This window comes from Curtobacterium sp. MMLR14_010, from assembly GCF_001865015.1.
Taxonomy (GTDB): domain Bacteria; phylum Actinomycetota; class Actinomycetes; order Actinomycetales; family Microbacteriaceae; genus Curtobacterium.
This window is the reverse complement of the sequence record NZ_MJGV01000035.1, coordinates 1-55402: the sequence shown is the minus strand read 5'-3', so window position 1 is coordinate 55402 and position 55402 is coordinate 1. Positions and strand designations below refer to the sequence as shown.

Here is a 55402-nt window from a genome sequence, read left to right as displayed (position 1 = left end):
ACACCCGCCGCCCGTCCGTCACCCCCGAGCAGCGGAAGGAGCAGGCGGCCGCGTTGCACGAGTCGATCGCGACGCAGGTCGAGCAGCTGCGCGACTCGGACCGGTGGACGGCCTTCCTGCAGTTCGCGGGCGCGTTCCACACGTACAGCCTCAACAACGTGTTGTTGATCCTCGCTCAGCGCCCCGACGCCGAGCGGGTGGCGGGGTTCCGGAAGTGGCAGGCCCTCGGCCGCCAGGTCCGCAAGGGAGAGAAGTCGCTCCGCATCTTCGGCTACAGCACCAGGAAGGTGACCGAGCAGGACGAGAACGGCGACGACGTCGAGAAGCGTTACCCCCGGTTCCCGATCCTGCCCGTGTTCGACATCGCCCAGACCGACCCGATCGACCCGGACGCCGCCGACCCGTCGACCCTCACCGCGCCCCTGACCGGACCCGATGACCACGGCGTCATCGGCACCCTGACCGCCCACCTGGTCGCGGACGGATGGAGCGTCGAGCACACCGAGCCGGGAGAAGGCCGCAACGGCTTCACCGACCCCGCCGCCCGCCGCGTCGTGGTCGGGTCGCACCTGGCCCCGGAGCACTCCGCGAAGACGCTCATTCACGAGCTCGCGCACATCCTCCTCGGCCACACCGACGACCTGACCGAGTACGCCGAGCACCGCGGCCTCATGGAAACCGAGGCCGAGAGCGTCGCCTACGTCGTCTCTGGACTGGTCGGGTTCGACACCGCCGCCTACTCGATCGGCTACGTCGCCGGATGGTCGGACGCGAACGCCGACCTGATCCGCTCAACCGCCGCGCGCGTCCTCATGGCGGCGCACCAGGTGGCCGCGATCCTCACCCCTGCCGGCGTCGACGCCGAAGACGGCGACGACGCGGAGCCCACCGACCAGTAGTCACCGCGGGGGCCGCCGAGCGGCCCCCGCCCCCGGAAGGAGCACCACCGATGGACGCCGTCACCTACCGCCGCCCCGACGACCTCGACCCCCGCACGACCGACCCGGCCGCCCCGGCCGCGGACCTCGACTCGACCGGCGCCACGTGCGGCGCAGAAACCGCCGAGATGGGCGAAGAGTGGTTCTGCACCCGACGCCCCCACGACCTCGACAACGAGCACCGCGCCGCGTTCGACCGCGGCGGCGACGGCCCCGCCGGTGCCGTCGGCTACGCCTGGCGCGATGAGTTCTACGACCCCAGCCCGGCCCCCGTCGCACCGCGGAGCGGGCTCCGCGACACCGGCACGCAGCCGCCGTTCACCCTCGCCCAGACGATCACGTGGACCGAACTCCGCGCCGACGTCGCACGCGCCAGCGCAGCGCATTGGGTTGAGGGCAGCCGGAAGCACCGCCAGCACGCGCGGGAAGCCGACCGATTCGACGCGATCGCCACGGGGCTGCACCGACTCCGGGACTTCGACACCGCGGCCGAGTGATGGGCCCACGGGAGCCCGGGGGCGTGGCCGACCTTCGGTCGCCCGTGGAGGCGGCCCGCCCCCACACCCCCGGCGCACCTGCGGTGCTGGTAGAACCGGCGACGTAGCGCCGGTCTGCGGGGCCTGCGGCCCGTTCTTTTGCCGTGAAGCCTTCGGCAGCATACGGACGATCACCCGGAATGCAACCGGCTTTCGCGGCATAAACGGCCCCTCCCCGCAAGCGGGTCCCCTCCATATATTCCACGACCGGTTGCATTCCGGACGCTCGTCCTAGCGGCGACAAGTCGCCTTCACGGCAAAAAAAACGAGAGGGAGAGGAAGCACCATGAATGACACAGTGCAGGTCACGTTGCAGCGCGAGGATTGGGAACACATCGCACGACTCGTGCAACGCGTCGTACCGGCAACGTCGCAGAGCCTCGACGACGCCTACGAGTGGGACGAGGACGAAGGCCCCGACGTCGAGTGGATCGAAGCACGACAGCGCGGCCTCGCCGACGCGCGCGCACTCAGCGATCGCCTGACCGCGGCGGTTGCGGTCGCGACCGGAGAGGCCGCTCCGCGGCAGGCACGGGCAGCGGCGACGGGAGAGGCGTAGCCAGGCATTCCTATTCGGTTCCGTGAATGACAGAACGGGGCAAATGCACCAGGGGATTTCCAGCCCTTCCGCAACCGTTCACTCCCCGAAGTCGCCTTCCTAAACGCCCCGCGTTGGTGCCAGGGAATGCAGTGGATCGGCCTGCCTAGAGGTGTGCCGCGCGGCTAAAAAAGGGTCAAAGAATGCAGGAAAAATGCTGGTCAACCCGGCTATTCTGACGTAGAATGGAAGCATGCAACGGGGGAGGGGCCTCCACTGCATCACAATCTTTCGGAAGGTGATTTCGATGAGCATCACGGTTTACAGCAAGTCTGGTTTCTGCGGCATGTGCATGGCCACCGAGCGCGCTCTCGTCTCCGCCGGCGTCGAGTTCAACGAGGTTCACCTCGAAGACGTCGACCAGGCGCAGATCGAGGAGTGGAAGACCACCCTCGGCATGAACGCACCCATCGTCATCACCGACACCGAGACCGGTTCCTGGAGCGGCTTCCGCCCCGACAAGATCGACCAGCTCAAGACCGCCACCTCGACGGTCAAGGTCGCGTGATGACGATGACGCTCGAACGACCGACCACCGCCTACCGCGACGCGATCCAGCCCGAGACTCGCGCTGCCGTCGACGAGCTCTTCCTGATCGACCCGGGCCACGCCCTCATCGCGATCGACCGGGCCACCCACGACCCATCCGAGGACGTCCGCGAGTGGGAACTCGACGCCGAGGGCCGGCACGTGTGGGAGGCCGGCTACATGGTCGGGTTCTCCGCCGCTCAGCCCCAACTCATCGCCCAGGTGCACCGCCTCGAGCAGCTCCTCGCTCAGGCGGAACGCGACGCGGACCGGTACTACGCCGAGATGTGCCGCCGTCCCGCAGCACCCAGCCCGGACGGGCAGTCCTTCGCGGAGCTCTCGCGGATCCGCGGCGACGACGAACGCGCTGACCGTCACGAAGCGACGATCGACCGCATGTTCCCCCAGTACGCCGGCACCCGCGCCTGAGCGGTCCTCGCCGTCACCACGAGATCCGCCCCTTCCGCGAGCGACGCGGTTGGTAGAATCGAGTCCGAGCAGGGGAGTCCCCATGAGCATCAAGACCGAGCACGACACCGCCCGAACGATCGACGTCGAGCAGGAGATGGCGCTGGTCGAGAAGGGCCAGCAGCTCGCCGGCCACTTCCCCGACGCGGAAGCGCTCGGCCGGGCCCGTCGCATCCTCGAGGGGACGCTGTCGCCGGAGGATGCGCGCGCGGAGGTCGCTGCGAAGCACGGGTTTCCTCTCCGCCAGCGCTGAGCGCCGGCGTCCTGCGGGGGAGCGGATGAGCGTCGACGACAAGTACACCTACCCGGGTAGTGGTGGGGTCCTGGTGAACGCTGCGGGGATTCACGATCAGCGACAGCTTGACGAGGCGATGAACGACGTCGCGTCGATCACGATGGCCGAGGTCCGCGCCGAGCCGGTGCCCGACCGCCCCGGCTACGGGTACCTCCAGAGCATCCACGAACGCATGTTCGGTGACCTGGTGCCCGGCATCGCTGGACGCATCCGCGACGTCGACGTGCAGGCAACTGGCACGGGCATCCCGTACTGCCGCCCCGAGTACATTGACGCGAACCTGGCGACATTGTTCGGCAAGCTCGAGCGGGAGGACTACCTCACCGGCCTCGACGCTGACACGTTCGCCGATCGGCTCGCGGACCGGTGGGGAGAGTTGTCGGCCATCCACCCCTACCGCGACGGCAACACCAGATCCCAAAGCACCTACGTGTCCGCGATCGCCGAGCGCGCCGGGCACCCGATCGACTGGGAACGCGTCGACGTCGACGAGCTGCGCACCGCACGGCTCTACGCCGTCGCCGGCAACGACCGTCCTCTTGCGGACTACCTCCGTGCCCACCTGGTCGAGAGTGTGCCCGTGCGGGATGAGCGTGAGTTCGACGCGTTCGAGCGCCGTGATCGCGACATGATGCGAACCGCCGGCATCGACCCCGACGCCCGCCAGACCGAGCACCGTGGCACGAACGAACCGACGATGGAGCAGTGGCCCTCTCTGCCCGAGCAGTCCCGCGGACACGACGGCATGGAGCGATGACCGGGCCCGCTCCCGTCAGTGCCGCGGAACGGTTCTGGTCACACGTGGTGCAGGGTCCGGCCTCGTCCGATTGTTGGATCTGGACGGGCGCCGTCGGCGACGACGGGTACGGCCGGTTCTGGGTGCCGCAGCCGGACGGCGGACAACGCGCTATGCGCCCGCAGCGGTGGCTCTACGAGCACCTCACCGGCGCCGTCCTGCCTCCGTCGAGGCTTCTCCTGCACGCGTGCGACGTGCCACTCTGCGTGCACGTCGACGTCGAGCCGCAACGATCGCACCTGGCGCCGGGAACGCACCGCGGGAACATGCTCGAGCGGACGCAGCGCGGCCGACACAGCAACGGTGCGACCGCGCTCCGCACGATCAGCTTCCCCCGCTCGGAGCGCGTGCGTCTCTCCCGTGAGCTCCGCGAAGCGTTCCGCGAGCACGGGTGGGACGCCGATGCCGTTCGCACGTGTCGGACAGGGATCGCGGCGAACACTCCGACGCTCTGGTGACGCGAGTGTGTCAGCCGCCGGCGGTACCGTCGCGCACAACCGACGAGGGGACAGGAACATGACGAACTACGCACCGCCCCAGTGGTCGCCCGTATCGCCGGCACCGACGCTGCCCGGTCCTCGCCGGGGCACGAAGCTGTCACGGTGGAGCGTGTTCCTCGGTATCCAGTCCGTGCTTCTCGGCGCGCTGCTGCCGATCCCGATACTCGCGATCGTCTTCGGGATCGTCGGCCTCTGCCGCGGCACGGACCTCCCGGGTCGCGCCGTCGTCGGCATCGTCCTCGGATGGTCTGGTCTGACGTTCTGGGGCGCTTTCATCGCCGTGTGCATCTGGTTGATGCACGTCAACCTCGCCTAACGGTCACAGCACACACCGCGGCCCCCGACCACACACAAGTGGTCGGGGGCCGCGTCACGTGTAAGAGACGGTACCGCGTTCGCCGCGGAGGCGGTTCTCCTACGCCGCGTACGACTCCTGCGCGTCGCCCTGCTCGCCGCTCTCGTCGTCGTTCTCGGCCGCCGTCACGGCCTCGTCGCCGCCGTTCGTTGCGTCGGTCTCAGCCTTCGCCTTGGACCGCTTCACGTCGCGCACGGGGATGCCGAGTCGTTCCGCCACCTCGTCGCGGGTGACCTTGGTGTCGAGCATGCGTCCGATGATCGCCTGCGCTTCGGCTTCCGCCTCAGCGATCGCGGCGGCTTGGTCGTCGCGAATCTTCTGGATGCGCGCTTCCGCGTCCTCGTTGATCCCGTCGACGGCGTCGGCTGCGACGAAGTATTCGACGGCGAGCTCTTCGAGCTGCTCCTGCCGACGGCGGAAGTCCGCCGCCCGCTCTACCGCTCGCTCACGTGCAACCTTACGCGCGGCGGCTTGCTTCCCCGACGTTCGAACGTTCGCCATGTCGTTCCCCAATCCCTACCGGCCACCACCCGCCTGATTGGGGCGGCACCTGCCTAACGGCGGTACCCAGCGGCGCTCTTCGAGTCGCCCAGTGTAGCTCGCGCCTACGGCGCGGCCGGTGACAGTTCTCGACCCGGATGCAGTCGGCCCGACGCTCCTCGTTCCTCGTCGCTGGCCGCTGCTCCCGGTCTCCACCTGTCTACCGCGCTCGTCTCTCCGCCGATTCCGCTTCGCTCCACCGACTCCGATCCTCCCGGCCCCGCATCCCTCCCTCCTGTCTGCGCTCGTTCCTCGCTACGACCTCCGGTCATCACCGGGACACACCTCAGGCATTACAAATGAATAAGGCTAGACTCGGCCTATGCGCACCGTCACCAGCCCGCACCACGGCTGGGTCCGACGCGTCTCGATCACTTCCGGGGCCGGCGGTGACGGCGCATGATGACCATGCACGTGCTCTCTGCCGGCGACGGGTACACGTACTACACGTCGGAGGTCGCCACGGGCGATGCCCGCCGCGACCACGACCGTGAGCTCGGCGATTACTACACCGCCGACGGCAACCCTTCCGGCCGGTGGATGGGCGGCGGCGCGGCCCTCCTCGGCGTCTCCGGGACGGTCAACGAGGACCAGATGAAGGCCCTCTTCGGTGAAGGGCTACACCCCGACGCGGACCGCATCATCGCCGATGCTCTCGCGTCCGGGATGACCGGCAAGCAGGCGCAGGAGGCCGCGAAACTGGGCAGGTCCTACTACGTGTACAAGGCAGACGAGAACGCGCTGCAGGGGCGCATCCATGCCGGCTACCAGGCGTTCCAGCGGGTGCAGGGCCACGAGCCCAACACCGAGGAGCGACGCCTCATCCGCTCCCGCGAGGGTGCGCAGGCGTTCCGTGACGCAAAGGGCCGCGAGCCCGCTGACAAGGAAGAGCTCGGCCGGTACATCACCGCAGCGACCCGTCCCGACCAGCAGGCCGTCGCCGGGTTCGACCTCGTGTGCTCTCCCGCCAAGAGCGTCTCCGTGCTCTGGGCACTCGGAGACAACGACACCCGCAAGGCGATCGAGCAGGCGCAGGACCGCGCCATCGCGTCGACGATCGCGTACCTCGAGCGGGAGGCGCTAGCGACCCGCGCTGGCACGAACGGCGTCGAGCAGATCGAGGTCGAGGGCGGCGTCGCAGTAACCGCGTTCCGGCACTTCGAGTCCCGAAACGGTGACCCTCAGCTGCACGACCACCTCGTGGTCGCGAACAAGGTCCAGGGCTCCGACGGCAAGTGGCGCACCATCGACTCGAAGCTCCTCCACCGCATGAACGTGCCCATCTCGGAGTTCTACAACGCCGCCATCATGTCCGAGGTCACGAAGGCACTCGACGTCACCACCGAGGCCCGCACGGTGTCTGCCGGCAAGCGCCCCGTGATGGAGATCGTCGGTGTCGACACCGACCTGATCGACACGTTCTCATCGCGGTCGGCGTTGATCCGCGAGCAAGTCGAACGCCTCACCGCGGAGTACCAGCGGGACCACGGCCGCGCCCCTGACACCAAGGCGCAGATCAAGATCGCTCAGCAGGCGACGTTGGAGACCCGCCCGCAGAAGGAGCACGGACGCTCCCCACAAGCCACCCACGACGAAGCCGTCGCTCGCGTCGGACAGGACCGCGCCGACCAGGTCCTCCCGAACGCCCGCCGCATCGCCGAGGTCCGGGCCCGGGACGGGTTTGGCACGCCGACGGTCGACGTGGACGAGCGCGCCGCCCTCGTCCTCACCGCCGTCGAGGAGCGGTACTCAGTGTGGGGCGCCGGCGTCATCGAGGCTGAAGCCCGCCGCCAGCTCGCCGCCATCATCCCGGACCAGGACGTTGCCGAGCCCCTCGTGCAGCAAGTCGCGAAGTCCGCCCTGCACTCCTCGATCTCGCTCACCCCGCCGTCCCCGCACGGTGCGTTCAAGCCGCTGACGCGTTCGAACGGTGATTCGGTCTTCGAGCACAAGGGCAAGACCATCTACACCTCCGGTGCGATCCTCGCGGCCGAGGACCGCCTCCTCGGTGCGGCCCGAGCACGAACGATGGCGCCCGTCGCGGTCGACGTGTTCGAGCGCGTCGCGGCCGCCTACGACGGCCCGCTCGATCAGGGGCAGCGGGACCTCGCGAAGGCGTTCGCCACGTCCGACCGGGAACTGCTCATGGGCATCGGGCCCGCCGGCGCCGGCAAGACCACCGCCCTCAGACTCGCCAACGACGCCCTGAACGCCGGTGGCGTCCGCATGATCGGACTTGCCCCGTCCGCCCCGGCCGCGTCCGTCCTATCCGACGCGGTCGGGATCGACGCGACCACGATCCACGGCTTCATCGCCGCCTACCAACACGACGAGGTGGGCGGGTCTGATGTGCCGGAGAAGTACGCCCTCAAGCCGGGCGACGTGATCGTGGTTGACGAAGCCGGTATGGCGGGAACGTTCCGCCTCGACGACGTCCGCGCGATCGCCTCCGAGTACGGCGCCGTGGTCCGCGGCATCGGCGACGACCGCCAGCTCTCCGCCGTCGAGGCCGGCGGCGTGCTGCGCCTGATTGACCGCGAGGTCGGGTCCGTGCAGCTCGAGCATGTGCACCGGTTCCGGGACGCCGAGCAAGCCGAAGCGTCTCTCCGGCTCCGCGACCCGATGCGCCCCGGCGACCCGTTTTCCTGGTACCAGGAGCAGGGCCGCGTCGTCGGTGGCGACAGCGAGCGGATGACTGCCGCCGTGTTCGAGGGCTGGCAGCACGACACCAACGCCGGCGTGCGATCGCTGATGCTCGCTCCGACCGCGACGGCGGTCGCGGATCTCAACGCTCGCGCACAGGCGTATCGGATCTCCACCGGCGCCCTGGACACGTCCCGGTCGGTGCCCTTGCGCGACGGTCTCGCCGCGCACGTCGGCGACACCATCGTCACCCGCCGCAACGACTCGGACCTCCGGATCCAGGGCGGCCGCGACCGGGTCAAGAACGGCGACTTGTGGACCGTCACTGGGATCCGCGACGACGGTGCCCTCGACGTGGCCCACGCCGAGCACGGCGCTGTGATCCAGCTGCCTGCCGGGTACGTCGCGCAGCACGTCGAGGTCGGCTTCGCCCGCACCATCAGCCGCTCCCAGGGCCTCACCACCGACAACACCCACGTCCTCGGCGACGCCACCATGAGCCGCGAGGACGCCTACACGGCCCTGTCCCGCGGCAAGGAGAGCAACCGCCTCTACCTCGCGCTCGACGACGCCGCGACCGTCCCCGACGCCCTCGAGCAGATCGCGGCCCGCTCGGAGCGGATGCTGTCCGCCCACGAGACGATCCGCCTCGAGCAGGACCGCGTCGAGGACCTCGTCACGCTCATCGACCAGCACGCCGACGTCGCCACCCGCGCCGACGAGCTCCGCGCCGGCACGATCATGGAACGCGCCCTCGGTGCAGACGTTGCAACGTCGCTCGAGGGGCAGGAGTCGTGGGGTGCCCTCGCGGCGTCGCTCCGGCACGCGGAGGACTACGGCCACGACCCGATCGCCACGCTGCAGGACGCGTACCAGCAGCGTGAGCTCGGCACCGCTGACGACGTCCCCGCGGTGCTGCACTGGCGCATCGAGCATGCCCTCGAAGGGATCGGCCAGCCGAGCGTCCTCCTCGTCGACCGGGAGCCCGTCGACGGCGTCCCGGCGTGGATCGCAGACGGCCGCCGACACCAGGACGAGTTCCTGCCCGCTGAGTGGCGTGACCACCTTGCGGAACGGCACCACTACATCGGCGTCCGTCTCCGCGAGAGCGGCGCAGATCTCGCCCTCGAGCAGCCGGCGTGGACGCAGGATCTCGGCCGGCTCCCGTCCGAGCCGTGGCGCATGTTCGACTGGCACCGCACCGCGGCCGAGGTCGACGTGCTCCGCAGGAAGTACCGCATCGACCCGTCCGAGCCGCAGGCGATCCCCGACAAGCTCCGCGGCAACCCCGTCGCGGACCGGCTGCAGGAACGCGTGACCGCGCTCCACAAGGCTGCCGCGCTGTCGACTGCGCCCGAGGTGGCCGAGTCCACCCGAGAGCACTACGCCGCCCACGCAGCCGAGCAGTCGGCAGCGGCACGGACCGCCCTCGTCTCGGCCGCCCAGGCCGTGCAGCAGGCGACGTCGACGGCGGTCGCCATCGGCTCCGACGTCGTCGCCGAGACCACCACCGGGACCACCACCGAGGTCGCACCCGCGACCACGGTCGGCACCGAGACCACTCCGGTGGCTGCGGCGGCGTCCACCACCGCACAGGAAGGAACCATCATGAGCGATCCCCTCGACGAGACACTCGAGCACGTTGGCCGCCAGGCAGGCCGGGCAGGGCAGACCATCGCCTCGGAGATTGCCCGCCAGGCGCAGCGCGCGGCGGACGAGCGTCGCCGGCAGCTGCAGGAGACCCAGCGGAAGGCCGAACGCGAGCGCGACTTCGCCGTCCGTGAGGCCCAGCGCAAGGCCGACCGGCAGCGCGAGCAGGCCGAACGCGATGCGCAGCGGGAAGCGGCGCGCGAGCAGGAGCGGAACGAGCGTCTGGCGTCGCGGTACCCGAACCCCGAGCAACGCGACGGCGACGCAGCCGCACTTGCCGAGGGCGCCGCGCTCGGCGCCGCAGCGGCCGCGGCCATCGAAAGCCAGACCGACACCGACGCCGCCGCGATCACGTCCGACGGCCGTGACGAGACAGCGGCCGAGACGGCGTCGATCGCCGGCGAGGCGCAGACCGACGCCGACGCGATCGCCGCGACCGGAAACGCCGGCGAGGCGCAGTACGACGAGTTCGAGCTCCGCGACCGCAAAATGCTCCGCCAGGCCGGTATCAACCCCGACGAGGTGTCGACGTCCACCGGCACCGACAGCTCTCTCACGCTGGACCCGTCACCGGCTTCGGACCTGTCCCGTGGGAACGACGGCCTCGAGCGGTAGCCCTCCTGGGACGAGGAGCTGGGTGGGCATCCGCGACCAGCTCTGATGAGCGACCAGACTGCTGGCCGTTCCTACGCCTCATCAACCTATAGGTTTCCGAGGCACCAGCAGGGGAGTCGTGCTGCGGTCCGCAACTCCCGGACCCCCGGGGGCGGCCAGTGTCTTGGAAAGTCATCTCGACGTGCATCGTGTCGCACGGTGGGGGAGATGGGATTGGTGAGACGGTCGCGTCGGTGAGCTAGGGAACGGCGACGATTTCGAGGAAGGTCTGTTCGGTGACGATCTCGATAGGTTGTCCGCCGGCGGCGAGATCCTTCGCTCGCTGCACCTTCCCGCTGAGGGTAGTGCCGGGGCGGAGGGTGGCGGGGTCGAAGCCTCCCATCACGACGAGGGTGGTCTTCTTGGTCACGTTGCCGGAGACGACTGCTCCGAAGGAGGCAACGAGAATCTGGGCCTCGGTGCGGGTGTAGCTGTCGAGGTCGCCGGAGAAGCAGACGACCTCTCCGAACAGGGGATGTGTTGGGTCTGCCTCGGCGGCGGGCTGCGGGAGATCTGCCTTCCGCTGGTACTGCCGGCCGGCCCGGACACCGTTCTTCGGGCGGACGGGCACAGTTGCCCAGAGCTCGTCGACGGTGTCGATGCCTCGCTCGTCTGCGATGCGGAGGGTGATGAGTGCACAGGCGAGCGAGTCGGCACCAGCTTCGTGGTGGTGGAAGTCGGGGAGCTTGAAGTGTTCGACGACGAGGGGGAGACGGTGGCTGGGGAGGTTGCAGTGGTGGCGGACGACCGCGAGTGCGTCGAGGAACGTCAGGCGCGGGTCGGGCCCTTCAACGAGAGCGTTCGCTGCGTTGTAGACGCCTTTGTCGAAGGGGCTGTAGGCGACGAGGGGGAGACCCTCACTGACGGCGTGCAAGCGATCGAGCGTGTCCGGCCATGTCGGAGCGCCGTCGACGTCGCCCGGTCCAATTCCGTGTAGGTAGGTGTTGGTGAAGTCCAAGCCAGTCGGAGGTTCGACGTACCAAGCGGTCGTGGACGCTACGACGCCATCGATGACCTTCGTGATGCCGACAGCGCACACGGAAGCGCGATCGAAGTTAGCTGTCTCGAAGTCGATGGCGACGAAGCTGAGCGACATGCCATGAGTGTAGGTGAGTAGGACTCGTTGTTGAACTCAAAGCCCGGGTTCGCTGTCGTGGTCGGTGGCCAAGACCCGGTACAACGTCGTGCGTTCAACGCCGAACTGCCGGGCGACTGCGGCTTTGGGGACTCCGGTATCAACGAGGCGGCGGGCTTCGAGGACCTGCTCGTCGGTGAGCTTGCGTGCTCGGCCCTTATATTTGCCCGCTGCTCTGGCGATCCGAATCCCCTCCCGCTGTCGCTCGCGGATCAGGGTCCGTTCGAACTCGGCGAACGCGCCGAGGAGGTTCAGCATCAGCCGGCCGATGGCGTCGTCGGTGTCGCGGCTGTAGGTCTGCTGTTCCTTCACGAACACCACTGACGCACCCTTGTTGGTGATCTCATCGACGACGTCACGGAGGTCCCCGAGTGATCGAGCGAGCCGGTCCATCGACGCGACCCGGACGACGTCGCCATCGCGGACGTAGCGGATGCACTCCGTCAGCGCGCTGCGATCGGTGCGGGATCCGCCCGAGACCTTCTCCTGGAACACCCGATCCACGTCGCCGATGGCCTCGAGCTGCCGGTCGAGGTTCTGATCGGTTGAGCTCACTCGCACGTACGCGACAGCCTGTGTCTTGTGTTGCACCACCCCTAGACCCTCGCACACATCTGCAGTAGAAGTAGCGCAGCGGACCCTATTGCTACGTGGTTCCAACCCTTCGAGACGTGTGGCGCTGGGGTATACCCCAACGCCACATGCGAGCCGCCATTCGAGATCAGCGCCTGCGGCGCCGGTGGGTCCCTACGACCGAAACGCCAGCACTCGCCTCATCTACACCGCCGGTCATCGCCAGAACTCATTCTGTCCCGTATCGATGAGCATTTGTCGTTAGGATCTCCCCTATGACAGAGCGCAACCGTGGAGCCGACTGGAGTATCTGGGACTTGCATGTTCACAGTCCCAGTTCGATCGTTCAGAACTACGGAGCCGACGACGAGGACACTTGGGCGCGCTATATTGACGCACTGGAGGCGCTCCCCAAAGATATTCGCGTCATTGGCCTGAACGACTACTGGTTCCTTGACGGTTACAACCGCGTGCGCGACGCGAAGCTGTCTGGTCGACTTCAGAATCTCGACGCAATATTCCCCGTCTTGGAAATGCGCATCGATCAATTCGGCGGTACTGAAAGCAAACTGACACGAGCGAACCTGCACGTAATTTTTGACCCTGAGCTAGAGCCTGAGGTAATTCAGCAGCAGTTTCTCAACAGGCTTCACGGGCAATTCTCTCTAACAGATGCAACGGAAGGAGCGGACTGGAAGGGAGCTGTGACGCGAGAATCTTTAATGGAGCTTGGCCGCCAGATGAAGGAAAACGTTCCTTCGGACGAACTGCACAAGTTCCACAGCGATCTCGAGGAAGGGTTCAACCAGCTGAACCTATCCCTCGATTCCGTTCTAGAGGTTCTAGACTCCTCGTTCTTGAAGGGAAAGGCACTCGTTGGACTGGGAAGAACCGAGTGGAACGCAATCAAGTGGAAGCAGGCAGTAGCGTCAAAGCGCAACATCATCTCGACTGCCAAATTTCTATTTACCGCGTTCGAGGATCCAAGTGACTGGGCGACGCAGGTTGAGAAGCTCAAAGCTCAAAGCGTCAACCATCGGTTGTTGGACTGCAGTGACGCGCACACCTGGGCCGACTCGACCGATAAAGACCGTCTTGGGGCTTGCTCAACCTGGATGAACACCACTCCCACCTTCGCCGGTCTCATCCATGCAATTGACGAATTCGAGAACCGTGTGTTCGTGGGACTGCAGCCACCCGCATTGGACCGTGTGCAAAAGGCGCCAGAGGAATACGTCGATTCGATTGCAATTCGATCTAGTGATCCCACGAAGTTCCGATCGTTTAGCTACGAACTGCCGTTGAATAGTGGCTTCGTCGCCATTGTGGGCAACAAGGGTCAAGGCAAGTCGGCACTTCTCGACTGCATTGCGCTAGCTGGCAATTCATCTCGTAACACCGAGTTCGCTTTTCTAACTCCGAATCGCTTCCTAACCGCGAGCAATAAAGCGGCAAAGGAATATACCTCTACCATCACATGGCGGACTGCCAACGAACGCACGGTCAGTCTCACCGCAAAACACGACCCGGCAGCTCCGGTGCTCGTCGAATACTTACCCCAACAATACGTAGAGAAGGTGTGCACGACCGACCCGCTATCGCTGGAGAGCCACATCTTTGAGAATGAGTTGCGAGATGTGTTGTTCACTCACATCCCCGAGCAGGAAAAAACGGGAGAAACTTCGTTCGAGGGGCTGATTGCCAGAAAGACTACCGCCGCTCGTGAACGAGTCGCCAAGCTTCGCGCAGAGCTTCGCCATGAGGCCGAGAAGTTTTCCGATTGGTCAGATTTCATCGCCGCGAACGTCCCTACCGAGATCGAAGGACGTATCGGGCTCAAACGCCTGGACTTGGAGACCGCTGAGGAGGCTCTCGCTGCTGATCGTCAGGTTCTCGCAGAGTTCGATGCAGCGAGTGGCAACGATCAGACAGTTGGAGCACTTCGCCAAGAATCTGAGGAACTTGCAGCTGGGCGCCAAGGGCTACTGAATGATATAGCTCAAAATCAATTGTCTATTGGCTCAATCACGCGGCAACTTGGTGACGCCGATAGGCTTGTTCGGCAAGCGAACGATCTGAGACTAGCCGCGTTGACTTTGAATGAAGAGGCGCGCTCGCTGCTTTCAATTGATGAGCAGGTGCGAGATGAAGACTTGATCTCGGTTCGAATCAACCAAGACTGGGTTGAACGCTGGCGGGCCTCGCAGCAGACGCGCAGTGCGTCAGCAAGCTCCAACAATGCAGGTTTGCAGCAGCAGCTTGATGCCGCCAATCTGAAGTTGAGCGAACTGGCCAATGCGTTAGCTTCGGTCGACAGTACGCGAGAACTGGCTCGTCAGCGCGTACTGCAAGGAGAGGAGCGCGTCCGAGTAATCAGCGGAAGCGTCGACCAGCACGGCTCCCTCGTGTTTCTACAAGCCCTCCTGGAGAAAGCGAGGTCAGCGCCCGAACAGTTGCAACAATGCCAAGGTCGTCTTCTCTCGTTGAGCGAGGAGATTCACAATGCTCTACTCTCCGAGCTCGGAGCAGTGCTCGACTTGTACGCGCCTGCCTCTAGGTTTATTGCAGACTCCCAGGTTGTGCAAAAGGCCGGCCTAGAGTTCCGTGCGGCACTGGAGTTCACGTCCGCAATCCAACGGTTGGGCGCTTCTCTCGATGGGCGACGTAACACCGACCTCGGCTCGTGGATCGGAGAGCTGCCGCAACGAGTCTCTGCCATGAGCTGGGACGACATCTCCGACGAACTTGCGGTCATAGTGCGACGCCTGGGTACTGACCGTGGCGCTGAGGATGGTGCAGCCCGGCATGCAGGAGCGGGGCTTCGAGCCGGAACCTCGCTACCCGACTTTTTGGTCGCACTCCTTGACCTGTCTTGGCTAGAAGTGCGTTTCGGTTTGATTGGCGATGGTCTCCCATTGGCGCAGCTATCCCCGGGTCAACGGGGGCTTGTGCTGGCCCTGTTCTATCTAATCGTGGACCGTCGCACGACGCCTCTTTTGCTTGACCAGCCCGAGGAAAATCTCGACAACGCGACTATAGCCTCGCTTCTCGTACCTGCAATCCGCGAGGCATCTGCGCGTCGGCAGACCATCATCGTTACGCATAATGCAAATCTGGCGGTTGTGGGGGACGCGGATCAGATCGTTCACGCCACGGTTGCCGATGGCGTGTTCAATGTGACTAGCGGATGTATTTCCGAGTTGGACGTTGCTAAGTCGGCAGTCGACATCCTCGAGGGCACAAAGCCAGCGTTTGACAACCGGCGCCACAAGTATGAGGCGTTTCCGCTTCTAAATAAAACAAAGTAGTGTGCTCTGTGCTGCGCATATCGAATGGCGGCAGTGGTCAAGCGCGCAGCCGACTGACATAGGAGACCGCTATCCGCGCGAAGCACAACGGCCGGCCCCCTCGATGGGCGGCCGGCCGTTGTCACGTGTGGGGAGTGGCGTCAGTGTGCGGCGTCGTACGCGTCGCGGACTGCCTGGCTGATCCGGCCGCGGGAGGAGACCTCGTGGCCGTTCGCTGCTGCCCACTCGCGGATCTTGCCGAGCTCCTCGGAGTTCCCACGCTTGGGGGCGCTGCCGGAGGATGCGCGGCCGCTGCGGGTGCCGGTCTTGCGGGCGGCGGCGATGTAGTCGGAGAGCGCTTCGCGGAGCACGTCAGCGTTGTCGTCCGTGAGGTCGATCTCGTAGTTGGTGCCGTCGAAGCCGAAGGAGACCGTGCGGCCCTTGCCATCGTCGATGGTGTCGCCGGTCAAGTCGTCGACGAGGTGCGTGGTGACCTTCTGCGCCATAGGAGGCCGCCTTTCGATAGGGGATGTGCTTCTACTGTGACATACGTCGCCGGAGAAGGTCAGACGTCATGATCCGACACTCTGACCCCTGCGGTGAGGCAGAATGGTCGCGATGACGAGAAGCACAGCCATTCCCTCCGGCTACGCCGCCGCTTTGGCCGAGCTGAAGCAGCAAGTGAGAAATGCGCGGTTCACTGCGCAGCGCCGTGTGAACTCGGAACTGGTGCGGTTGTACTGGGGGATTGGTTCCACGATCTTGCAGCGGCAAGAGCAGGAGGGGTGGGGGACCAACGTCATCGGCCGGCTCGCCGACGACCTGCGTGCGGAGTTCCCGGATATGACGGGCTTCTCGTCCCGGAACCTCGCGTACATGCGAGCCTTCGCGGCCGCGTGGTCGGACGGTGAGGTTGTGCAACAGGTTGTTGCAGAACTTCCGTGGGGGCATATCACCGTGCTCCTCAACCGTCTCGACGACCAAGAGACCAGGGAGTGGTACGCCGCGCAGGCGGTTCATCATGGATGGTCCCGCAACGTCCTCGAGCACCACATCCGTACCGACGCCCACACCCGGCTGCAGGCGGCACCGTCGAACTTCGCCGCGACGTTGCCAGCGGGGGAGTCGGACCTCGCTCAGCAGATCACGAAGGATCCGTACGTCCTGGACTTCCTCGCGCTGGACGGGGATGCGAAGGAGCGGCACCTCGAGCAGGCCTTGGTCGATCGGATCATCGACACGTTGCGGGAGCTGGGGGAGGGGTTCGCGTTCGTGGGCCGGCAGGTGCACTTCGACGTCGACGGGGACGACTTCTTCGTCGACCTGCTCTTCTTCCACGTCGAGCAGCTCCGCTACGTCGTCATCGAGTTGAAGACCGGCAAGTTCAAGCCGGAGTACCTCGGCCAACTCGGCTTCTACGTCGCCCTCGTCGACGACAAGCTCCGCCGCTCACAGCACGCCGACACGGTCGGCCTGCTGCTTGTGGCAGACAAGAACGACGCGGTCGTCCGGTACTCGCTCGGCGCGCACCACACGCCGATCGGGGTCGCGAGCTACGATCTGCTCCCGCCGGCGATACAGGCGGCGCTGCCCTCAGAAGCTGACCTTGCACAAGCGCTCGAAGCCGATACCGACGACGAAGCGCCGGCGGTTTGAGGCGCAGCCGGGGTCGTTCATATCGAACCGGAGTGCTTCGGATGGCGCGAAATTGTCAGCCGCCATTGCAGGGATGAGGAGGATCGGGCAGCCGACGGTGCTGCCGGCCGCTCCGACTGACTGAGTGGTGTGCCCGTCAACCCATCAGTTTCACCAGACGTGCACCGATGCGGCTGCCATCGCGGTGCTCTGGCGGGCAGAGCTTCAACCAGCGCTGGAGTACGGCGATCTCATCGTCACGACGACCGAGCTTTCGGAGGATGATCGCGGCTTGCTCTGTGTAGAACGGGGCGGGCTCCCGGCCGTCCCGGGAGGCCTCAGCGCCCTGAATCGCTGCATGGCAGAGATCCAGCGCTTCTTCGAGACGGTTCTCGCGCTTGAGCTCCTTGATCGGTTCGGCGAGTTCGAGGTAGTGGACGCCGTTGACCATGCCGCGATTGAACTCCGCGGCCCGCTGCCCTCCGCGGGCGAGACCCTCCCGGACCATCTCGCGCGAGCCCTCGTGGTGGGCCGCCGCCTTCGCCTTGGACGACATCGGCGGCCTGTTGGTTGAGGTCCACTCCCACCGCAGAGATCCGTTGCCGAGCCACGCCCACGCCTCGGCACGTGGCCCCTTTGGCAGCATCTCCGTGAAAATCTGCACGCGAACGGCACGGGAGCCGATGGTAGACACGTTGGCCGCCGCGGTCGCGTACCCGGGGAGGTAGCCGATTCGTTCCCCCTCCACCATCACCGCGACGGCGTTCGGGTCGGCGGGGTTCGTCGGCTCGCGCTGGAGCGAGCCGTTGAGTTCGACGTAGCCAGCGTCGCTGGCATCGTGGCGCGCGGCTAATGCGAGGATAGCGTCGCGGCAGGTGGTCGTCGTGCCAGAGAGGACCGTGAGGCCCTCGGCTCCGTCATCGACAGGCTGATCTTTATCGCGGCCAAAGAGTCGATTGAGGATCCCCATGAGCCGATCATGGCATGGGCGGCTGGCGCTCGAACGTTGGGCTCCGCCCGCCACTTCTGTTGTCTCCTTGGTGAGCCGATAATGTACCTTATGTCAGTATGAGGGCTTCAGAAGGCTAGCTCGGTCCTCCTCCCTGCCCGATCAGAGCGGCTAGCGAAGGCCGCTCGAGTGTGTAGCGCTTAGCGCCCCTTCACCGGGCAGTTTTGTGGGACAGGCTTGCGGGAATTCCCAGGTCAGGCGGTAAATGGCGAAGTTGTCGCGGTTGACACGCCGCTCTCTGTGCCGTTGACCGACCGGCTTACGAGACGCGGGGGGCGACAGTTTCGCACCTCTCCCCGCGGCGCCGCTTGCTGGCGCACCAAGTCAGTGAGCGAGCATCCCTGATTTTTGTCGCGTCGTGCCCTTCGTTTCGCTGCCCGCCGGAAGGCCATGAGCATGGCGCTGGACACAAGCGTCGCAACGATGCCATCGGCCGTGCTGTCGGCCGACCCGGCGACGAAGCCATCCCGTCACTTTGCTGACGGGTTCCTTGCCGACCGGCCGGTGTTCACAGGTCGGCGATGTGGTGGTGTCCAGTATCTGCTGATGGGCCTGCACGCTCAGGCGCTCAGGCGAAGGATCGGGGCACTCGGACGCGTTGTCGACGCGTCGCGGATACGGAACGAACCCGGATGGAGGGAGCATGGACATGGCGATGCCGATGCCGGAGGTGATTACGCTCGAAAAGGACGGTGACGTTCATCCGCTGGTCCTCGTCCCCGCTGAGGGGGAGCCGGTTCGAGTCGCGGTGCGGGGTGATCCGCCAGTACGGTTTTTCCACGCGGCACGGTCATGGTGTGCGACCGGGAACATGGCATCCCCGCCGGGATGTCCGCTGTCCCACGAATATCGGGAGTGCGACGACATCACCTGACAGCTCACGCCCGGGCGCCGGCAGCGAACCAGCCCTCAGTATCCGGTCGGCCCATGACAGCGGCATTGGATGCCTCCGTCGGGCTGCGACGCTCTCGAAGGCTCCGCCCCGCGTATTCGGGGAAGCGGTGGGTGACCCTCAACGGCCCGGCGGTTCCAATGGGCACACGTCCCGCCCGCAACCACGTGACCACGATGCGGTCGGGACGGGGCAAACGCTCCCGTGAAGCCAGCTGAGGCTCCCACGCTGATCAAACTGACGCCGCCATCACGACGCGTCCGAAACCGGGAACTTAAGCCGTGCTGCGTTGCGTGCGAAGAGCACGTCGCGCCCATTCCTGCCCGCGGCAGGACTCGAGTCGCAAACGCTCTCAGTGTTACGAGGACGGTTTGCGAACCTCCAGTGTTAGACATCGAAACACCGTCGGCGGATCCTTCGGGCACGTGCCCTGGGAGCATTGCTTCAGCCGGCCAGAGTGGTGCGGCAAGCGCCGCTCGGCCGAGGCGCATCTCGTTTGGGCAGGGCGCGGCTCCGCAGACGACGGGTCGGCAGCCCCCGCAGCGTCTCCCCCGGGTACTCCCCGAACCGCTGCAGGTACGTGCCGGCGAAGCGTCCCATGTGCCGGAAGCCCCACTCGCGGGCGACGGTCGCGACCGTGACGGACCCCGGGTCGGCGAGCTGCAGTGCGATCCGGACGCGGTCCAGGCGCATGTGCTGCAGGTACGTCATCGGCGTGCTGTCCGTGTAGCGCAGGAACGCGCTCTGCAGCGTCCTGGCGCTGACCCCGGTCGCGCGGCACAGGTCCGCGAGCGTGACCTGGTCGCCGCAGTGCTCCGCCAGGTACGCCTGCGCGAGCTCGACGGTGGTCCGTCCGGCGCCGAGCTCCCGCCGGTCCGAGCGTGCGCCGTACGCGCGGACGACCCACTCGGCGAGCTGGACCTGCAGGGACAACCGCGCCTGGTGCGGGTCGACGTCACCGAAGGCCGCCGTGGCGACCGCTCCGAGGGCGGTGCGGAGCCCGGGCAGCGCCTCGGGCGACGGCTGCATCCGGAAGGTCGCCGTGCCGCTCCTGGTGCCGCCGTTCAGGACTGCCCCGACGGTCTCCATGAACCCGAGGTCGATGCGCACCAGTGCACGCCCGCCGGGACGACGACCGAGTACGGCCGGTCGACGGGGAACACGACGGGGATGCCGGGTTCCGTGACGACGCGGTCGGCGCCGGTGTCGATGCCGACGCCACCGCATGCGGTCCACCCGAGGGTCAGCCATCCACTGCCGTCGAGGTCACCGCGGCGGTCGGTGGTCACGGCGGAGTTGACGAGTTCGACGTTGAGGTCGCGGAGGGTCCGGAGCCGCCAGCGGAACGGTTCGCCACGGCCGAAGACGACGTCCTCGGCGCCGTACACGTCCTCGAGCAGGCGGACCGCGTCACGGCGGTCGGTGCCAGCGTGGTCCGACAGCCGTCTGGCGTCCAGGCGCTGCCCGAGCTGTGGCAGCTCGGACCGGAGGGACTCCGCCGGCGCGGTCGTGTCGTTCGACACGGTCCCGGTCGACGCCGTCGTGGTCGTCGTCGTGGTCGACGCCGTCGTGGCGGTCGCGGTCAGCACGTCGGCTCCGTTCCCTGCTCGCCGCACGCGTGCTCGAAGTACTTGTGGGCCGCTTCGAGCGACCCGACGGACCGGTGCTCGTCGAGCGTCGCCATCAGCGTGCACTGGTACCCGCCGTCACGGTGCTCGACGAAGCCCAGCAGCATCGCCGGGTCGTCCTGTCCTGCGGCGCCGTCGACCACCCGCCAGCACGTGGCGTCGACCGGCTGCACGCGGACGTCCAGCGGGTCGGTCTGCACGAGTGCCCTGATCCGGTCCGCGTGCACCCGGTGGCGCCACGTGACCGTGTTCCCCGTGACCGTGTTCCCTGTCGGGGCCCCTGCCCCGGTGTTCCCTGTCATGTCTGCTCCAGGTCCCCGGTGCAGTCACCCGCTCCACCTGAGACACTTCGAGTATCGGCTGGCCGGTATGCGTACCGACAGGGGTTGACAAGAAAGCGCGGAACCGTCAGCATCGCGGTTCGTGTTCCGGACAAGGCGTCCGCATGGTGTCTTCGCGACAGAACGCCTGAACCACCTGCCGACCAGTCGCCCTACGCTGGCGACATGTCTGACGACGTCGCTCCAGGAGAGACCGCGGGCACGGCGCCCCGGCTCTCCCGGACCGTCCGCGACGCGCTGCACTGGCTCCACGACCACGCGCAGGAGCGGATCGCCGTGCCGGACGTCGCCGCTGCGGTCAACATCTCCCCGCGCGGCCTCCAGAAGGCCTTCCACCGCGAGGTCGGCGTGAGCCCCGGGCAGTACCTCCGCGCGCTGCGGCTGGAGGGCGTCCGGCGCGACCTGCAGTCCGCCGACCCCGTCGACCGCCCGACGGTCGCCGAGGTCGCCCGGCGCTGGCACTTCAGCAACGCGGGTCGCATGGCCGCCGACTACCGCTCAGCGTTCGGCAGTGCTCCCTCCGCCGCCCTCCGGTACTTCGAGCCGGACGACGAGCCAGGCACACGGATCCCCTCGCTGGCCGACCCCGGCAGCGAGCAGCGCCGCTTCCGACTGGTGCTCGACGTCGAGATCGACGTGCAGGACCCCGACGCGACCCTGGCCAGCGCCCTGCACCGGGCCGAGCGCGAGATCGTCGCCTGGCAGGGCTACCGGCCCGACGGCGGGACCGAGGACCTGGTGGCGTTCGTCCTCAACGACGCCGTCCGCCGGGCACTGCACGACACCGACGGGCTGCGCCTCACCTCGGTGAACCCGCTCCTGCGCCTGCCCGAGGCCGACGGGTCCTACGTGCCGGTCGAGCTGCCCGCCTGGGGTCCGACCGCGCCGCCACCACCGCCGACACGCCGGACGACCGCAGGCGGCTCGCGGGTACCATCGGAAACCGATCAGGAGGACGCCGATGGATGACGCAGTGAAGCGCGCGTTCCGCGCCATCCGGTCACTCGACGTCCCCGACCGGGAGCTCAGCGAACCCGTCCGACAGGCCATGCCCATCGGTGGCGTCTCAGTGTCCTCGTTCGGCGTCATCGGCACGAACGAGACGATCTCCGCGTCCGACGACACCGCCTTCCGGGTCGATGAGATCCAGTTCGACCTGACCGAGGGCCCGTGCTGGACCGCGCTGCACCAACGCGCGCCCGTGCTCGAGGGCGACATCGTCCAACGCCCGAACGCGGACTGGCCCGCGTTCAACGAGGCCGTCCGCGACGAGGCCGTGCGCGCCGTCTTCGCGTTCCCGATCGTCTTCGGCCCGTTCCCCCTCGGCGCGGTGGACGTCTACGCGCCCGACCCGACCGACCTCGACCACGAACAGGTCGAGATCGCGGCCGCGCTCGCGACCGCGATGGGCCGCCGGGTGCTGCGCCGCGCGGTCCAGGCCATCGAGGATGAGGAGGCTTTGATCGACTCGTTCTCGCGCCGGGTCGTGCACCAGGCGACCGGTGTCGTCCTCGCGCAGCTCGACATCACCCCCGACGACGCCACGCTGCTCATCCAGGGCCACGCGTTCGCCCGGAAGACCTCGATGCACCAGGTCGCCGAGGAGATCATCAGCGGCGCCGTGCGGTTCGAGCGACACGGCGGTCTGATCGAGGACGTCCGATGACCGGCACGCCACGTGAGGCCCGGATCGTCGACACGTTCGCGACGCTCGCCGACACCCTCGTCGACTCCTACGACGTCGTCGAGCTCCTCCAGACCCTGGTCGAGACCTGCGTGGACGTGCTCGACATCGACGCCGCCGGCATCATGCTCGCGAACGCCTGGGGCGAGCTCGAGGTCATCGCGTCCACCTCGGAGACCAGCAGGCTGATGGAGGTCCTGCAGCTCGACGCCGAGGCCGGGCCCTGCATGACGACCTTCACCACCGGCCAGCCCGTCGCGTGCCCGGACATCGCGGACGCGCCAGCCGCGTGGGCGGCCTTCAGCGCCGGGGCCCTGGCGCTCGGCGTCCGGTCGGCGCACGCCGTGCCGCTGCGCCTCCGCGCCACCGTCATCGGCACGCTCAACCTGTTCGGGACCGCACCCGGCACCCTGTCCGACCCCGACCTCCGGATCGCCAGGGCCATGGCGGACGTGGCGACCATCGGCATCCTGCACGAGCGGACCCTCCGCGAGCACGAGGTCGTGCAGGCCCAGCTGCAGCGCGCCATCGGGTCCCGCGAGGTCATCGAGCAGGCCAAGGGCGTCGTCTCCCACGTCAGGAGCGTCTCCATCGAGGACGCCTTCGGCATCATCCGCGCCCACGCGGTCGCCACCGGCGAGCCCCTGTCCGACGTCGCGCAGGCGATCGTGAACCGCAGCCTGCGGCTCTGAATCGGCCACCTCTCGCTTGTTTCGTGTTGCATCGCATCGAGGTTTACATCTTCCACGTTCCTCGTGGCATGCGTCGGCGTGACTACGCCGGGTCTGTAAAGGACAGCGACGCCATCGATGCGGGCCTCCGCACGCAGCTCGAGGAAGCCGCGCGGGACAGTCGATGGCGTCCCCATTGCCGACGCCGTCAAGGCACCAAGACTGTGGGGTTCGACACTGCCGTTGGGGCACAGCACCTCGTCGACATGTGCTCGCGATGGGGCTTCGAGCACCGAGACACTGATGCCTTCGGGTGCTTTAGCCTTCCAATCGGCGCGGACTGTGACGGCGGGCCGTCTTCACCGTGTTCTGGCGTGACGGTATGTCCAAGGCGCACTTCTTGGCGGCCGACGCCGATGCCGTCCGCGGTGACCTCGACCGGTTCGCGGTGCTGCAGGAAGCGCGCCTCCCGCTCATCTGATCGGAGTCGTGGTCCCGTGACGGGCGTCCTCGACTCGACAGCCGGCCGGCAAGGAGGCGCAGCCGGGCGTCCCTTGTCTCTGGCAACCGCGGACAATCTAGTATACGATGTAGACATGCCAGTACCGAAACCGTCAGCAACCGCTACTCCTCGAACCCTTCTCCGCGACGTCGTCTACAGCCGGATGCTCAACGCGATCCAGGACGGGACACTCGAGCCCGGTGAGCGCCTCAACGACGAGCAGCTCACCGCCTGGCTTGGTGTCTCACGTACGCCGGTACGGGAAGCAATCGCGCGCCTCGAATCGGAGGGGCTCGTCGAGATGGCAGCCAACCGATACACCCGTATCGCCAGCCTCTCGGGTCCAGCGCACGACGAGGCTGCAGCACTCCTTGACGCGCTGCACGCGCGAGCGATTCAGTCCGCAGGCGCGGTACCGGCAAGCGCGAGACTTGCCGCCGCCACCACAGCCCGTGAGCTGCAGGGCGGCCTCGCAGCACACGATGTGGCAGCTTATCGTGCACTCCTCGAGGCCACCGGGACACTCGTGGCTACGATCGGCAACGCCCTCTACGCTGCGACCGAGCGAGCAGTCCGGGGACGCGTCATCTTCCACGCCGCCGCCGACGACGCTGTCATCGACTGGGACGGCGCAGCGAAGACCGCCACAGCGCTCGCCTCAGTCTGAGAACCCGCGGGCGGCCCTATGTCGCGGACTTTGACGCGACGCGGACTATCGCTTCATGCGACTGCTTGCGCCGTCAACGGCTGGTCAATCGAGGGCGGCCGCGGCGTTCCGGAGTTCCTGCAGGACCTCGAGCGCGTGGCGGGCGAGCCTGTCGTCGTCGTTCCGCTCGCCCTCTGACCAGCGGGCATACCCCTGCTTGAATGCGAGGACCCCCATCTCGCTGGCCAGGTGCGCCGTCGCCTCGGAGGCCCCGCGTTCGAGCAGCGCCGTCGTCATCGCGGCCGCCATGCCCACGTTCTTCAACGCGTCCCGTTCCTGCAGCTCACTGCTCGCGGCGACGGCGGCCTTGAGGCGCGGTCCGAGTTCACGGTTCTGAGGACCCATCTCACCGGAGGCCCGCTCCAACCCCGCCGCAACGGCCTCCAGCGGGCTGGCGCCAGCAGGCGCCCCGGTGATCCCCTCGGCGAGCAGGCGACTGAGGGTTTCCTGCCCGGCAACGAGGAGCTCGCGCTTGTCAGGGAAGTGCCGGAAGAAGGTGCTCTTCGTGACACCGGCGCGCTCGGCGATCTCGGTGACGGTCGTCGCGTCGTAGCCCTGCTCCGTGAACAGGTCGACGGCGGCGACGATGAGCCGATCCCGTGCTCCTGGTTCCCATCGCGCCATGGCTCCCATCCTACGCGATGGGACAAATGTCCCATCGCGGGTATAAAGTGACGGCACACCTGTCCCATCACTTGATTCGAGGAGTCCCCATGCACGTCTTCGTCACCGGCGGCACCGGCACGATCGGCACCGCCGTCGTCGCCGAGCTGCTCACCCACGGCCACACCGTCCTCGGGCTCGCCCGCTCGGACGCTTCCGCCGCTGCCCTCGCTGCCGCCGGCGCAGAACCACTGCGCGGTTCCCTCACCGATCTCGACGTCCTGCGCGATGCCGCCACCCGCGTCGACGGGGTCATCAGCCTCGCCTTCAGCCGCGACTACGGCAGCGCCGAGGCACTCGAGCAGGGGCTGACTGAGGAAAGCGACGCGATGGTGACCCTCGGAGCCGCGCTGATCGGCTCGGACAAGCCGCTCGTCACAGTGTCGGGCACGCCGTGGGTGGCCGGGCGTGCCTCGACCGAGTCCGACCCGCTACCGACCGACGGCCCGGTCGCGAGCCGCGCGATCGCCGTGACGGACCTGCTCGCACTGTCGTCGCAGGGCGTCCGGACCTCCGCCGTCCGGATGCCCCGCACAGTCCACGAGGACGGGCAGGGCGGCTTCGCTGGACTCCTCACCGACGCTGCCCGACGGTCCGGGATCGCCGGCTACCCGGGCGACGGCGAGCAGCGCTGGCCCGCCGTGCACGCTCGGGACGCCGCTGCGCTGTTCCGGCTCGCGCTCGAGTCCGCACCCGGCGGCACCGTCTGGCACGCAGTCGCCGACGAGGGTGACCGAGTCATCGACATCGCCACGGTCGTGGGTCGGCGCCTCGGACTGCCGGTCCAGTCCGTGCCGGATGACACCTTCGGCCCGTTCGGACCGGTCTTCGCCATGGACCAGCCGTCCTCCAGCACGCAAACCCGGAAGGAACTTGGGTGGGAGCCGTCGCACCCGTCCCTGCTCGAGGACCTCGAAGCGCTCCAGCCCTGACCGGGTGCCGCCGACACGACGGATGGATCACATCACCGTGCAGTGACGTGATCCATCCGTCGAACAGGGGCACCGAAGGGTGCTGCCCTCCGCCGCTCGTCGTGGTCGGCGTCTCAACTCAAATTTCACGCAACGCTGTGGTCATGACGATGCTGTCGTACGTCTTGCCTGGGAAGCGCACTGTGTCTCGACGCTCGAAGCCCCATCGCGAGTACATGTCGACGAGGTGCTGTGCCGGAGCGGCAGTGTCGAGCCCCACAGTCTTGGTGCCCTCGCTCAGTGCCCAGTCGCACGCGGCTGCGAAGAGCGTCCGCGCGACCGCTCGCCCGCGGAGTTCTGGCCCCACAGCAATCTGACAGAGCCATCCCGTGGAGGGGCTTCGAGCATGAACGGAGAGGGACTGGATGTCGTCGGGCGGGGGAACTGACATCGTCATCGTCGCAGCGATCCGGCCTTCGAACTCGATGACCCAGCAAGCCCCTTCCGCGACCCGGCGACGGGTCGTTTCGATATCCTGCGTCGCTGCCGTGAAGTTCAGCCCTTGGTCTTGCAACTCTCGGTACGCCTGATGCAACAGCGCCGTGAGCTCTTCAGCATCGGTGCTTCGGTACCGGCGTGGCTCGAGTTCGGTGGACACCTCCGCATCGTAGGTGGCGAACTGCCACGACGACGACGCCTCGCTCAGCCCAGCGGCAGAGCGCGCAGCGGAGCTGGCTTCACTGCACCTGCAGGAACGGCCCGCCGTACTCACGGAGTGTGCTGATCCGACCCTCGTCGAAGGTGATGACAGCGATGTACCAGCGTCGCTGACGGCCCGGCATGTCCGTTCGGCGGAGGATCGGCTACCGAGACGTGAGCTGAGACGGTGGCTCAGGTGAGCGTTGGTCCGAACCAGAGCAGGACCGGACCCAGGGCGAGCAGGATCGCGCTGAAGGCCAGGACCAACTCGTTGCGGCTGCTGCCGCCCGCCTTCAGGGAACTACCCGCCAGTGCCAGAGCAGTCCACGCGCCGGCCCACGGTCCCGCGGCGAGCAGGAACACGATCGGATACAGGAACAGACTGCCTTCGCTTCCGGTCAGCAGCACAGGCACCCATAGGGTCACCCAGAGGATCGCAAAGCCCGCGGCTGAACACACCAGCAGCACCCGTGCTGCGGTGTACCGCCCCGCGCCGGGCGGCTCGGACTGAACAGTCGATGCCACCACGCGATGCTACCCAGACCGGCCCGGTACGCCATCCCCTACCGGGCGCCTCAGCCGCTCGGCTTGCTCCGCGATTTCAGCGCGCCGTCCGAGCACGCCGTACCCAGTCAGTTTGAGTGCGCGGGTGTCGGCAGCTGTGCGAGGCGTCGCTGCATCTCTTCCCGCATCCACTGCTGGCGGCGCTCGCGCCACGTCCCCCTGAGAAGTACTCCGGTCACGAGCACGGCAAGGCCGATGCCGTAGACGGTCCAGGAGAGCCAACCGCGCTGGTTTACCGCGACCATCAGAAACCAAACAGTCTCGATGACGAGCCCGACGTAGATAGCTACCCAGGCCCACCTGCGGAGCTTCTTCCTCGGTGGTGCGAGCGCTTCCAGCGCCAGCGGGAGTGCGAGCTGGTCGAATACCGACTGCAGCGTGGTCTGCTCCAGGCTGCCCGGTCGCGCTGACTGAACTGCGTTCCCGTACCGCTCGAGGCGGCGCCAGCGCCCGGTGTCTTGGTAGGCGACCCAGGCCGCGCCAAAGATCGAGACCAAGAGCGCGAGAGCAGCAATGAGATTGCCCACTGCTTCATCCATCTTCGGGTGCAACGCCGGAAGCCAGGGCCGCGTCCTCAGCGGGCTCACGGAGCGCTTGAGTGAGCTCAGCCTCCGTGGGAAGAGCGGCCTGCACGGATGGTGGCAGCAGGTCGTAGCTGGCGACACCGATCGGGGTTTGGTGTGCGCCGAGCGAGTAACGAACAACGGCGTCATTTTTGTCCGCGACCAGGAGAAGGCCGACGGTGTCGGCGTGCTGGGTGCGGCGGAGCTTGTCGTCGACGAGCGCGACGTAGAAGCCGAGCTGGCCGAGGTACTCGGGTTTGAACTTCCCGGTCTTGAGCTCGATGACCACGTACCGAAGCTGTTCCACGTGGAAGAACAGCAGGTCGACGTAGAAGTCATCTCCGTCGACGTCGAAGTGCACCTGCCGACCGACGAACGCGAACCCCTCCCCGAGCTCGCGGAGGGTGTCGATGATCCGGTCGACGAGTGCCTGCTCGAGGTGGCGTTCCTTCGCGTCGCCATCGAGCGCGAGGAAGTCCAGCACGTACGGGTCTTTCGTCAACTGCTGCGCCAGATCCGAATCTCCTGGCGGAAGCACCTCGGCAAAGTTCGTCGGCGCTGCCTGCAGCCGCGTATGTGCAGCGGACCGGATCTGGTGCTCGAGCACGTTCCTCGACCAACCACGCGCGGCCGCCTGGCGGGCGTACCAGTCACGAAGGTCGTGGTCATCGAGCCGGTCCAGGAGGACGGTGATGTGCCCCCAGGGCAGTTGTCCAACAGGCTGTTGGACAATCGCGTCCACCGGCCACTCCCCCGCGAATCGGCGCATGTAGAACAGGTTCGCGCGCGAGAACCCCTTCATCTCCGGGAACTCAGCCCGGAGATCCGTTGCGAGGCGGCCGATGACGTTGCTGCCCCATCCCTCGTCACCTTGGCGCTGCAGGATCGTTGCGCCGATCCCCCAGTAGAGGCGAACAAGTTCCGTGTTCACGCGGCGCTGCGCTATGAACCGGGCCGCGCGTACTTGCTGCTTCAACTCAGCAAGGGCAGTGGCGTACCCGGACACGGCTGGCGAGGAATCAGACATCATGGTCAAGTCTGCCCGATCGCATCATCATCGAGAACTACCTGAAGAGCTTCCCTTGGGGCGAATATGCCACAGTAGAGGCGACCAACGAGCGAAAGGCGACCTCCACCATGGCGCAGAAAGTCACCACGCACCTTGTCGACGACCTCACCGGCGACACCATCGACGACGGCAAGGGCCAGACCGTCACGTTCGGTTTCGATGGCTCCGCCTACGAAATCGACCTGACTGACGACAACGCGGAAGCACTCCGCGAAGCGTTCTCCGACTACATCGCCGCCGCCCGGAAGGTCAGCGGGCGTTCCGGCCGCACCAGCGGCGGCAGTGCACCCAAGCGCGGCAACGCCGAGGAGCTCGGAAAGATCCGCGAATGGGCCGCCGCGAACGGCCACGAGGTGTCCTCCCGTGGCCGCATCAGCCAGACCGTCCGCGACGCGTACGACGCCGCACACTGACACCACTCCCCCACGCGCAACAACGGCCGATCACCCCACAGAGTGACCGGCCGTTACCGTCTGCGCCGATAGCGGTCTCTTATGTCAGGAAGTCAACGCTGGCTCTCAGCCTCACGATTTGGCGTCCCCTTGGGCTCGCGCATTGCAAGCCAGGAACGGTACATCGGATGCACCTGAAATCGGGTAATACTTGGCATGTTTAAGCTGCCGACCTGGTAGGGGCCCAGGTATGTACTGCCGCTTCGCGCCTGCCCCTTGATGCCGCCCACGGCTTGCGCCTTGAGGAACCCGACGCGCCACAGCACGTCGATTAGTTCATCAGGGCCGAAACCTTCGAGCCAATTGAGCTGACTTGAGGACGGCCTATTTCGAAGAATAATCTCCAGACAGAGGAGTTCGAGCTCCTCTCTGTCAAACGTGTAAGTCTGGCCGCGAAATTCTTCAAAAATCACGAGAAGTTCAGGGTACTGGAACCTATATTCCGCAGCAATGTCCTGCGCTCGGTCCTCGGAATAGGTGTGCTCCGCTTTGACAATTGTCGCGTAGTCGAGGGGAGCATCTCGCTCCTCGTCGGTAGCTTGCCCGATGACCTGACTGCAAAATTGAATAATCTCACGCGGTCGATACAGGGTGCGGTCCACGAGGTAGTTGAATGAATTGTTACGCCTGTATGTCAGGGTCTCGGCAAACAGGGCGTTCCACAGGTCATCATCCGACATGCCCGCAACCTCGGTCGCATCATCGAAGGATTTGCCCTGTAGTAGGGCAACTCGGATGCGTCGGGCGACCAGGCGCTTGAGCCCGGCTTCGTCCCACCTGATCGTCTCAGTGAGGTCCCTCACCTTCTGGGCATCCTCATAAAGAGCGGGGATGTTCTCGTAGAGCTCCTGCCGAAGACTCATGTAGAGACGCATATTCGTCGACACGGAATTGAGCGCCTGGCAGGCCTGGAAGAGCCCTGCTACGAAAGCCTTTGCATCCTCACTTTCGTCCCACCCCTTGTCAAGCTCATCGACAAGAATGATGACCCGCTGCCGTTGCAGAACTTCCTGCAGGTCAGGAAGAAGCAATACTAACTCTTCGAGCTTGTAAAGTTTTTGCAGCTCTCGCGTCTTCAGCCCGCCTTCATACTTGCCAATCTTGACGCCCTCCAATCGCTTTAGATACGAAATGAGCGCGGAGAGCTTGTCGTGCTGGCCGCCTTGATGGTGGTCACGAACGTACTTCGAAATGCGTCCGAGCGCGGACCCACGAGCAGGCTTACCCCCATCTTTTGTCACTTCTTTCATGACGAGGACGTAAAGAAGGTATTTCCAAGCCGCCGCGTACGCGCTTTGTTTTTGCCAAGAACCTTCCTGCTCTGTTGCCATTGTCTCGCGCAACAGTTCATAGGAGTAGTCTTCGGGTGAAAGTTCAATAACCGAGGTGAGAGGCTTTTTCCGCTCGGTCCTAGCAATGAACTGAAAAATGGCACTTTTACCCACGCCGCGGTTACCGATCACAATGCGCTTGTTACCTTCGGCAACTCGGCGGAACGCATCGCTTTCAATAAAATAGTCCTGCAGGCCGGCGTCTCGCTCAGCAGCAGGCGAGCCCAGTTCCATCTGGCGTAGATCCACATCGACCACGTCGGGTCCCCCTTGTATCTGTTTCGCTCAGGTTAGTACAAGGCGAGCGGAACTCAGCGACCCTCGTGAAGGGGTTGTCTACCAGGATCGCCCTCTGATGCTGTTCTGGGATATAGCTCAGCGCCGCACGGCGATCCTCGGTTGAGCGTGTGGCGTTGGGGTCGTTCTGGGCGTTGCCGCAGCAGGTCTGCCCGCGGTCTACGACTGGTGCAACGATCGCCATGCTGTCCAGAACGGGCCTGGGTGGGCGCAGGCATCGTCGATGCCGGCTGGGAGCGCTGGCGGAGCAGTGGGTTGTTTGGGTACATGAGTCCCCGATCCTGTTGGCCCCTTGCACCTATCGTCGTAGCGCTGGGTGTCCTGCTCGCTGGCTGCAGCAGTACCAGCACCCCCGCACCAACGTCCACCCGCACAGTCACAGCGACGGCCACGGCGACGAGAAGTGCAGCAGCAACCCCAACCTCTTCGGCCGTTGCGCCGAGCTCCGGGTCCACCGGGACCGGGGCCGAAGGTGCCGCTCCGAACCAGAACGCCGCCGCGTGCACCACAGCGCACCTCAGCGGTGCGTTCGCTGGAGCCACTGCCGGCGCAAGCAACGTTGAAGAAGAACTCCAACTCACCAACACCGGCAGCACCGACTGCACCCTCCAGGGCTGGCCCGGCGTCTCCCTCGTCGGCAAGGGCAACGGAACCCAGATCGGCGCCGCCGCTGATCTTGACCGCACCACCCCCCACGCGACCGTGGCACTGAAGCCGGGAACAACTGCGGTCGCACGGTTCCACATCGTCCAAGCGGACGCCTTCGACGCCAGCGCCTGCAAGCCCGCGACCGGCGACGGCTTCCGGGTGTACCCACCCGGATCAAAGACGAGCATCTTCATCGCCGCCTCAGGCGTCCGCAACTGCACCGTCGGACACGAGAACGTCTTCACCGTCGGCGCGTTCCACTAACCGAAACACTCGACCGAAACCACGTGACCGCACCACGCGTCACCCGAGCGTGGTGCGGTCAGATCCTCTCGCTACTCGACGGCACCACCACGATCTGAGGCGTCAGCCAACGCGGTGTCAGCGACCAACGGCACAGCCGCGGGCATGTCACGCTGGTCCCCTTGCGCCTGATGGCGGTACAGCGTCGCCCGCGACCAACCCACCAGGTTCGCGGCGTCTGCTGCGGTGTGGCCGGCGGCGCGCGCCTCGGCGACGATCGCAAGCTTCCGGGCGACCACGTCCGGGTTCACCGGCGGCCGACCGAACCGGGTACCCGCAGCTCGGGCGACGGCGATGCCGGCGTTGACGCGTTCGACGATGAGCTCACGCTCGTACTCCGCCAACGTCGCCATCAGGTTCAACATCAGCCGCCCCGTCGACGTTGCCGGGTCGATCCCATCCGACACACTCCGGACGCCGATGCCGCGCTCCCCCAGCATCGTCACCGTCGTCAACACATCCACTAGGGAACGGCCAAGGCGGTCTACCCGCCACACCACCACCGTGTCCCCGGCGCCGGCATACTCGAGCAACCGCGCCATCCCAGGACGGGATGCAGCCTCCTTCCGCCCCGAAGTGACGTCGGCGTGGATGTCTCGCTTGTCAACACCGGCCTCTACGAGAGCCTCGATCTGCAGCTGCGCATCCTGCGTTCCGGTACTGATCCGGGTGTATCCGAGAAGCCTCACCCGATCAGAGTCTCAGCAACCCAGTCCGACGATGGTCGAGACAGGACCCACGTCGAGACGACTTTCTGAGACACTGGCTGAGCCCGGAACTCCGAAAGTTGCAGACCATAACGGCAGCCTGTTGTCAGTGCCTCGGAAACCTATAGTTTCTTGAGACGACGCGGTGTTGCGTTTGTCGCACCCCCACCGGGTTTTGCGGGCCACCTATACGGGAATCTTCAGGTCAAGCAAGACACAGTCAAGTTGTCGTGGTTGTCGCAACCGGCCGTGTATCGGTGGACGACCGGCTAACGGGACGTGTTCGGCCTCGGTCACCGCTGATCGATCGGCAGCCGAGCCAGGGCAGACAGCCGGCGAAGCCGTAACCTTCCTGTCGTGCTCATCGTGATCCGCGGCGCCTCTGGCTCTGGCAAGTCGACCCTGGCGGCGCAGCTGCAACAGGAGTTGGGCTGGCCCACCGCGGTGCTTGGACAAGATCACTTTCGGCGGACGATATACAAGGAGCGCCAGGACGCCGGTCACGCTGACGGCATGGAGCACGCGGCGCTTCTCGAGGTCGCAGCGAAACATTGCCTCTCGGCTGGCCAGGACGTCGTCCTGGAGGGGATCTTCCAGTCCGACCGCTACGCAACGATGCTGGAACGCATTTCGAGCACATCGACCGCCGCTTGCTTCTACGCCTTCAACCTCTCGTTCGAGGAGACCCTACGACGGCATGCGGGGCGTTCGCTGGCGTCCGAGGTCAGCCCGGATCAAATGCGTGAGTGGTACCTCGGATGGGACCCGCTCCCGTTCGTGACGGAGCAGCCGATTCTGCCGGGTGAAGAGCTAGCCGCAGTCACCAAACGAATTCTCCACGGCCGCTAGAGGATCGACTACCGGACGAGTTCAGGACTTTGTCGCGTCGGCTGGTTAGTCAGGACCATCCGCAACGAACTCGAGGCTCACGAAGTCCAGCAGCGATCGTGACACGACCGCAGTGAACACCCGTCCGTCCGGAAGCGGCGCTCCGAGACCGATCACGAAGGGGCCGGTGTCGATCATCACACCGGTGTCCAGGACTGCGCCGTCCACGATCACGCCTGCGGGCTGCACCGCGGCACGCCGCACCAGGGGCTTCCACGGTTCCTCGGTGGGATCCCCGAGCCCGTACTCGACCCGGAACGAGTTGTGGAGGATGTAGTCGACATGAGCGGTAAGGAGCGCCGAGACGTCAAGTACAGCTTCGCTGTTCTCGATTCCTGGTGCCCAATGCGTCTGCACCGCTTCCCACAGCATCGGGTACTGCGCGCGGTCGCGCATCTGCACGATCCACGCTGGAAGGTCATCCGGGGTCGCTGACGCCTGCATGCGCCGCAGATCGTCGTCGACTGGGCGGAAGTTGACGGGGTCGTGACGGTCGTCTGGGTTCTGCCAGACCGTGTAGGAGCGCGACAGAGTCACGGACTGTGTCACGGCTTCACCAGGCATGCCCTGCTCGGACGTCTGCAAACCGGAGATTCCCCAGTCCTCCAGACGCCGCTGCGGCGTCAGACCCGCAGCGCGGATACCGAAGGCGCGCGCCTGAGCTCGCAGCTCCTCCAGCGGATCCGGCCGATCAGCAGGCGACTCACCTCGGAAGTACATCGGAGCCCGCCCCATGCTCTTGTCCTCACTCTGATCACCCACGTGAGCAACGCAACCGCTGCCATCTCGTGACGATAGCTCGGCCGCTACGAGGCCACCAGTGGCTCCTCCCACGGCGCGACCACCAGACGTTGACCGGCGACCGATCGGCTACCGGGCGGCCTGAGGAGGGCTGCCGGGGAAGAGCTACCGCTGGAGGTCTCTACGGCCAATCGCTCCACCGAAGTGACCTCACTGGTGAGGCAAGAGAGACCGCAGCGCTGAGGACGAACAGTGCGCCGCCGAGTCCGATACCAGTGGCACGCCAGTCAGTCTCTGGTGAGAACACCGGCCGACCCGACCCATCGTCGAACTCGCACGCAACGCCGAGAGGGACGCCCGTACGGTGAGCGGTCCGCGGCCCGTCAGGCGGGTACCCGTCCGGAGCTCGCCGCTCCTGGCACGCCGCCGCACCTACACCATGATGAATCCCAGGAGACCATCGTCTACCGGGCAGCGCTGAGCGGTACCCCTCCTCGCCTCGGGACGAGTCACATTGGTGCGCCGGCTGGTCAGCAGCAGGCGCAGGTGTCGACCTCCCGCTCACCGGTGAGCGCTGACACGGGCTGCTTGCACGCGTCGCCACGCCATGCTTCGAGTCCTTCACGGACGGCGAAGACGACCACGACGAGCCCTGCGACCGGGTCCGCCCAGGTCCATCCGAAGAAGGTGCTGAGGAGGAGACCGATGAGGACGGCGGCAGAGAGGTAGCTGCACACCAGGGTCTGCTTCGAGTCCGCGATCGCCGATGCTGAAACGAGCTCCTTGCCGGTGTGGCGTTCCAGGAGGCTGAGGAACGGCATGACCGCCAGGCTGACGGCCGCGAGGATGATGCCGACCGCACTGTGCTCCGGCTCGCGGATACCGGTGAGGGCCAGGACGGCGTCGACGGTGACGTAGAGGGCGAGGCCGAAGAACGACACCGCGATGACCTTCAGCGCCGTGCGTTCGCGCGCTTCTGGGTCGCGGCCGGCGAACTGCCAGGCCACCGCGGCGGCGGAGAGCACCTCCACGATGGAGTCCAGACCGAACCCGACCAGCGCGGTCGAGGAGGCAATGGTCCCGGCGCTGATCGCCACGATCGCTTCGATGACGTTGTAGCTAATCGTCGCTGCGACGATCCACCTGACACGGCGCTGCAACGACAGCCGTCGAGCGGTGCTGAGCGGCGTGCCGAGCTCGATCGCGGCGCTCATGCGCCGACTCCACAGCAGAGCGGGACATCGCAGTCGACGTCGGTGCACTCGGCTCCGTCATCGACGGCGACGACGACGTCGACGAGTGCTTCGAGTGCGCGGGTGAGGTGGGGATCAGCGATCTCGTACCGGGTGCTGCGACCTTCCGGGGACGCGACGACGATGCCACACCCGCGCAGGCACGCAAGGTGGTTCGACACGTTCGTCCGCGTCAGCCCGAGTTCGTCCGCCAGCCGTGCCGGGTAGCCCGGACCCTCGAGAAGTCGCAGCAGGATCCGCGCCCGAGTCGGATCAGCAAGGGCTCGACCCAGACGGTTCATGACGTCCAACCGCGGTGCGATAGTCAGCATGCAGTGACTATACAGTCAGCGGTGACGTCACGTCACGGTAGGGGATCCCCTACCGGAACGACCCAAAAGCGACCGAGGTGGCGTTCGGGAGCCCACCGGCTATCGGACGTGTCGAAGCCGCCCCCGTGGATCAGATCGAGCGGCGGTGGCGGCGTGTGAGGAGTCGGCGGATGGCCGCCTGCTTCCAGATGAACATACCGGTGATGACAGCGGCGGGGATGACGACGACCTGCAGGAAGAGCCGCAGAGGTTCGGCGAACGTGGGTGGGGCGTAGATGAAGAGCCCCAGGAGCCCTCCGGCGATGAGGTGGATCGTGCGGGCTGCGGTGCGCTTGGTCTGCGGAGCGGCGGAGCGTCCGTTCACGGTCGACTTGGTGTTGTTTTTCGACATGGGGTGTCCGTTCCGGGGTGGGGCGGTGGTCAGCGGGGCAGTGCGGCGAGGACCGCGATTGCGACCGCCGCAGTGAGGAGTGCGGCGTTGAGTCCGAGGACGCGGGCTTCTCCGCGCTGGAGGTGGAGGGCTGTGCCGCCGAGCTGGATAAGAGCGAGTCCGATCGCCGCAGCGACGGCGAGGTTGGGGGCGATTCCGGTGAGCGGTGGGAGGACGATGCCGAGAGCGCCGGCGACCTCGAGCCCGCCGATGGTTCGGAGGGCGGGCGTCGGGATCGTGTCGACCCAGGCCATCATCGGGCGGAGCTGTTCCTTCGTGCTGAAGAGCTTGATGCCGCCTGAGTAGAGGTAGAACAGGGCCAGTAGTGCTGCGACGATCCAGTAGGCGATGGTCATGGTCGGCTCCGGTTCGAGGTGGAGGGGGAAGCTACGCGGCAAGGCCCGCGGCGCGGAGCAGGGTCGGGAGTACCGGGACACCGAACACGGCACCGAACTCCCCGACGGAACCGATCGAGAGCACGGACCCGACGGATCCGATTGAGAACAGCGAGCCGAACGAGAACGCGGACCCGAACGAGAACGCGGACCCAAACGACGCGGCGCTGAACGCAGACCCGAACGACGCTGCCGATGCGGCTGAGCCGGCGCTGGCAGCCGACGCGATGGACCCACGCGATGCCGCGGAGGCGATCGATCGGACGCTGCCCCGGGAGGCGATGGAACGAGTGGTGGTGATGATGGTCATGACTGAGCCTTTCGGTTGGTTGACGGTGTCAAGCAACACCAGTCTGCCCGAGGTGATTGACAGTGTCAACTCGTGGGCGAAAATCTCTGGTGGCTTACGCGGCTGCTACTTGGGGTGCGGCACCAGTGGTCTCGGCCACGGTCGACGCAGGGAGCGCACGCTCCGCTGTGGGGACGGTGCGGCCGGGTAGGAGCAGAGCGAGCAGGGCGGCGGCGGCCACCACTGCGGCGCCGACGATGATCGCGGGTTGCGCTGCGGTGGTGAACCCGGTCGGCGTGAGGGTGCCGCCGGCGCCGGTGAACACTGCGGTGAGGACGGCGACACCCAGGGCGACGCCGATCTCTCGGATTGTGGAGTTCGCGCCGGATGCCTTGCCGTGGTCGGCGTCGGTGGTGTTCTGGAGGACGGCGGTGGAGAGTGGCGCGAAGACCAGCCCCATCCCGACGCCGGCTGCGATGTACCCGGGCAGCTGGGTGAGGTAGGTGACGTCGGCTGTGAGAGTGGCGCCGAGCCAGCCGATTCCGAGGGCCAGGAAGGCGAGGCCGGCGACGATGAGGGTGCGGGTACCGACGCGAGGAGCCATGAGCCCGGCGATCGGGGCGAGGAACATCGGGGCGAGGGTCCAGGGCATCGTCATCAGGCCGGCGACGAGTGCGGTATGGCCCTGCACGATCTGCAGGAACTGGGTGAGCAGGAACACGGATCCGAATGTGCCGAAGCTGAACACGAGGCCGATGACGTTCGCAGCACTGAACGACCGGATCCCGAACAGCCGCAGGGGCAGCAACGGGGACGCCGTACGGGACTCCCACATGACGAACACGACCAGCAGGGCGACACCGGCAATCAGGGCAGCCAGCACCTCGGCACTGGTCCACCCCGCGTCATTGCCGCGGACTACGCCGTAGACGGTGCTGACGATGCCCACGGAGGCGAGAACGACCCCCAGCACATCCGAGCGGACTCGCGCGCCGACGCTGTTGGGCAGCGCGAGCAGCGCCAGCGGAACGGCCAGGACGGCGATGGGGACGTTGACCCAGAAAATCGCGTTCCAACTCAGGGTGGTGACGAGTGCGCCACCGACGACGGGGCCGAGTGCGATACCCAACCCGCTGATGCCGCCCCAGATCCCGATCGCGAGAGGGCGGGTCCGAGCTGGCACCGCGCCGGCGAGCAACGTCAGTGACAGCGGCAGGACCGCCGCGGCGCCGATGCCCTGCACCGCACGGGCCAGGATCAGCGCCCCGATCGTGGTGCTGAGTCCTCCAGCCGCCGACGCCGCGGCGAAGACGATGATGCCGGACACGAACAGGGTCCGACGCCCGTACCGGTCTCCGAGGCCGACCGCGAAGAGCATCAGTGCCGCGAACGAGAGCGTGTACGCGTTCGTCACCCACTGCAGCTGCTCGAGACTCGCCCCGAGCGCGTCGTGGATCGCGGGCAGCGCGGTCGTGACGACCAGGTTGTCCAGCGTGGCCATGAACATCGGCACACTGGCCGCAGCGATGGCAAGTGGGACCGGGATACGTCGTGCGGTCATCAGGACCTCCGGGGGTTGACGGTGTCAAGCAGTGGGTTGACTATCCCCCAGACGCTTGTCACTGTCAAGCGTTCGACGTCACGCGAATTGACACTGTCAACCTTGTCGGTTCAGACTGGGGATATGACTGACACCGCCACCACATCTGGGTCCGTCCGTGAATCGCTTCTGGAGGCTGCGCGCATCGAGTTGATCGAGCACGGGCGCGCGTCGATCAGCTTGCGCGCCGTCGCTCGACGAGCTGAGGTGTCCCACGCTTCGCCGAAGTACTTTTTCCGCGATAAAGCCGGCATGCTGACGGTACTGGCGACGGAGGGGTTCCGTGCACTCACCAGCTCTCTGCGCGCGGTGCGGCAGGGTGCGACTCCCCAGCCGCTCGCCGCGGTCGGACACGCGTACATCGACTTCGGCCTGCAGAACGCAGCACTGTTCGACCTCATGTTCAGCCCTAGCGACCTCCATGCGGACGATCCGGAGCTCCTGCAGGCACAGCACAATGCAATCGGTGAGCTGACGAGTGCGGTGACCGAGATCACGGGTGAGGGCCCCGTGACCTCTTACGGCAGACCGCAGATGTCATTGATCAGCTGGGCGCTCGCGCACGGGCTCGTGGTCCTCGCGCGCGACGGCGCCCTGCAGGCAGCGACCGGCGCGGACTCATTCGACGCCACGGCTCAGATCGCGAAGGAACTGACCGAGGTGTTCGACGCCCGCATCACGACCAGCGACTGACTTCTGGCCAATCTCAAAATTTGCACTTGACACCGTAAAGCAGGCGGAGCCATACTTGCTTCAGTGCTTGACACCGTCAAGCCCCGAGGGAAGGGCACCACATGTACTCCGCCGTCATCAAGCGAATCGCCATCCGGAACTTCCAGCGCGTCAACGCCGGCGACTACGAAGCCGTCCTCGCTGGCTGCACCCCGGACATCCACCACCGCTTCGGCGGACACCACACCATCGGTGGCGAACGGCACGACGTCGACGCCCTCCGCGCCTGGTTCCAGCGACTCGGCCGCGTCGCCCCCGACCTCACTCTCACCATCCGCGACATCTGGGTCAAGGGCGGCCCCTGGAACACCCACATCATCATCCGCTGGGACAACGCCGAGACGCTTCCCGACGGCTCCAGCTTCGCCAACCACGGCGTCCACATCGTCCAAATGAAGTGGGGAAAAGTCGTCGACATCGACGCGAACGAAGACTCCCAGGCCGTGGCGGAATCCATGCCCATCCGAGCCGCCCACGGCATCGACGAGGCCCTCGCCGCGCCGATCGAAAGCTGAACATCCCCGTAACAGTGGCCCATTACATCCAGCGACAGGCCACCCGCTGTCAAGGGGCAGCCCGGTGCGAGCCCGGTGTAGCGTCCCGGCATGGCTGCGAACCGAGAGAGAAGCCGCAGGGCAGAGTCGACGGAACTCGTCGTCTCGCTCTCAGCTTCCGCAGAATTCGTCGTCCTCGCGATTGTGGCGCTGTCTGTGAAGGCGAGTGGGTTGCTCGACGGCTGCATGCTCATGTTGGCAGCGGTAGCTACGTGGCGAAGCGTCGCCCGGTGGCGATCCAAGTCCGAGTCCCGATAAACCGATCCTTCAGTGAGGCGTAGCAGTGTTGCGCCGAGCCTGACGGCGATGTGTACGGCGGTCGTATCTGCGGTGAGCTCGCTGGTGTCGAGCCACCAGCCGCGGTCTCCGAAGTCGCGACGCATCGACTGGTCGGCCAGCCCGATTGCCACCACTTGAGCGCAGATACCGTGGAGCGGTGTCGAACATAGGACGCCATGGCGCGGACAGCGGACAGCATGGTCACCGGCTCAATGACGATCTACCTCGACGCCGGTACGACGCTGCAGCCGATGCGTACGCACCTCGACGCGGTCGAGGACCTGACGGTCGTCACCAACGACTGCCAGCCGTGTAAGCGAACACCGCACGGCGGATCACCTCCATGACTGTCTGCCGTGTGCACTGCGGTCAGTAGTTGGCGCGACCGGGATGAACGCGCGCTGCTTCTCCCGTTGGATCCGTTCGCGTTGCCGCTACGGGTTGCGACTGTCGGAGCGTTCTTCGTGCTCGTCGTCACTGCTGATCCGGTAGACGTCACGCCGCATGCGCGTGAAGCGGCCTGGGTTGCTGAAGCCCCACTTCTCTGCGACGGCCTTGATGGTCCTGGTCGGGTCTTCCAGGAGTTCCCGATGCGCTTCGGTGAGCCTGGCGCGGCGGAGGTAGGCGATCGGGGTGGTGTCGAGGTGCCGTCGGAAGCCGGCGTGGAGGCCTCGGGGTGACACGCGGGCCGCTGCCGCGACGTCCTCCATGGTGATCGCGTCGGCCAGGTGTGAGTCCATGTACGCGACTGCGCGGCGGACGGTCGCTGCGCCGGACCCGGTGCCGGGTGGGAGGCGCGTGATCACTTCGAACGGCAGCGCAGACGTCGCCACGGCGAGCAGGTAGTCGAAGGCGGCGGTGCGGATGAGGTCGTTCTCGAAGGCTGAGTCGACCCGGACCACGCTCTGGTGGACGTGCGACACGGCTTGGACCCACAAGGCCGCGTGTTCCGGTCGGGGATGGTGTCCCTGCAACCGGAGGACGCCAGTGTCGGCGCCGCTTGCGCGCACCGCTCGGCGGAGGATCGATGCCTCCGGCAGGTTGACGACGAGGAGCTCGGACTCGTCGTACACGGCGACCGTCTCCTCTTGTCCGAACACGACCCCACCGATGTTCTCGCCGTCTCCGTGGACGGTCCGGAGTCCACCGCTGAGGAGCATCGCCGAGGTGAACACGCCTTGCGGTTCGACGGTCACCTGTGCATGGAAACCCATTGTCAGGCGTGCGACGGTGAGCTGCTCGTCGCCTCGGATGTCGGCCTGGAAACGGACGTGGGCGCGCGGCGGGTCGAACCGCACCCTCGGGTACATCTGCCCGAGCGCAGCTGCCACGGCGTCGATGTCGTCCGTGTCGTGCTGCAACACCATGGTGGTCATCGGGCTCACCTGCTCGCTCTCGGGTCCTCTGTCGACCAACTCACGCTAGACCTGTCACACCTCACCGCTCAAGTTGCGAGCACGAACGAGGCGTGCTCGCCGGGCTGCACGCTCGGTTGCGTGGTCGGTGCTTGAACGGAACGCTGAGTGGGGCACTCCTGAACGCCGGTCGGCCTCCCCGATGATCTGCCGTTGGCGCCGGGACCCGTGAACGCACGAGTCGGGCACGCGACCGGCGCCGAAGGAGCGGGACGCGGTGCTCCGACTCGCGCCGTTGGCCGTTTCGTGCGCGCGCGGCACGTCCCGTGCGAGTTCGAACGAGTTGGTGTGGTGGATGGCACCCCAGTTCGAGGGCCAGACGGTAGCGGTCGGCTCGGAGCAAGTCAACCCCTGTCGGTACAGTTCCTGTCCAGTTGATACTCGAACTGTCCCGGATCGAGGGGATGACGGCGCCGGGAGCTGGGAATCGACATGTACGGAAGCGACGGAGCAGGGGCTCTGACGGGGGCCGTGTCCACGTGGCGGCACCGGGCGCGCGGTGACCGAGTCCGTGCCCTGGTGCAGACCGACCGGCTGGACGTGCGTGTCTGGTCGGTCCACGCCAGCTGCTGGCGGGCAGCCGACAGTGAGCACGTGCGCGGTGCGCAAGGGACGGCGTTCACGTGCTGACAGCGACTGGCGCGACGGCGTCGACGGCCTCCGTGTCGGCCTCGGACGACGCGACGGTGTCCGATGTGCCCCAGCTCGGGCAACGCTCTGACGGTCGACGGTTCTCGGAGCGGGGCGGCACCGACCGACGGGACGCCGTCTGCCTGTTCGAGGAGGTGTACGCCGCGGAAGGGGTCGTGTTCGGACGCGGCGAGGGCTTCCGGTACCGTCACCGGACCCTGCACGACCTGAACATCGAGCTGACGAGTTCCGCCGTGACGACCGACCGCAGCGGCGACCTCTCCAGCGGCGACTGGCTGGCGCTGGGGTGGACGGCACGCGGCGGCGTTCGCATCGACGATGGTTCTCACCGGGCCGTGACCGAACCGGCGATCCCCGTCGTGTTTCCGACCGACCGGCCGTACTCGATCGTTGCTCCCGCCGGCGTGCACCACGTCGTCCGCCTGAACTGGGAGTTCGTGGACACGGTGGGCGCGGTGCTCTCCGAGGCACGGACCACCACTGCCGCGTTCCGGACGCAGCCGCTGCCGGACGCGCTCCCGGGGTTGCAGGCCAGCATCCACGCGGTCGCTGCCGCGGCCTTCGGTGACGGTGATCCGCAACAGGCCCGGCTGTCGCTCCAGGTCCAGCTCGCCGAGTGGGTCGTGCGTGCGTACGGCGGACGCTCGGAACGTCGGGAGCTCGGGGCCGGACGCACCACCGTCGAACTCGCGCAGGCGTACATGGCCGAGCACTGCAGAGACCAGGTCATGCTGACGGACCTCTGCGAGGCGATCGGGGTCAGCGCCAGGACGCTGCAGAGCGCCTTCCTCCGGCACGCCGACAGCACGCCGATGAACTACCTGCAGCAGATGCGACTCAACCGCGTGCGCGTGGCGCTGCAACTCGCCGACCCCGGATCCGTCACCGTCGCGACCATCGCCCGCGAGTGGGGCTTCCGGCACATGGGACGCTTCGCCGGCACCTACCTGCACCGGTTCGGGGAGTACCCCGGCGAGACGCTGCGAGGGCTCCCGACACGGCGACTCCGCAGCCGCGCGGTAGTCGGGAGCGCCTGACGGTTCAAGCTACCGCGATTACGATCATCGACCAGTTGGGCCATCGTCGAACCGGCGTACGCTGCGCTGAACCGCTTCGAGGATCGCTGGTTCTTCGGGCGTACAGACGCCCCGCTCAAGAATCCGCTCGCCAGAATGACGCGACGCGTGGTCGCGTTCCTGCGGGGCACCCAGCCGCGCTGAGACCGCGCGGGTTTGAGAAAACGACCACGCATCGGCGTGCTGATCCCGCACGTCGGCCGGTTGGCAGACGAGGCTGATTGATCAGGCGGGGCCGCTGAGGACGTGTTCTGCGTGGTCAGCGATTCGATCGCTGACCACCGACGCGGCATCGCTGCTCGACGCAGCCAGCCGCTGCTGCATTGCGCGCATCAACCACAGGATCGTGGCATCGGAGTCCCCTGCTGCATGCGCCTCATCCGCGCAGTGCATCGCGTTCACCCGCTCAGCGACTGCCTCGGATCGGTGACGACGAGCGTCAGCACGTCCGACCTCGAGAACTTCCTGCCAGTCCACCAGCTATCTCCGATCGGTTCGAATCGCCACGAGGGGCGTGCACCAAGGATGCGCGTCGGATGGAACGTCGTCCACCGCTCTTGTGGTCTCGCTCATCAGCCGCAGGTACTACAGGCGGCTGCGGAGCCACAATTGCGAACGGCACGCATGCAAAAAGCTGCTGTTCTGGGTGTGGAAGGGGAAGCGTCTCTCGTGGGTATTCGCCGTGCCACGCCAGGTACGCGCGGCAGCGAACCGTCCCAGGTGTGAACACCCCCACCGGCGCGGGATCGTCGCGACGGCCTCACCACGACGTTCAGCCGCCTGCAACTCACTCCGCACCTGCGCAAGCCGCACCTCACGCAGGTACGCCAGTGGAGACGTCTTCACATCCCGCTGGAACGCGTCCTGAAGACCACGAACGCTCAAGCCCGCCGCATTCGCGAGATCGACGACAGTGATCGACTCCTGCGCATGAGCGTGCAGGAAGCTCAGCAGGAAGCAGCTCCGCCTCGCGATCGCGCTTCGGGTCGAGGGCGCCTATCACCGGAAGCGGCTACAGCGCGGGTCGGGAAGTTGACGCCCGTCGAGTACGAAGCAATCATCAACCCACAGGTCGCACTCGCGGCCTAAACCAACGAGTCAACGAAACCAGCAGCAGTCCCAACTGTGTCGCGGATGGCGTTGCTCGTTGCAGGAGCTGGCCTCAGATGAGCCGTGCATCGTCGGGCGGTACCTCCACCACGATCGGCAGCGGCGTGTCGTCGTTGTCGGCGAGGTGGCCTGCCTGGTTGCACGCCCGGAACGGTCCCTGCTGCTTGTCGAAGAGGACCCGGGCGTGGTGGTCCCAGTGCTGCACCCACCACGCCGACTTCGCACCCTTGTCCTCGGACATGCGGTCGACCGCTTGCTGGTACGCCTTCCACGAGACGTAAAGCCGCTGCACGACCTCTGGGTGCTTCCACCATTCCGGGCACCAGGCCGGCTTCTGCGCGATGGGCTGCTGATACGCCTCGACCTGCCCGATCTGCTCGCTCACCCACTGCAGGAACGCTTCGCGGGGATCCTGCTTCGGCTTCCGTGGCGGTGGAGCAGCGGGGTCCTCCGGTCCAGACGGAAGGACCTCACCGGTGCTGGGATCGGCCGACGGCGCGTCATCGTCGTCGACGGGCGGCGGTGCGTCCTCGTCGTCGAACGGCGGGAGCTCGTCCCCTCCTCCGCCGGCGCCACTGGACCCGGGGCCGTAGCCGGCGGGCCAGCGGTCAGGATCAAACGGGCTCGACACGGCCGGTTCCCTCCGTCGTCGACGCCCGTTCTGCGGCCGTCTTTTTCTCCTTGACGATCTTCCCGTTCTTCACTTCTCGGCCCTCGATCATGGCGTTGAGCACGGTGTCCAGGAACCACGGCCGGGTGCGGATCAGTACCGGCCCGGCGTCGCTTCCGTCGAACACTGCCCGCCATTTCGGCAGGTGCGCCAGCACGTCGGGCGGAAGGATCGGCTTCGACTTCGACACCCGCGACCGGGTGGACCCGTTGCGGCCTGAGGACGTGTTGGTGGTCCACTCGTCGTAGTTGCCGATGCTCTCGGAGAACCGCTTGAGGAACGGCGACTGCGTCGATTCCCCGCCGCCGTAGACACGGATCGATGATGCGCTCCACAGGGTGTCGGCACCCTCGTTGCCGAACACCCGGACGATCTGCCCCCACGACTGGAAGTACATGCCGAGGATCAGCCCCATTGAGCCGTAGAACGAGACCACGTCGGGCAGCTCGGGCCACCGGACGATGTTCGCGACCTCGTCGAGCTCGAACACCACGGGCGTGGTGATGCGGCCGCCGTCTGCGGCGGCCGCCCGCTCTCCGGCGCGGGAGATCGACCGGACCAGCGCTGCGACGAACGCGCCGCCCGATCCGGGGCCGTTGCGGGAGATCAGCACGGCGGTGTCAGTGCCGCGGACGAACGCTTCCGCGTTGAACTTCCGCACCCCGGGCGCGCTCGTCCAGGCGAGCAGCGTGTCGTTGGCGATCGCGGACGCCATGCGCTGGGCGGTGGCGTAGACGCTGCCCCGTGTCTTGTCCGGTTGCCCCTGCAGGCCGACTAGCGCCGATGCCGGTCCCGTCTGCCCGTGCTTCTGCATGATCGCGCGGATCTCCGCGTGCTCCTGCTTCGTGATCCAGCTGTAGACCTGTGCGAGCCCCATCCCGTCGAGCTTCGCGGCGAGGAGGGCGTAGGCGAACAGGTCGCGGCCCTGCGAGTCGAACTGCGCGTCGCTCTTGCTGTCGGCGTCCTTGGTGCTGGCCTCGAAGATCGCCGCGAGCTCCTGCGCCGTGGTGAGATCCTCGATGTCCCATAGCGGGTCGTAGATGAAGTCCGGCCACGGCTCACGTCGGTACACCTGCGTCGGGTCGTACACCCACGCATCGCCCATGCGCTTCCGGCCGGCGAGGACCTCCTTGACGCCGTCGACCTTGTTCGAGGTCATTACGGCCGGGCCGGGCGCTTCGAGCACGTGCCGGACGACGGAGCCGGTGGTCTTCCCTCGTCCGGGTCCGAAGATGTAGATCGCGACGTCCCGCCACCCCTGCCACACCCAAGCGGACCCCGTCCCGACGAGCGTGCCGATCTTCTGCCCGGGCGGCAGGTCGACCGCGTTCGGGTGCAGCTGCTGGGCATCCTTCCGCCGGCGTGGGTACAGCACCGGCGCCAGGTTGTTCCCGGCGCGCAGGTGCCGTTGCATCCGGTCCACCGGGTTGCCGCCGCGCGTGCGGACAAGGAACAGCACCCCGCCGGCGAGAACGAGCACCACCACGGCGACGATCAGCGGCACACCCCACCACGGCCATTGGAACTGCTCGAGCGCCGTCTGGAACGGGTCCGGTGTCGTCGTCTTCATCAGTTGCTCCCCTGCGTTGCGCACCGGGTGAGGGTGCCCTCCAGTGCGTGTTCGTCAGCAGTGTCGAGCGACAGCCGCCACTTCGTGGCCACGGCCACGAACGTCGTGGCGTAGGTGCACGCGTCACCGGTGTTCGCCGGCATCCACTCCCCGGGCCCTGCGTCGGACTTCTGCTCGTTCGCGGGCCCGTCGACGGCGGCGAGGTTCACCGGGTCGTTGGCGAACTGCTCTCGTTGCGCGGGCGTCCACGCCGCCGCCCCGTGCTGCCAGGCGAGCCCGAGCGGGTACCGGTGGTCGATCTGTACCGCCAAGCTCGACGACGGCCCGCGGTGGAAGGCGATGGTGCGGCTCGTGTACGGGTCGTGCAGCGTCCCGGAGAGCACCACGCACCCGTGGGTGCCGGCGCGGGTAAGAACGCCCGTGAGGTCTCGGCGCAGCACGTCGTTGCGGGTGTCGCAGCCGTTGTGGTCGACGTCGGCCCACGCCTGCCCGAACGCGGCCCGGTCATACCCGGGCACGGACGCGTCCGACACCGCCAGTGCGTGGAGGTCCTGCAGCGCATCCGACGTCGTGGCCGAGGACGCCGTGCTCGAGGCGGACGGCGCGGCCGTCGACGCCGGCAGGCTGTCACCAGTCGCAGTGCTCGGGTGCACGTAGGGTGCGGCGATCGCGCCGAGGCCAGCGGCCGCGACCAGGACCGCCGCGGTGAGGAGGTGCTGCTTTATGCGGCGTCTCATTGGGGGTCCCCTTGCCGGTCAGCCGCTTCCGCTTCGGCAAGCAACTGGCGGACGCGGCGCCGGGACAGCCCGGATGCTTCCGCGACGCCGTGCTGGCCGAGCACCGGGACGGCGGCAACGATCATCTCGTCCCGCTGCCGGCGGGCCTTCTTGTACGCGTCGACGACATCGCGCAGTGCGTCCGCGACGCCGGTCATGGTGCGGCCGATCCCGGTCATGCTCACCACGTCCGTCCGGTCCAGAGCGCCACCGCCGGCACATCCCGCAGCCCGGGCCCGTCGAGCTCCAGCCCGCCGCCGAACCGCACGATCGGCTCAGCCGGCGCGAGGGCCGCCAATCGATCGAGGACCGCGGCAACGCTCCCGAGACCATCGGTGAATGCGTCCACACGTCGGTACCGGTGGTCGGGCTGGTACTCCAGCAGGTCGACCATGTGCTCGGCAGCGGTGAGCGCGAGCAGGTCCGGAGGCACCTCCCCCTCGAGCGGGGAGAACAACGCGCCGATCGACCCGGTCCGCCCTCGCCATACGAGCGTCGTCCCCTCGAGCGCGGCGAGGTCCTCGAGTGCCACCGTGGCCGCGTCGACGCGGTGCGTGAGTGCTGTCATGGTGTGCTCCTTGCTTCGTTCGTGTACCGCCGGCGACGACGCTCAGAGGCCGACGCTCAGAGGCCGACGCTCAAATACCGTCGGCGGGCCGCCAGACCTGGCCGTTGGGGGTGCCCCACACCTTTTGGATCTTCACGACGTCGCCGACCTTGGGAGCGGCGATCATCATGTCGCCGCCGAGGCTGATGCCGACGTGCCAGGCGTCGTTGCCGCCCCAGAAGATGAGGTCCCCGGGTTGCGCTTCGGACAGGGGGTGCATCTGCCCGCGGGCGACGCCGTTGCGCCACTGCGTGGTCGCGGAGTGGCCGGCGTCGATGTTGATCCCGATCTGCGCGTACGCGACCTTCGTCAGCCCCGAGCAGTCCCACACGTTCGGGCCGGCACCGCCGAGGACGTAGTTCTTGCCGAGCTGCTGCTTCGCGAACCCGATGACCTGGTTGATCTGCGCCGCGTGCGGCCCCGTCGCGGGCTGCTCGCCACCGACCAGAGCGTTGTTCGTGCCGCCAGCGGCGGCACCTGAGGCCGCTCCTGCGATGCAGGTAGCGCCTTCGGTGGTCTGCGAAACCGTCGACACCGTCACCCCGGACAGGGCGTTCATCATCTCGACCGCGTACGCCGACTTCGTCGCGTACGCATCTGGGAACGCTGATCCCTCGACAGCCTGAGCTGCCTCGCCCGGGTTCATGCTGTCCCAGCCGGGCACCTTCACCAGGCGTTCGTAGAACTCAGTTGTCGCGTAGCTGATGTCGGTGACCTGAGCGTGTGTGCCCCACCCCTGGGAGGGGCGCATCTGGAACAGGCCGGCGGAGTCGCGGTCGCCGCCTTGCAGGTTGTTGAGCGTGGACTCGGTCATCGCGGCCATGAGCGCGGTCTGCTGGGCGTGCTGGGTGAGCCCGCGCTGCTTGCCGATTGAGATGATCGCCGCGGCGTTCTTCACCTGGTCGCCGGAGTAGGGGCCGACCTTTGCGGGGAGGCGCCCCTCCTGCACCGCCACGGCAGTACCGGACACGGTGCCCGTCGCCCCACAGGTCGCGGCCGCGGCGTCGTCGTCGCCGGCGCCGGTGATGATCGTGAACAGCACCACGACGATCACGACGACGCCGAGGATCGGCGCGAGCGCAACGATCGCGATAATGCTCCCTTTGCCGCCCATGAGCTACTCCTGTCCGGCGTTGATGTAGGACGCCAGCCACGGGTCCTGCTTGGTGTCGCGGTGCAGCGTCACGGTCACGGGACCGCCCGTGGAGGCGGTGAACTGGTACGCCCGGTCCGTCGACGTCTGCTGATCGCCTACGGGCTTCCCGTCGTCGTGGACGTCGGCGCAGGGGACGTTTGCTGGCCGGACCGCGGAGTAGAGCTGCCACGCGTCGGGGGTCAGGTACGGAGTGAGGGAACGCTGCCAGGTGTTCTTCGTCGCCTCGGGCTCGCAGAACCGCTCAGCGACCGCGTGAGCGACGTCTTCCGAGGTCGGCGCTGCGGAAGCCGAGGGAATGGGTGACGACGTCGATCTGGCGTCCTCGCCGCGGTGCGGAAGGTGTGCCCTGACCGCGAGAAGAATGAGCGCGATCGCAATGACGCCCAGCAGTGCAGTCGCGATCGCGAGGTTCCTCTTGGTCATGGGCAGGTCAGAGCCCCTTCGCGACGGCAGCGCCCGCGGCGAGCCAGGCGCGCTGCGTCTCCGGTCGGAGGCCGCCGTAGTTGATGACGTCTGCGCCGAGCCCCTTGTCGTAGGGGATCGTGACGACGTCGCGGGCAAGGCCGGAGAACCCGGACGCCATCTTCGTCAGCTCCGCGTCGGGCAGGTCGTGCTTGTGCTTGCTGACCACGACGACGGCCTTGTCCGCGAGGTCAGCGAAGTGACCGCCGCGGGCGTGGAGCCCTTCAAGGAGGAGCGCTGCGGACTCGGCCGCTTTCGCTTCCCCGATCGTCGGGACGACGATCTGGTCCGCCCGCTCGATCGCGCGGAGCCACATCGGGTCCGTTTCGTCGTTGCCGGAGTCGATGAACACGAGCCGGTAGAACTTCGCGGCGACGTTGTGGATGGAGTCCACGGTGGTCGCGTCGAAGCGCTGCTCGGTGGCGAGGACCTCGGGCTTGGAGCGGAGGACGTCGTACCGGTCTCGGGTCTGGTGGTGCACGTAGTGCGCGAGGTCCGCGGACTGCGCGCCGGTGCCGAGGAGCCGTGACACCTGCGGGAGCAGGTCGAGGATGCTCGCATCGTGCGGCCCCTGCTCGGTGGACCAGCCAAGGGTCCCGCGGGTCTGGTTGTTGTCCCACGCGAGGACGCCGGCGCCGCCGTGGCGGGCGAACACGCTTGACAGGCTGATGGTCGTCATGGTCTTCCCGACGCCGCCCTTGCCGTTGACGATCGCGATCGTCCGCGGGCCGGGCCAGTGCTGGCTCACCAGGCGCGTCCAGTCGCGTTCTGCGCGCTCCGCGGCCGATGGTGAGACTCGAAGGCCCATCCGGGCGAGGATCCCGCGGAGGCTCTGCGTGGCGGGTTCCTCGACCTCTTCGCGGGTGAGGAACGACTGCCGAGCTTTCCGACGCGTCGACGGAACGGCTTCGGCTTCCGCCACTGCCGGCGATGTTGGGGTGGCCGGCGCGGCGGGGGCCGGGGTGAGGAAGGGAGCGCCGGCGGGGGCGGAGTCGACGTACTCAGCTCGAGGGGCTTGCGGGATCGCCGGCGCTGCGGGCTGTGCTTCCCACGGGGATCCGGTGGCGCTGTCGGAGACGGCACCAGTGACGGCCTCGATGGTGCCGGCGCCGTCGATGCTGAACAGCGTGTCGGCGCCCGTGCCGGCGTCGTAGCTGCGGACCACGACGGCCGCGCCGGTGTTCGCCGCTCGCGCGGTGAGCCACCCGATGGTGTCGGGGTAGGCGCTGGAGCCGGTGAACGTGGCGTCCCCGATGGTGATGTGGTCGCCGTTCGCGACCAGGTCGTAGTCGACGTGCACGGTGCTGTTCGGCATGATCGTTCGTCCTGTCTCTCGGCTTGTCGTCTCTGGGTTCGTCGTCACTGGTAGCGCTCGTCGGTGTCGTGGAGGGCCATCTGGGTCTGGGTGCGGAGCATCTGCACGGGGATCCCGACGCGCTCGGAGATCTTCAGCAGCACCTTCCCGGCGCCGGGAGGGGCTCCCTTGGTGCCCTTCTGCCGACGCGGCGACCGCCACGTCTTGGAGGAGTTGAACTTCGCGACGAGGTCGATCTCCTTCGGCGTCAGGGACCGGACCTTGCTGAGCTCGTTGAGGTCGTCGCGGCTGAGCGCCATGAGCATCAGCAGCCCGGACCGTTCGATGAACCCCTTCGCCTTCTCCCGGTCGTCCGCGTTCGGCAGCGACAGCAGGTCCTTCGGGGAGTGCGACACCTTCAACTCCGCGGCACCGACGCTGCGGTTGGTGCGGGACAGGCCGTCGACGAGGTCGACCATGCCCTCGCACGCGCGGATCGGGTACCAGAACTCATCCATCAGGGACGTGTAGCCGCCCCACGTCACCTGCGCTTGGTAGCGGTCGCCGTTGGCGTACGCCTCGGCTTCCTTGGCGAGCTCGTGCTGTGCGAGCTCCCAGTGCGCGTCGATCGCGTCCATGCCGAGCGACCAGGTCGACAGCATCGCGGCGGAGAGCAGCTTCGTGTTCCCCTGCCCGATCGAGGACGTGTCGAAGCAGAACCCGCCCGGGTTGCCCGGTTCGAACTCGATCGAGTTCGTGCCGGAGAGCATCTGCCCCATCTGCCCGGTCATCAGCGATCGCAGCGACTCCCCGAGCCGCGCGAACCGTGTGTGAAACGCCTCCGGCGTGGACAGGCCGGTCCGCTCGAGCATGAGCGGGGACACCTCCGCGAACGCGCGCACCAGGTCGGCCGTGACCGCGGTCTCGTTCGGGCCGACGTGGTTCAGGATCGTGTCGACGATTGCCTCGACGGCCGTTTCCTCGATATCGCTGAGTGGCTCACGGCTGCCGCGGCTGATCTTCACGCACAGCTTCACCAGGTCGATCGACTTCGCCCGTGCCAGCTGCAGCAGCTCGGCGCCCACTTTCCCGCCGATGCGGCGGGCGGCGTAGCCGAGGGGACCGGGCGAGAGGAGGTTCAGTTGGTGGCGAGCCTGCGGGCCGATGGAGAACACGGTCCCACCGAGCTCCTCGATCCACGGCACGTGCTCGCCCTTGATCGGGTCGAAGATCGCCGGCGTGAGCCCGCGGCCGACCTGCCCGCCAATGAGGGTCTGCGCCGTGCTGGACTTCCCGTTGCCGTTCAAGCCGAACAGGAATGCCGAGGGTGAGGAGATGATGTTGGCCCGGTAGAGGGCGTCATGGTCGGTGCACACGGCGGTGTGGGTCATCATGTCCTCGCCGAGCGGGGATCCGTCGATCGGGCGGCCTGTGCCGGCACCGAACGGGTAGATCCCACACACCTGCACGCTGGTGGCGTACCACCGCGGCGGCTGCGGCATCTGCTCCCACCCGCCGCCGTTCGGGGCGAAGAACCCCGACGGGGTCCGGGTGAGCCGCTTCGTCATGCTCTGCGCCATCAGAGAGCGCTCCTGTCTTGGATGAGGGTGTCGACGAAGGTGGCGTACTGCTCGCCCTCGAGGACGACGGTGTGGACCAGGACGAAGCCCTGGCTCGTGGCGTGCTCGAGCTCGTGGAGCCGGTCGGTGAGCTTGCCCTTCCGGGCTTCCGCGAGGTCATCGCGCTTCGGCACCACGGTCTCGACGGTGCCGACGTCCTGCAGCCGCATCAGTCGGTCCGATCCGTGACGCCCTGAATCGCTGTCGCGTACGCCCACGGCAGGACACCGAGCGGGAGCGTCGAGTGGAAGCCGGCGGCGGCGTCGGTCTCCACGAACCGATACGCGATGCCGGTGCCGTCGAGGATGTTCTTCAGTTCCGTGGTCGCGTTCCGGATGCCGCGCTTGGACGGCTCGAACGTGACGGTGACCTCGATCGCGAACGCCGTCATCGACGCACCGGTCATCAGGTCCAGCTCCGTCTTCTTCGCGAGCTGCCGCCGATACTTCGCCATCTCGTCCTCCTGGCCGGTGGCGGTCGTCGAGTTGCGGCGGGCGTTCGCACCGAGCTTCTTCGCTGCCTTGATCGCAGCCCCCGGGCTGAGCGGCCGGTAGAACACGGCCGTGCGCTTCCGGAGGAACTTCCCATTCGGCCGGAACAGCACCTCGAGGAAGTCCTCGGTGATGTGCATCTGCGGCGGAGCGACCATCATCGCCGTCATCGACGCGACCCCATCGTGGTAGCAGATCCGCCGCTGGTCGTCGTGGAACTCGTCGGGGCCCGCCTGAGTGACCTTCATCCGGAACGGCAGCCCCGCGAGGTCGTCGGAGCCGAACTCCCGCGATCGCTCCGGCTGGTACGCGACGCGCACGGCACGGGCGAGGTCCTGGCTAGTGGCCACCGCGGGGCTCCCCGCGCCGGCGCCGGCGAGGAGCGCGCGGTGGTTCGGCAGTTTCGCCGCGATGTCAGCCGCGGCCTCATCGACGTTCTCGGCGAGCTCGTGGACGCTCCACACGACGGAGGTGAACACCTCGACGTCGGCGTAGGCCGGTGGCAGCGCCCGTGCGCCCTCGCGGAGCTGTCGCTGCGCGGCGGCCGGGGCGTGTGGGGAGACTTCGCCGTCGATCTTCGCGATCAGGGGGTCGACGGATTCCTGGGCGGAGTCGACCACGATCACGGCGCCCTCGATCGCGGTGTCCCGTGACAGGGACGCGATCCACCCGCCGAACTCGGACACCTGCGCGTTGATGCGGTCCTGCGGGAGCAGTGCGGTGCCGTCGGGGTGGCAGGTGAACGTCGCGGCAAGCAGCGGGTTCCGGGAGTCCTTCCGGTGGTGAAGTAGGACGTACTCCTCACCCTCACCGTCGACGCCGGTGATCTCCTCGAGGTCGGAGAGCATCCCGGGAAGCGCTGTCAGCGCGTCGTCCGGCAGCTCCGTGAAGAGCCCGGTGCGGTAGTGGTTCGTTCCCGCGCGCTGGCGCTTGCGGTCCACGGAGCGGTCCCAGACGCGAGCAGCGACCGTGCGACCGGCCGTCGGGTCGCCCCAGCGGACGATAAACAGGGCGTTGCCGACGACGCCGGCGAGGACAGCGAGAATGCCCGCGAGCCACCAGCCGACGACGAGGCAGACAACCATGACCATCACGCCGGTCAGGAGCATCGCCCAGCCGATGAGGGTCAGCCCACCGAGGGTGCCCTTCGTGGTCGGCAACCAGTTGCCGAACCGGATCCGCTTTCCTGCTGTTGCGTCACTCACCGATCATTCCTTCCGCTGTGTTCGCTGCACCCTCTGAGCTGTCCGCCGCGGCTCCTGCCGCCGCCCATCCCGCGCGGCTGCCGGACGACGGTCCCGAGCCGGAATCCGCTGCCCCGCCCGCGGCCGGCGTCCCGCTACCGCCGTCGCTGCCGCTCGACCCGTCACTGCCGCCAGCACCCGACGCTGATTCCCCGCCGACCATGCCTGCGGCGCCATCGCTGCCCGAGCTGGACGCGTCGCCGTCACTGCCACCGGCGGTCGGCGTGCTGTCCGATCCGAAACCACCGGCCTGGCCACCCGCGGAGGCCATTTCGCCGCCCTCGGCAACGCCGGTGCTGGTCGTCGACGTCGTCGCCGCGGTGCCTGCGCCAGCTCCGGCGCTGGCGGACGCGCCGCCGGTTGCGACCGCCGCGCCGACGGCGACACCCGCCTGCAGCGCTGCGGCGCCGACACCCAGCGCCATCGCTCCGCCGATCGCGCCCCCTAGGGCACCGGATGCGGGGATGAGGAGTCGCATGATCGCCGGCAGCGCCACAACGGCGAGGACGATGAGCATCAGTCCGTAGAGGACCCCGCCGACGCCGTCCTGGCCGTCTTTGAGTCGCCACGCGAACGCGTAGATCGACGCCGCGAGCGGTGTGTAGATGATGAACGCGATGATCCAGGCGGTGATCTTCTCGAACGCCTGCTCACCCCGCTTGAGCAGCGCGTAGGAAGCAGAGACCTGCCAGAACGCGCTCAGGAGCAGCATCAGCGCCTGGCGGACAAACATGATGACCCACTGCAGCCCGACCGCGATCACGCCGAGCAGGCCAAAGATCAGCGCGAGCCCGGGGGAAGCTGCGGCGAAGCCTGCGGCCGTGTACCCGCCGGTCGCGCTGATACCCGATGCCTTGAGGATCCACTGCGCGTAGGCGTCCCCACCCCATACGAAAATCTGGATCGCTGCGGTTCCGAGGGTGATGACCGCGACTGCGCGGCCGAGGGCGCCCATGACCTCCTGGAATGGCTCCCCGCGCCGCGAGTACATCACCCGGGCACCGGCGACGATGAGGCC

General features: G+C 67.0%; 61 protein-coding genes and 1 pseudogene (1 of these 62 cut by a window edge). 25 read left to right on the top strand and 37 right to left on the bottom strand.

The features are described from left to right. From BIU98_RS08015 to BIU98_RS07975, 9 genes are all read left to right on the top strand, one after another. Positions 1-899: the 3' portion of an ArdC-like ssDNA-binding domain-containing protein gene (locus BIU98_RS08015; protein WP_071274489.1), read on the top strand. It extends 37 nt beyond the left edge of the window; the window shows 899 of its 936 coding nt (coding positions 38-936); its start codon lies off the left edge, out of view; the stop codon is at positions 897-899. Between the two features lie 50 nt (positions 900-949). Beyond that, on the top strand, positions 950-1435 hold the full coding sequence (locus BIU98_RS08010) for a hypothetical protein (protein ID WP_071274486.1): 486 nt from the start codon (positions 950-952) through the stop codon (positions 1433-1435). A 325-nt stretch (positions 1436-1760) separates the two neighbouring features. Next, complete coding sequence (locus tag BIU98_RS08005) at positions 1761-2033, top strand: hypothetical protein (protein ID WP_139200630.1); 273 nt, start codon at positions 1761-1763, stop codon at positions 2031-2033. A gap of 286 nt (positions 2034-2319) precedes the next feature. Then, positions 2320-2580, top strand: coding sequence for a glutaredoxin domain-containing protein (locus tag BIU98_RS08000; RefSeq protein ID WP_071274481.1), 261 nt, complete (start codon positions 2320-2322; stop codon positions 2578-2580). Then, positions 2580-3029 carry a hypothetical protein gene (locus BIU98_RS07995; protein ID WP_071274478.1) on the top strand — a complete coding sequence of 150 codons (450 nt, stop codon included), beginning with the start codon at positions 2580-2582 and terminating at the stop codon, positions 3027-3029. The genes BIU98_RS08000 and BIU98_RS07995 overlap by 1 nt, the downstream gene beginning before the upstream one ends. Before the next feature lie 82 nt (positions 3030-3111). After that, positions 3112-3321 carry a hypothetical protein gene (locus BIU98_RS07990; protein ID WP_055949702.1) on the top strand — a complete coding sequence of 70 codons (210 nt, stop codon included), beginning with the start codon at positions 3112-3114 and terminating at the stop codon, positions 3319-3321. Between the two features lie 25 nt (positions 3322-3346). Then, positions 3347-4120 carry a Fic family protein gene (locus tag BIU98_RS07985; protein WP_083393098.1) on the top strand — a complete coding sequence of 258 codons (774 nt, stop codon included), beginning with the start codon at positions 3347-3349 and terminating at the stop codon, positions 4118-4120. Next, on the top strand, positions 4117-4617 hold the full coding sequence (locus BIU98_RS07980) for a hypothetical protein (protein ID WP_071274472.1): 501 nt from the start codon (positions 4117-4119) through the stop codon (positions 4615-4617). The genes BIU98_RS07985 and BIU98_RS07980 overlap by 4 nt, the downstream gene beginning before the upstream one ends. Positions 4618-4675: 58 nt before the next feature. Beyond that, positions 4676-4975, top strand: coding sequence for a hypothetical protein (locus BIU98_RS07975; RefSeq protein ID WP_071274469.1), 300 nt, complete (start codon positions 4676-4678; stop codon positions 4973-4975). A gap of 99 nt (positions 4976-5074) precedes the next feature. Here BIU98_RS07975 and BIU98_RS07970 read toward each other — a convergent pair whose 3' ends face one another. Continuing rightward, a complete protein-coding gene (locus BIU98_RS07970; RefSeq protein ID WP_139200629.1) occupies positions 5075-5527 on the bottom strand; it encodes a hypothetical protein in 453 nt (150 codons plus the stop codon). A 435-nt stretch (positions 5528-5962) separates the two neighbouring features. Between BIU98_RS07970 and mobF the strand changes: the two genes are divergently transcribed. Further along, positions 5963-10462, top strand: coding sequence for a MobF family relaxase (mobF, locus tag BIU98_RS07965; protein WP_254787825.1), 4500 nt, complete (start codon positions 5963-5965; stop codon positions 10460-10462). Positions 10463-10700: 238 nt separating this feature from the next. Here mobF and BIU98_RS07960 read toward each other — a convergent pair whose 3' ends face one another. After that, the gene (locus tag BIU98_RS07960) at positions 10701-11597 is read right to left on the bottom strand and encodes an exonuclease domain-containing protein (protein WP_071274459.1); all 897 of its coding nucleotides are present in this window, start codon (positions 11595-11597) and stop codon (positions 10701-10703) included. 36 nt (positions 11598-11633) lie between these two features. Beyond that, positions 11634-12230 carry a recombinase family protein gene (locus BIU98_RS07955; protein WP_254787824.1) on the bottom strand — a complete coding sequence of 199 codons (597 nt, stop codon included), beginning with the start codon at positions 12228-12230 and terminating at the stop codon, positions 11634-11636. Between the two features lie 254 nt (positions 12231-12484). On the opposite strand from BIU98_RS07955, the gene BIU98_RS18475 reads away from it, so the two are divergent. Next, complete coding sequence (locus tag BIU98_RS18475; RefSeq protein WP_083393097.1) at positions 12485-15517, top strand: TrlF family AAA-like ATPase; 3033 nt, start codon at positions 12485-12487, stop codon at positions 15515-15517. Between the two features lie 140 nt (positions 15518-15657). On the opposite strand, the gene BIU98_RS07945 is transcribed toward BIU98_RS18475, so the two are convergent. Then, entirely contained in the window at positions 15658-16002 is a 345-nt protein-coding gene (locus BIU98_RS07945; RefSeq protein WP_071274451.1) for an Lsr2 family protein, read from the bottom strand. A 112-nt stretch (positions 16003-16114) separates the two neighbouring features. Here BIU98_RS07945 and BIU98_RS07940 point away from each other — a divergent pair, with 112 nt between their 5' ends. Further along, positions 16115-17152 carry a YhcG family protein gene (locus BIU98_RS07940; protein ID WP_071274610.1) on the top strand — a complete coding sequence of 346 codons (1038 nt, stop codon included), beginning with the start codon at positions 16115-16117 and terminating at the stop codon, positions 17150-17152. Positions 17153-17288: 136 nt separating this feature from the next. Here the strand turns inward: BIU98_RS07940 and BIU98_RS07935 are convergent, their stop codons facing one another. The 4 genes from BIU98_RS07935 to BIU98_RS07920 all read right to left on the bottom strand — a co-directional run bounded on the left by BIU98_RS07935 (position 17289) and on the right by BIU98_RS07920 (position 20962). After that, positions 17289-18101 (bottom strand): HIRAN domain-containing protein, encoded by an 813-nt coding sequence (locus BIU98_RS07935; protein ID WP_071274447.1) that lies wholly within the window; start codon positions 18099-18101, stop codon positions 17289-17291. A gap of 1375 nt (positions 18102-19476) precedes the next feature. Then, on the bottom strand, positions 19477-20142 hold the full coding sequence (locus BIU98_RS07930) for a helix-turn-helix domain-containing protein (protein ID WP_071274444.1): 666 nt from the start codon (positions 20140-20142) through the stop codon (positions 19477-19479). Continuing rightward, a complete protein-coding gene (locus tag BIU98_RS19365) occupies positions 20097-20621 on the bottom strand; it encodes a hypothetical protein (RefSeq protein WP_071274441.1) in 525 nt (174 codons plus the stop codon). Before BIU98_RS19365 ends, BIU98_RS07930 begins: the two co-directional genes overlap by 46 nt. Then, positions 20615-20962: a hypothetical protein gene (locus BIU98_RS07920; protein ID WP_139200628.1), complete on the bottom strand. Its 348-nt coding sequence runs from the start codon at positions 20960-20962 to the stop codon at positions 20615-20617. Before BIU98_RS07920 ends, BIU98_RS19365 begins: the two co-directional genes overlap by 7 nt. Positions 20963-21166: 204 nt before the next feature. Between BIU98_RS07920 and BIU98_RS07915 the strand changes: the two genes are divergently transcribed. From BIU98_RS07915 to BIU98_RS18470, 4 genes are all read left to right on the top strand, one after another. Continuing rightward, complete coding sequence (locus BIU98_RS07915; RefSeq protein WP_071274435.1) at positions 21167-21970, top strand: helix-turn-helix transcriptional regulator; 804 nt, start codon at positions 21167-21169, stop codon at positions 21968-21970. Next, positions 21963-22667 carry a GAF and ANTAR domain-containing protein gene (locus tag BIU98_RS07910; protein WP_071274432.1) on the top strand — a complete coding sequence of 235 codons (705 nt, stop codon included), beginning with the start codon at positions 21963-21965 and terminating at the stop codon, positions 22665-22667. Before BIU98_RS07915 ends, BIU98_RS07910 begins: the two co-directional genes overlap by 8 nt. Then, on the top strand, positions 22664-23377 hold the full coding sequence (locus BIU98_RS07905; protein ID WP_071274429.1) for a GAF and ANTAR domain-containing protein: 714 nt from the start codon (positions 22664-22666) through the stop codon (positions 23375-23377). The genes BIU98_RS07910 and BIU98_RS07905 overlap by 4 nt, the downstream gene beginning before the upstream one ends. A gap of 575 nt (positions 23378-23952) precedes the next feature. Further along, entirely contained in the window at positions 23953-24525 is a 573-nt protein-coding gene (locus tag BIU98_RS18470; RefSeq protein WP_083393095.1) for a GntR family transcriptional regulator, read from the top strand. A gap of 84 nt (positions 24526-24609) precedes the next feature. Here the strand turns inward: BIU98_RS18470 and BIU98_RS07900 are convergent, their stop codons facing one another. After that, a complete protein-coding gene (locus BIU98_RS07900) occupies positions 24610-25188 on the bottom strand; it encodes a TetR/AcrR family transcriptional regulator (protein ID WP_071274426.1) in 579 nt (192 codons plus the stop codon). An 89-nt stretch (positions 25189-25277) separates the two neighbouring features. Here BIU98_RS07900 and BIU98_RS07895 point away from each other — a divergent pair, with 89 nt between their 5' ends. Further along, entirely contained in the window at positions 25278-26159 is an 882-nt protein-coding gene (locus tag BIU98_RS07895; RefSeq protein ID WP_071274423.1) for an NAD-dependent epimerase/dehydratase family protein, read from the top strand. Positions 26160-26277: 118 nt separating this feature from the next. On the opposite strand, the gene BIU98_RS07890 is transcribed toward BIU98_RS07895, so the two are convergent. From BIU98_RS07890 to BIU98_RS07875, 4 genes are all read right to left on the bottom strand, one after another. Next, positions 26278-26796, bottom strand: a complete 519-nt coding sequence (locus BIU98_RS07890; protein WP_071274418.1) for a GNAT family N-acetyltransferase — start codon at positions 26794-26796, stop codon at positions 26278-26280. Between the two features lie 233 nt (positions 26797-27029). Beyond that, positions 27030-27362 (bottom strand): hypothetical protein, encoded by a 333-nt coding sequence (locus tag BIU98_RS07885; RefSeq protein ID WP_139200627.1) that lies wholly within the window; start codon positions 27360-27362, stop codon positions 27030-27032. Positions 27363-27469: 107 nt separating this feature from the next. Next, on the bottom strand, positions 27470-27928 hold the full coding sequence (locus tag BIU98_RS07880; protein ID WP_071274412.1) for a hypothetical protein: 459 nt from the start codon (positions 27926-27928) through the stop codon (positions 27470-27472). A gap of 4 nt (positions 27929-27932) precedes the next feature. Beyond that, a complete protein-coding gene (locus BIU98_RS07875) occupies positions 27933-28991 on the bottom strand; it encodes a YhcG family protein (RefSeq protein ID WP_071274607.1) in 1059 nt (352 codons plus the stop codon). Between the two features lie 110 nt (positions 28992-29101). Here BIU98_RS07875 and BIU98_RS07870 point away from each other — a divergent pair, with 110 nt between their 5' ends. Next, positions 29102-29446, top strand: coding sequence for an Lsr2 family protein (locus BIU98_RS07870; RefSeq protein WP_071274409.1), 345 nt, complete (start codon positions 29102-29104; stop codon positions 29444-29446). Between the two features lie 92 nt (positions 29447-29538). Here BIU98_RS07870 and BIU98_RS07865 read toward each other — a convergent pair whose 3' ends face one another. After that, positions 29539-31074, bottom strand: a complete 1536-nt coding sequence (locus BIU98_RS07865; protein WP_217635679.1) for a hypothetical protein — start codon at positions 31072-31074, stop codon at positions 29539-29541. A gap of 306 nt (positions 31075-31380) precedes the next feature. On the opposite strand from BIU98_RS07865, the gene BIU98_RS07860 reads away from it, so the two are divergent. Further along, on the top strand, positions 31381-32025 hold the full coding sequence (locus BIU98_RS07860) for a DUF4232 domain-containing protein (protein ID WP_071274601.1): 645 nt from the start codon (positions 31381-31383) through the stop codon (positions 32023-32025). A 71-nt stretch (positions 32026-32096) separates the two neighbouring features. Here the strand turns inward: BIU98_RS07860 and BIU98_RS07855 are convergent, their stop codons facing one another. Further along, positions 32097-32753 carry a recombinase family protein gene (locus tag BIU98_RS07855; RefSeq protein ID WP_083393093.1) on the bottom strand — a complete coding sequence of 219 codons (657 nt, stop codon included), beginning with the start codon at positions 32751-32753 and terminating at the stop codon, positions 32097-32099. A gap of 324 nt (positions 32754-33077) precedes the next feature. Here BIU98_RS07855 and BIU98_RS07850 point away from each other — a divergent pair, with 324 nt between their 5' ends. Further along, positions 33078-33620 (top strand): AAA family ATPase, encoded by a 543-nt coding sequence (locus BIU98_RS07850; RefSeq protein ID WP_083393092.1) that lies wholly within the window; start codon positions 33078-33080, stop codon positions 33618-33620. A gap of 45 nt (positions 33621-33665) precedes the next feature. Here BIU98_RS07850 and BIU98_RS07845 read toward each other — a convergent pair whose 3' ends face one another. From BIU98_RS07845 to BIU98_RS07815, 7 genes are all read right to left on the bottom strand, one after another. Continuing rightward, positions 33666-34421: a hypothetical protein gene (locus tag BIU98_RS07845; RefSeq protein WP_071274403.1), complete on the bottom strand. Its 756-nt coding sequence runs from the start codon at positions 34419-34421 to the stop codon at positions 33666-33668. Positions 34422-34930: 509 nt separating this feature from the next. Then, positions 34931-35614 carry a cation diffusion facilitator family transporter gene (locus BIU98_RS07840; RefSeq protein WP_071274400.1) on the bottom strand — a complete coding sequence of 228 codons (684 nt, stop codon included), beginning with the start codon at positions 35612-35614 and terminating at the stop codon, positions 34931-34933. Then, a complete protein-coding gene (locus tag BIU98_RS07835; protein ID WP_071274397.1) occupies positions 35611-35964 on the bottom strand; it encodes a helix-turn-helix transcriptional regulator in 354 nt (117 codons plus the stop codon). The genes BIU98_RS07840 and BIU98_RS07835 overlap by 4 nt, the downstream gene beginning before the upstream one ends. A gap of 130 nt (positions 35965-36094) precedes the next feature. Then, entirely contained in the window at positions 36095-36355 is a 261-nt protein-coding gene (locus BIU98_RS07830; protein WP_071274394.1) for a hypothetical protein, read from the bottom strand. 29 nt (positions 36356-36384) lie between these two features. Continuing rightward, positions 36385-36750 carry a DoxX family protein gene (locus tag BIU98_RS07825; RefSeq protein ID WP_071274391.1) on the bottom strand — a complete coding sequence of 122 codons (366 nt, stop codon included), beginning with the start codon at positions 36748-36750 and terminating at the stop codon, positions 36385-36387. Between the two features lie 31 nt (positions 36751-36781). Further along, entirely contained in the window at positions 36782-37099 is a 318-nt protein-coding gene (locus BIU98_RS07820) for a hypothetical protein (RefSeq protein WP_071274389.1), read from the bottom strand. Positions 37100-37193: 94 nt separating this feature from the next. Next, entirely contained in the window at positions 37194-38639 is a 1446-nt protein-coding gene (locus tag BIU98_RS07815; RefSeq protein ID WP_071274386.1) for a DHA2 family efflux MFS transporter permease subunit, read from the bottom strand. Between the two features lie 123 nt (positions 38640-38762). On the opposite strand from BIU98_RS07815, the gene BIU98_RS07810 reads away from it, so the two are divergent. From BIU98_RS07810 to BIU98_RS18465, 3 genes are all read left to right on the top strand, one after another. Continuing rightward, a complete protein-coding gene (locus BIU98_RS07810) occupies positions 38763-39371 on the top strand; it encodes a TetR/AcrR family transcriptional regulator (RefSeq protein WP_071274383.1) in 609 nt (202 codons plus the stop codon). 101 nt (positions 39372-39472) lie between these two features. Then, entirely contained in the window at positions 39473-39925 is a 453-nt protein-coding gene (locus BIU98_RS07805; protein WP_071274380.1) for a nuclear transport factor 2 family protein, read from the top strand. 494 nt (positions 39926-40419) lie between these two features. Next, positions 40420-40590: a hypothetical protein gene (locus tag BIU98_RS18465; RefSeq protein ID WP_083393091.1), complete on the top strand. Its 171-nt coding sequence runs from the start codon at positions 40420-40422 to the stop codon at positions 40588-40590. An 87-nt stretch (positions 40591-40677) separates the two neighbouring features. Here BIU98_RS18465 and BIU98_RS07800 read toward each other — a convergent pair whose 3' ends face one another. Then, on the bottom strand, positions 40678-41619 hold the full coding sequence (locus tag BIU98_RS07800) for a helix-turn-helix transcriptional regulator (RefSeq protein ID WP_071274377.1): 942 nt from the start codon (positions 41617-41619) through the stop codon (positions 40678-40680). Between the two features lie 725 nt (positions 41620-42344). Between BIU98_RS07800 and BIU98_RS07795 the strand changes: the two genes are divergently transcribed. Then, positions 42345-43346, top strand: a complete 1002-nt coding sequence (locus tag BIU98_RS07795; RefSeq protein ID WP_217635678.1) for a helix-turn-helix transcriptional regulator — start codon at positions 42345-42347, stop codon at positions 43344-43346. A 264-nt stretch (positions 43347-43610) separates the two neighbouring features. Here the strand turns inward: BIU98_RS07795 and BIU98_RS18915 are convergent, their stop codons facing one another. After that, positions 43611-43862, bottom strand: a complete 252-nt coding sequence (locus BIU98_RS18915) for a hypothetical protein (protein WP_139200625.1) — start codon at positions 43860-43862, stop codon at positions 43611-43613. A gap of 108 nt (positions 43863-43970) precedes the next feature. Beyond that, the gene (locus BIU98_RS20045; RefSeq protein ID WP_368073040.1) at positions 43971-44303 is read right to left on the bottom strand and encodes a helix-turn-helix domain-containing protein; all 333 of its coding nucleotides are present in this window, start codon (positions 44301-44303) and stop codon (positions 43971-43973) included. 31 nt (positions 44304-44334) lie between these two features. Here BIU98_RS20045 and BIU98_RS19840 point away from each other — a divergent pair. After that, positions 44335-44474: pseudogene (locus BIU98_RS19840) on the top strand (IS3 family transposase); the annotation flags it as partial. Between the two features lie 73 nt (positions 44475-44547). On the opposite strand, the gene BIU98_RS19835 reads toward BIU98_RS19840, so the two are convergent. From BIU98_RS19835 to BIU98_RS19360, 12 genes are all read right to left on the bottom strand, one after another. Beyond that, complete coding sequence (locus BIU98_RS19835; RefSeq protein WP_071274369.1) at positions 44548-44880, bottom strand: DUF4913 domain-containing protein; 333 nt, start codon at positions 44878-44880, stop codon at positions 44548-44550. A 229-nt stretch (positions 44881-45109) separates the two neighbouring features. Further along, positions 45110-46735, bottom strand: a complete 1626-nt coding sequence (locus tag BIU98_RS07785; protein WP_071274366.1) for a type IV secretory system conjugative DNA transfer family protein — start codon at positions 46733-46735, stop codon at positions 45110-45112. Continuing rightward, positions 46735-47472: an HNH endonuclease family protein gene (locus tag BIU98_RS07780; protein ID WP_071274363.1), complete on the bottom strand. Its 738-nt coding sequence runs from the start codon at positions 47470-47472 to the stop codon at positions 46735-46737. The genes BIU98_RS07785 and BIU98_RS07780 overlap by 1 nt, the downstream gene beginning before the upstream one ends. Further along, on the bottom strand, positions 47469-47690 hold the full coding sequence (locus BIU98_RS07775; RefSeq protein WP_071274360.1) for a hypothetical protein: 222 nt from the start codon (positions 47688-47690) through the stop codon (positions 47469-47471). Before BIU98_RS07775 ends, BIU98_RS07780 begins: the two co-directional genes overlap by 4 nt. Before the next feature lie 2 nt (positions 47691-47692). Then, positions 47693-48079 carry a hypothetical protein gene (locus BIU98_RS07770; RefSeq protein ID WP_071274357.1) on the bottom strand — a complete coding sequence of 129 codons (387 nt, stop codon included), beginning with the start codon at positions 48077-48079 and terminating at the stop codon, positions 47693-47695. A gap of 70 nt (positions 48080-48149) precedes the next feature. Further along, positions 48150-49232, bottom strand: a complete 1083-nt coding sequence (locus tag BIU98_RS07765) for a C40 family peptidase (RefSeq protein WP_071274354.1) — start codon at positions 49230-49232, stop codon at positions 48150-48152. Positions 49233-49235: 3 nt separating this feature from the next. Beyond that, complete coding sequence (locus BIU98_RS07760; protein ID WP_071274351.1) at positions 49236-49697, bottom strand: hypothetical protein; 462 nt, start codon at positions 49695-49697, stop codon at positions 49236-49238. Between the two features lie 7 nt (positions 49698-49704). Next, the gene (locus BIU98_RS07755; protein WP_083393088.1) at positions 49705-51051 is read right to left on the bottom strand and encodes a ParA family protein; all 1347 of its coding nucleotides are present in this window, start codon (positions 51049-51051) and stop codon (positions 49705-49707) included. A 44-nt stretch (positions 51052-51095) separates the two neighbouring features. Continuing rightward, positions 51096-52610: a hypothetical protein gene (locus BIU98_RS07750; protein WP_071274348.1), complete on the bottom strand. Its 1515-nt coding sequence runs from the start codon at positions 52608-52610 to the stop codon at positions 51096-51098. Then, positions 52610-52819, bottom strand: a complete 210-nt coding sequence (locus tag BIU98_RS07745; protein ID WP_071274345.1) for a hypothetical protein — start codon at positions 52817-52819, stop codon at positions 52610-52612. The genes BIU98_RS07750 and BIU98_RS07745 overlap by 1 nt, the downstream gene beginning before the upstream one ends. Next, a complete protein-coding gene (locus BIU98_RS07740; protein WP_083393087.1) occupies positions 52819-54345 on the bottom strand; it encodes an SCO6880 family protein in 1527 nt (508 codons plus the stop codon). The genes BIU98_RS07745 and BIU98_RS07740 overlap by 1 nt, the downstream gene beginning before the upstream one ends. Continuing rightward, positions 54338-55402 (bottom strand): hypothetical protein (locus BIU98_RS19360; protein ID WP_083393086.1); only part of this gene is annotated, 1065 nt, incomplete at its 5' end. The genes BIU98_RS19360 and BIU98_RS07740, both read right to left, overlap by 8 nt.

What these genes read in the sequence shown, in the direction of transcription:
- BIU98_RS08010 (WP_071274486.1), top strand. Translation starts at nt 950, where the DNA reads ATGGACGCCGTCACCTACCGCCGCCCCGACGACCTCGACCCCCGCACG.
- BIU98_RS08005 (WP_139200630.1), top strand. Translation starts at nt 1,761, where the DNA reads ATGAATGACACAGTGCAGGTCACGTTGCAGCGCGAGGATTGGGAACAC.
- BIU98_RS08000 (WP_071274481.1), top strand. Translation starts at nt 2,320, where the DNA reads ATGAGCATCACGGTTTACAGCAAGTCTGGTTTCTGCGGCATGTGCATG.
- BIU98_RS07995 (WP_071274478.1), top strand. Translation starts at nt 2,580, where the DNA reads ATGACGATGACGCTCGAACGACCGACCACCGCCTACCGCGACGCGATC.
- BIU98_RS07990 (WP_055949702.1), top strand. Translation starts at nt 3,112, where the DNA reads ATGAGCATCAAGACCGAGCACGACACCGCCCGAACGATCGACGTCGAG.
- BIU98_RS07985 (WP_083393098.1), top strand. Translation starts at nt 3,347, where the DNA reads ATGAGCGTCGACGACAAGTACACCTACCCGGGTAGTGGTGGGGTCCTG.
- BIU98_RS07980 (WP_071274472.1), top strand. Translation starts at nt 4,117, where the DNA reads ATGACCGGGCCCGCTCCCGTCAGTGCCGCGGAACGGTTCTGGTCACAC.
- BIU98_RS07975 (WP_071274469.1), top strand. Translation starts at nt 4,676, where the DNA reads ATGACGAACTACGCACCGCCCCAGTGGTCGCCCGTATCGCCGGCACCG.
- mobF (WP_254787825.1), top strand. Translation starts at nt 5,963, where the DNA reads ATGCACGTGCTCTCTGCCGGCGACGGGTACACGTACTACACGTCGGAG.
- BIU98_RS07960 (WP_071274459.1), bottom strand. Translation starts at nt 11,597, where the DNA reads ATGTCGCTCAGCTTCGTCGCCATCGACTTCGAGACAGCTAACTTCGAT.
- BIU98_RS18475 (WP_083393097.1), top strand. Translation starts at nt 12,485, where the DNA reads ATGACAGAGCGCAACCGTGGAGCCGACTGGAGTATCTGGGACTTGCAT.
- BIU98_RS07945 (WP_071274451.1), bottom strand. Translation starts at nt 16,002, where the DNA reads ATGGCGCAGAAGGTCACCACGCACCTCGTCGACGACTTGACCGGCGAC.
- BIU98_RS07940 (WP_071274610.1), top strand. Translation starts at nt 16,115, where the DNA reads ATGACGAGAAGCACAGCCATTCCCTCCGGCTACGCCGCCGCTTTGGCC.
- BIU98_RS07935 (WP_071274447.1), bottom strand. Translation starts at nt 18,101, where the DNA reads ATGGGGATCCTCAATCGACTCTTTGGCCGCGATAAAGATCAGCCTGTC.
- BIU98_RS07920 (WP_139200628.1), bottom strand. Translation starts at nt 20,962, where the DNA reads ATGACAGGGAACACCGGGGCAGGGGCCCCGACAGGGAACACGGTCACG.
- BIU98_RS07915 (WP_071274435.1), top strand. Translation starts at nt 21,167, where the DNA reads ATGTCTGACGACGTCGCTCCAGGAGAGACCGCGGGCACGGCGCCCCGG.
- BIU98_RS07910 (WP_071274432.1), top strand. Translation starts at nt 21,963, where the DNA reads ATGGATGACGCAGTGAAGCGCGCGTTCCGCGCCATCCGGTCACTCGAC.
- BIU98_RS07905 (WP_071274429.1), top strand. Translation starts at nt 22,664, where the DNA reads ATGACCGGCACGCCACGTGAGGCCCGGATCGTCGACACGTTCGCGACG.
- BIU98_RS18470 (WP_083393095.1), top strand. Translation starts at nt 23,953, where the DNA reads ATGCCAGTACCGAAACCGTCAGCAACCGCTACTCCTCGAACCCTTCTC.
- BIU98_RS07900 (WP_071274426.1), bottom strand. Translation starts at nt 25,188, where the DNA reads ATGGCGCGATGGGAACCAGGAGCACGGGATCGGCTCATCGTCGCCGCC.
- BIU98_RS07895 (WP_071274423.1), top strand. Translation starts at nt 25,278, where the DNA reads ATGCACGTCTTCGTCACCGGCGGCACCGGCACGATCGGCACCGCCGTC.
- BIU98_RS07875 (WP_071274607.1), bottom strand. Translation starts at nt 28,991, where the DNA reads ATGTCTGATTCCTCGCCAGCCGTGTCCGGGTACGCCACTGCCCTTGCT.
- BIU98_RS07870 (WP_071274409.1), top strand. Translation starts at nt 29,102, where the DNA reads ATGGCGCAGAAAGTCACCACGCACCTTGTCGACGACCTCACCGGCGAC.
- BIU98_RS07860 (WP_071274601.1), top strand. Translation starts at nt 31,381, where the DNA reads ATGAGTCCCCGATCCTGTTGGCCCCTTGCACCTATCGTCGTAGCGCTG.
- BIU98_RS07840 (WP_071274400.1), bottom strand. Translation starts at nt 35,614, where the DNA reads ATGAGCGCCGCGATCGAGCTCGGCACGCCGCTCAGCACCGCTCGACGG.
- BIU98_RS07835 (WP_071274397.1), bottom strand. Translation starts at nt 35,964, where the DNA reads ATGCTGACTATCGCACCGCGGTTGGACGTCATGAACCGTCTGGGTCGA.
- BIU98_RS07830 (WP_071274394.1), bottom strand. Translation starts at nt 36,355, where the DNA reads ATGTCGAAAAACAACACCAAGTCGACCGTGAACGGACGCTCCGCCGCT.
- BIU98_RS07825 (WP_071274391.1), bottom strand. Translation starts at nt 36,750, where the DNA reads ATGACCATCGCCTACTGGATCGTCGCAGCACTACTGGCCCTGTTCTAC.
- BIU98_RS07820 (WP_071274389.1), bottom strand. Translation starts at nt 37,099, where the DNA reads ATGACCATCATCACCACCACTCGTTCCATCGCCTCCCGGGGCAGCGTC.
- BIU98_RS07815 (WP_071274386.1), bottom strand. Translation starts at nt 38,639, where the DNA reads ATGACCGCACGACGTATCCCGGTCCCACTTGCCATCGCTGCGGCCAGT.
- BIU98_RS07810 (WP_071274383.1), top strand. Translation starts at nt 38,763, where the DNA reads ATGACTGACACCGCCACCACATCTGGGTCCGTCCGTGAATCGCTTCTG.
- BIU98_RS07805 (WP_071274380.1), top strand. Translation starts at nt 39,473, where the DNA reads ATGTACTCCGCCGTCATCAAGCGAATCGCCATCCGGAACTTCCAGCGC.
- BIU98_RS18465 (WP_083393091.1), top strand. Translation starts at nt 40,420, where the DNA reads ATGGCGCGGACAGCGGACAGCATGGTCACCGGCTCAATGACGATCTAC.
- BIU98_RS07800 (WP_071274377.1), bottom strand. Translation starts at nt 41,619, where the DNA reads ATGACCACCATGGTGTTGCAGCACGACACGGACGACATCGACGCCGTG.
- BIU98_RS07785 (WP_071274366.1), bottom strand. Translation starts at nt 46,735, where the DNA reads ATGAAGACGACGACACCGGACCCGTTCCAGACGGCGCTCGAGCAGTTC.
- BIU98_RS07780 (WP_071274363.1), bottom strand. Translation starts at nt 47,472, where the DNA reads ATGAGACGCCGCATAAAGCAGCACCTCCTCACCGCGGCGGTCCTGGTC.
- BIU98_RS07775 (WP_071274360.1), bottom strand. Translation starts at nt 47,690, where the DNA reads ATGACCGGGATCGGCCGCACCATGACCGGCGTCGCGGACGCACTGCGC.
- BIU98_RS07770 (WP_071274357.1), bottom strand. Translation starts at nt 48,079, where the DNA reads ATGACAGCACTCACGCACCGCGTCGACGCGGCCACGGTGGCACTCGAG.
- BIU98_RS07765 (WP_071274354.1), bottom strand. Translation starts at nt 49,232, where the DNA reads ATGGGCGGCAAAGGGAGCATTATCGCGATCGTTGCGCTCGCGCCGATC.
- BIU98_RS07760 (WP_071274351.1), bottom strand. Translation starts at nt 49,697, where the DNA reads ATGACCAAGAGGAACCTCGCGATCGCGACTGCACTGCTGGGCGTCATT.
- BIU98_RS07755 (WP_083393088.1), bottom strand. Translation starts at nt 51,051, where the DNA reads ATGCCGAACAGCACCGTGCACGTCGACTACGACCTGGTCGCGAACGGC.
- BIU98_RS07750 (WP_071274348.1), bottom strand. Translation starts at nt 52,610, where the DNA reads ATGGCGCAGAGCATGACGAAGCGGCTCACCCGGACCCCGTCGGGGTTC.
- BIU98_RS07745 (WP_071274345.1), bottom strand. Translation starts at nt 52,819, where the DNA reads ATGCGGCTGCAGGACGTCGGCACCGTCGAGACCGTGGTGCCGAAGCGC.